Here is a 55518-nt window from a genome sequence, read left to right as displayed (position 1 = left end):
CCCACGCCGAAGCGCGCGGGCATGGACCACAGGCCGTGCTTGCGGTCGAATTCCACGTCCTGGCAGGAGTAGAGCACGTCGAACCCGGCCACCCAGCAGCTCACGCCCAGGCCGAACAGGGCCATGGGCAGGCTGAACTGCGGGGTCACGGCCAGCCACCCGGCCATGGGGGCCAGGCCCAGCACGGAACCCAGCACCAGGTGGCACATCCAGGTGAAACGCTTGGTGAAGCTGTAGAACCCGGACCAGACGAGCGCGATGGGGGCCAGGGCCAGACACAGGGGGTTCATGCCCCAGCATGCGGCCACGAACACGGCCGCGCAAACGCTCACGAAAATCCAGCCCTCGGTGATGCCGAGCGCCCCGCGCACCAGCTCGCGCCCCTGGGTGCGGGGGTTGTGGCGGTCGTAGCGCAGGTCCAGCAGGCGGTTGACGCCCATGGCCCAGGAGCGCACCGCCACCATGGCCACGGTGAGCAGCAGGAAGGGCTTGAGCCCCGGCCAGCCGCGCTTGGCCAGGAACAGGCCCACGTAGGCGAAGGGCAGCGCGAACACCGAGTGCTCGATCTTGACCAACCCGGCGTAGACCTTGGCCCGCTCGAGCACGGCGTCCATGCCGGGCAGCGCGGCGGCGAAGCGTTTGAGCGCGGTCATGGGCCTACTCCCCCAGGCGCACGACGCCGTAGTTCTTCTTGCCCTTGCGCACCAGCAGCAGCTCGCCGCCGATGAAATCCTCGGCGGGGAAGGCGTAGCCTTCGGCCACCTTGGCGTTGCCCACGTAGACGGCCCCGGCGGCCAGGTCCTTCCTGGCCTGGGACTTGGATGCGCACAGACCCAGCTCCGTGAGCAACGTCACCAGGTCGGGGACGGCCTCCTTGGAGGCGTAGGCCTTGCCCGGGGCGGACTCCAGCGCGGCCTTGAGCGTGCCCAGGGCCACGCCCTCCAGGCCGCCCTTGCCGAAGAGGAACTCGCTGGTCTTGACCACGCTGTCTGCCTCGTCCTTGCCGTGGACCATGGTGGTCATCACGTGGGCCAGGGCGCGCTGGGCCTCGCGCAGATGCGGGCGCTCGGCCACGGCCTGGGCCAGGGCCTCGATCTCCTCGTGGGGGAGGAACGTGAAGTACTTGAGATAGGGCACCACGTCGCGGTCGTCGGCGTTCATCCAGTACTGGAAGAAGGCGTAGGGGCTTGTCATCTCGGGGTCGAGGTAGATGGCCCCCTTCTCGCTCTTGCCGAACTTGGCCCCGGAGGCCGTGGTGATGAGCGGGAAGGTCATGGCGTGGGCGTCCTGCCCGCCCTTGCGGCGGATCAGCTCAAGCCCGGCGGTGATGTTGCCGAACTGGTCGCCGCCGCCGATCTGCAGGGTGGTGCCGCTGGTCTGGCGCAGGTGGTAGAAGTCGTAGGCCTGCAGGATCATGTAGCTGAACTCGGTGTAGGAGATGCCGGACTCCTCGCGGTCGATGCGGCCCTTCACCGAATCCTTGGCCAGCATGTAGTTGACCGTGAAGTGCTTGCCCACGTCGCGCAGCAGGTCGATGGCGGAGAGCTTGCCGATCCAGTCCAGGTTGTTGACCACGTCGATGGACGCGCCGTTGTCAGCGAAGAGCTTGAGGATCTGGGCCTTGATGCGCTCGGCCTGGGCCGCCACCTGGTCGGCCGAGCTGAGCTGGCGCTCCTTGTCCTTGCCGCTGGGGTCGCCGATGAGGCCCGTGGCCCCGCCCAGCAGGGCGATGGGCTTGTGCCCGGCCAGCCCGCAGCGCATGAGCGCCAGCAGGGGCACCATGTTGCCGATGTGCAGGCTGCGGGCCGTGGGGTCGAAGCCGCAGTACATGGAGCGCCCGGGGGCGGAAAGGTGCTCGCGCAGCTCGTCCGCGCCGGAGGTCTGGTGCACCAGGCCGCGCCAGGACAGATCGTCGAAAATGTTCACGCTATTCTCCTTGCCAGGGCCGCACGGAAAGGGCGCGGCCCGTGGTGTGATCGATCTCGCAGAGTGCGCCTTCCAGGCGCGCGGGGCCCTTGGCCACCTCGAAGCGCACGGGCAGGCGGTTCAGGAAGCGGCCCACGATGCTCCGGGCCTCCATGCCGATGATGGAGTCCGTCGGCCCGCACATGCCCACGTCGGTGAGGTAGGCCGTGCCGCCGGGGAGGATGCGCGGGTCGTTGGTCTGCACATGGGTGTGGGTGCCGAGCACGGCGCTGACCCGACCGTCCAGGTGGTAGCCCATGGCCTTCTTCTCCGAGGTGGCCTCGGCGTGGAAGTCCACGATGCGCACCTTTACGTCCTGCGGCAGGGCGGCCAGCAGAGCCTCGGCGCGGGCGAATGGGCAGTCCACGGCCTCCATGTAGGTGCGGCCCAGCAGGTTGAGCACCGCGAAGGGCACGCCCGTGGCCGTCTGGAACACCCCCAGCCCGTTGCCGGGGGCCCCTTCGGGATAGTTGGCCGGGCGCAGCAGGCGGTCGGTTTCGCCGAAAAAGTTGTAGATGTCTTTGTGCTTCCAGATGTGGTTGCCGCTGGTGAGGGCCTCCACGGGCAGGGCGAGCAGCTCTTTGGCCGCCTTGGAGTTGAGGCCGATGCCCCCGGAGGCGTTCTCGGCGTTGGCCAGAAGCGCGTCCAGCTCCAGGGTGCGCCGCAAACGCGCCGCACTGTCGGACAGGGCCTTGCGCCCGGAGCGGCCGACGATGTCGCCGAGGAAGAGCAGCTTCATGGGTCCGGGTGCGGTTGATGGTGGCCGGGGGGCATGGCCCCGCGCGGGCGGATACAAGGCGCCCGGAGCCGCGAGGGCTCCGGGCGCGTCCCTTGAAGAGAAGCTATTTCGCGAACCCGACCGCGCGGCGCTCGCGGATGACCGTGACGCGGATCTGGCCCGGGTAGGTCAGGTTGTCCTCGATCTTCTTGGCGATGTCCTTGCAGATCAGGTGCGTCTTGTCGTCGTCCACGGCGTCGGAGTCCACCACCACGCGGATCTCGCGGCCGGCCTGGATGGCGTAGGCCTTGGAGACGCCCTCGAAGTCGGTGGCGATGTTCTCCAAGTCCTCCAGGCGCTTGACGTAGCTGGAGAGCAGCTCCTTGCGCGCGCCGGGGCGGGCGCCGGAGAGGCTGTCGGAAGCCTGCACCAGGATGGCGTACACCGTCTTGGGGGGCACGTCCTCGTGGTGGGCCTGGATGGCGTGGGTGATGTCCTTGGATTCGCCGAACTTCTTGGCCAGGTCGTAGCCGATGATGGCGTGGGGGCCTTCGATCTCGTGGTCCACGGCCTTGCCGATGTCGTGCAGCAGACCGGCGCGCTTGGCCTTCTTGACGTCCAGGCCCAGCTCGGAGGCCATGATCCCGCAGAGGGAGGCCACCTCAAGCGAATGCTGGAGCACGTTCTGGGAGTAGCTGGTGCGGTAGTGCAGCTGGCCCAGGAGCTTGACGATCTCGGGATGGATTCCGTGCACGCCCACGTCGAAGGTGGCCTGTTCGCCCAGCTCGCGCAGCTTGACGTCGAACTCCTGCTCGCACTTCTTGACGATGTCCTCGATGCGCGCGGGGTGGATGCGCCCGTCGGTGATCAGGCGCTCCAGGGCCATCTTGGCGATCTGGCGGCGGATGGGGGAGAAGGCCGAGAGGATGACCGTCTCGGGGGTGTCGTCGATGATGAGATCGACCCCGGTGGCGGCCTCAAGGGCGCGGATGTTGCGGCCCTCGCGGCCGATGATGCGGCCCTTCATCTCCTCGCTGGGCAGGGTCACGGCGGTGACGGTCTGCTCGGAGACGTAGTCGCCGGCGTAGCGCTGGATGGCCAGGGCCAGGATCTCCTTGCTCTTCTTGCCCGCCTCTTCCTTGGCCTCGGTCTCGATCTGGCGGATCATGCGCGCGGCCTCGTGGCGGGTACGGCTCTCCATGTCGGCCATGAGGACCCTGCGGGCCTCCTCGGCGGTCATGCCGGAAATTTCCTGGAGCTTGCGCTCCTGCTCCTGGACGCCCTCTTCGAGGCGGGCTTCCTTCTCCTCCAGGGTTTTCTCCTGCTGGCTCAGGCGCTTCTCCTGGGAGAGCAGGTCGGACTCCTTCTGGGTGGCCTTCTCAAGCTTGGATTCGAGCTTGTCCAGCTTCTCCTGCAGGGAGGACTCCTTGCGCAGGATCTGGCTTTCGCGCTCCTTCACCTCGCGCTCGTGTTCGAGCTTCTGCTTGTACAGGTCGTCCTGGGTCTGGAGGATGATTTCCTTCTTGTGCGCCTGGGCCTCCTTGCGGGCTTCCTCCAGGATGCGCTCGGCAAGGGTTTTGGCCTCGGCAAAGGTTTTCGTGGTGATCATGCGGTTGAGCAGCCAGCCGCCGGCCGCACCTGCGGCCAAACCGCCCACTCCGATGAGGAGTACGCTGAAGTCCATAGAATGACCCCTTTATTGTGTCACGGACCAGGGTCCGATAGTGCCCGCCCAAACCGGGCGCGCCCTTGGTGATGCGAGAGTGCGCTGAACGCTATGGACCTCAGCTGTCTGAGGAGGGGCAAGGCGGAGGAGGGACGAATACGCCGTCCGGAAACGGCGGGGATGGCCGAAGCCCCGGAGAGCCGTGTCGAAGAGTGGTTTTGAACCTTGCAGAGCAAGGTGGGCGACACTGCGCTGCCATCAGGCTCCCCGCGAAGCGGGTATGCGCACAGGCAGCCTCGGAGCGTCACCCGTTTTTTGAGTATCGGCTCAAAAACCAATCGACGATCACGCACACTCCAGGGAAATATCCATTACGACGCCGGTTGTTTCAGGTCCGGCACTTTTATCCTGTTCAGAATCTTGTCGAGTTTTTCTTCCATCTCTGCAAGCTTCTGGTTGGCCATGATCAAATCGTCCGCCAGGCCCAAGGCCACAAACGTCAGCAGTTTTTCCTTGCTCAGGTTCTTATTGGCCGGATTGAGCAACCTGTAGCGATCTTCAACCAACATCTTGGCTTGTTCAACGCGTTCCGGCTCCGCGTCGGTCTTGAAGGAAAGTTCAAGACCAATGACAACCTTGCTGTAACTAGGCATCGGGATTCAACTCAGATCGGCTCCTCTTGCAGTTTCCTGAGAAGCTGATCCACCCGGGACAATACGGCATCCTTCTTCTGGCGTTCATGGTCCAGGGCCTCTTTCATCGAGGCATTCTCCCTTTCCATGGCGGCCTTGAGCTCCCTGTTTTCTTCTTCGAGAGCTTTGAGGCGGCTTACCAGTTGCGCGATGCGCTCTTCTAAGGTGTCGATGATGTCCATACCCGACTCCTATCCGGTTTGACACGCGAAATCAAGCCAGGCTTAGCGCCGCTTGTTCACCTGACGGCCCCTCGCGAGGGCCAGGGCGTTGTCCGGCACGTCCATGGTAATCACTGATCCGGCGCCCACAAGGGCATTCTCGCCGATTGTCACCGGAGCAACCAACGCGGTGTTGCTGCCGATGAACGCGCCCGACTTGACCACGGTCTTGAATTTGTTCTTGCCGTCATAGTTGCAAGTGATGGTGCCCGCGCCCACGTTGACCCCGGGGCCGATCTCTGCGTCGCCAAGGTAGGTCAGGTGGCTGGCCTTGGCTCCTGCGCCCAGTTCGGCCTTCTTCATCTCCACGAAATTGCCCACGCGGGAATCCTCGCGCATCACGGCCCCCGGGCGCAGACGGGCGTAGGGCCCGGCCTGGCTGTCCTGGTCCATCTGGGCGGACTCGGCGTGCGAGAAGGCGCGCAGAACACAGCGGGCGCCGATGCGGCTGTCCTTCACGAAGCAGTGCTGCTCGACCACCGCACCCGCCTGGACCACGCTCCCGCCCAGGATGTCGCAGGGACCGCAGATCTCGCAGCCCGGGGCCAGCGACACGTGCGGCCCGATGCGCACGCTGCCGGGTTGGCGGATGACCACGCCCTTGTCCAGCCAGCGGTCCACGATGCGCCGCCGCAGGGCCTCCTCGGCCTCGATCAGCTCGCGTGCGTTGTTGATGCCCAGCAGGTTCGCGTCGCGGCCGCGGCACACGGCCTGGACCTTGCCGCCGTTCTTGGCCACCAGCTCGGCCAGGTCGGTGATGTAGAACTCGCCGCTGCGGTTGGCGTTGGTCAGCGAGAACAGCACGTGCTCCACGGAGGCCACGCGCAGCAGGTAGATGCCCGCGTTGATCTCACCGGTGGCGGGGCCGTGCACGGCCTCGTCGTAGTCCTTGGCTTCCACGATGGCCGCGTGGCCGGAAGCGTGGCGCACCACGCGCCCGTAGGCACCGGCGTCGGAGAGCTGAATGGTCAGGAAGGCCACGTCGGCCTGCTCGGCACAGGCCCTGGCCACGAACCCTTCAAGGTCCTCGCTGGTGGCCAGGGGAACGTCGCCGTTGACCACCAGGACGTATTCATACCCTGCGGCGGTGATGTTGTTCCAGGCGCACTGCAGGGCGTGGCCCGTGCCGAGCTGCCGTTCCTGGAGAACGAAGCGCCCCTCCAACTGGGGGAAGGCCTTGCGCACCGACTCGGCCCGGAAACCGACAACCACGTGGACGCGCCCGTCGAAGCCGGGCTTGAGGCTGTCAAGGACGTAGCCCAGCATGTGCTCGCCCAGCAGTGTGCGCAACACCTTGGGCTCCTCGGAGTACATGCGGGTGCCCTTTCCCGCGGCCAGCACCAGGGCTCCAACTGTTGGGGTCATCATGTTCCTCGCGTGCTCGTGATGTAGGCGTGGTGTGTCACAGCCTGTACCAGGATTCAAGCCCGGCTCCAACCTGCAAACGAAAAAGGCAGGCTGGATAACCAGCCTGCCTTTATCGTCTTGCAGTGCCCTCAGCCCGTTGCCGGGCTGCGGGACATGGAAGCTAGCGCGAGCAGGTGCCCGCGGACTGAGCCGCGGTGCGGCAGCTCATCCTCGCCAGCGCGCGCTGCAGAGCAGCGGTGGCGCGGGCGTCGTCGACGGCTTCCTGTTGTTTGGCTTTGCGGGTCCGCGCACGCTCTTCAGCGCGGCGGGCGCGTTCAATGTCGATCTCCTCGGCCTTTTCGGCCACTTCGGCCAGGACAGTAACCTTGTTCCCGCTGACCTCGGCGAAACCGCCAGCAACGAAGACATAGAAGGTCTTGCCGTCTACGTTGTAGTGCAGGTTGCCGATGCCCAGGGCGGAAAGGAAGGGTACGTGGCCGGCCAGCACGCCGAACTCGCCGAGCACACCGGGAGCGCCGACGTACTCGACGTCGGAGGACACGACCAAGCGGTCCGGCGTGACGATTTCAAGGCGGAGTTCTTTGGCCATGGCTTACTAGATCTCCTTGGCTTTGGAAGCGGCTTCCTCGATGGTGCCAACCATGTAGAAGGCGCCTTCGGGGAGGTCGTCGTGCTTGCCCTCGATGATCTCCTTGAAGCCGCGGATGGTGTCCTCGAGCTTCACGTAGCGGCCTTCCTTACCGGTGAACTGGGCGGCGACGAAGAAGGGCTGAGACAGGAAGCGCTGGATCTTACGGGCGCGGCTGACGGTCAGCTTGTCTTCGTCGGAGAGCTCGTCCATGCCCAGAATCGCGATGATGTCCTGCAGGTCCTTGTACTTCTGAAGGATCTGCTGAACCGCGCGGGCGGTGAAGTAGTGCTCGTTGCCCAGGACCAGGGGGTCCAGGATGCGGGACGTGGAGTCGAGGGGGTCCACCGCAGGGTAGATGCCCAGCTCCGCGATCTGACGCGAGAGAACCAGGGTGCCGTCCAAGTGCGAGAACGTGGTGGCCGGCGCGGGGTCGGTCAAGTCGTCCGCGGGGACGTACACGGCCTGCACCGAGGTGATGGAACCCTTGGTGGTGGAGGTGATGCGCTCCTGCAGGGCGCCAAGGTCGGTGCCGAGGGTGGGCTGGTAACCCACCGCGGAGGGCATGCGGCCGAGCAGTGCCGACACTTCCGAGTTCGCCTGGGTGAAACGGAAGATGTTGTCGATGAACAGCAGCACGTCCTGGCCTTCGGCGTCACGGAAGTATTCCGCGACGGTCAGGGCGGTCAGCGCGACGCGGGCGCGGGCGCCCGGGGGCTCGTTCATCTGGCCGTAAACCAACGCGGCTTTGTCCAGAATGCCGGCTTCCTTGAACTCGTGATAAAGGTCGTTGCCCTCACGGGTGCGCTCGCCAACGCCCGCGAACACGGACAGACCGCCGTGGTGCTTCGCGATGTTGTTGATCATCTCCATGAGAATAACGGTCTTGCCCACGCCGGCGCCGCCGAAGAGGCCCATCTTGCCGCCCTTGGGGAAGGGGATCAGCAGGTCCACGACCTTGATGCCCGTCTCGAGCACCTCGACCTTGGTGGACAGCTCGACGAAGTCGGGAGCCGAACGGTGGATGGGACGGAACTCGGTAGCGCCGACCGGACCCATTTCGTCCACGGGCAGGCCCACGACGTTGATGATGCGGCCCAGGGGAGCGCGGCCGACCGGAGCCTGAATGGGGCTGCCGGTATCCTCGCCCACCATGCCGCGCACCAGACCGTCGGTGGCGTCCATGGCGATGGTGCGGACCACGTTGTTGCCCAGGTGCTGGGCGACTTCGAGAACGAGGTCTTTCGCGTTGATGTTGTTTTCATTCACCAAGTTAATGGCGTTCATGATGGCGGGGAGCTGACCCTCGGGAAATTCGAGGTCAACCACCGCGCCGATGACTTGCACGATTTTGCCTTTGACACCGCTCATGATAGTATCGCCCCCTTTATCCTTTGAGCGCTTCGGTTCCGCCGACGATGTCCATCAACTCTCTGGTGATGCTCGCCTGCCGGGCCTTGTTGTAAACCAGTGTCAGGGTGCCCACCATATCGTCGCAGTTTCTCGTGGCGTTATCCATGGCCCGCATACGAGCCGCGTGCTCGGACGCCGAGGTGTCGAGCATGCCGCGATAGATCTGGACGTTGACGAACCGGGGCAGCAATTCGGCCAGAAGGCCTTCCACCGAAGGTTCGTAGAGGTACTCTTGCTTGGGCCCAGCCGCTTCGGCGGTTGCTTCGCCGTCGGCAGCCATGGGCAGGAGCGTCAGAGTCGTGGGCTCCTGCCTGGGGATGGAGATGAACTTGCCGAAAACCAGCTCGACCTCGTCGAAGTCGCCCTTGATGTAGCCGCCGATGATCTCCATGCCCAGCTTCAGGGCCACGGAGTAGTCGAAGGAGCCCATCTGGTCGCTGTAAGCGGCGACCATCTCGTAGGAGCTCTTGCGCACGGCGTCGCGAGCCTTTTTGCCCATGCAGACGAACTTGACCGTCTTGCCCTGGGAGGCTTTTTCCTTGGCGAGCTTCAAGGCCATGGTGATCAGGCTGCCGTTGAAGGAGCCGCACAGGCCGCGGTCGGAAGTGACCAGGACGATCAGGCTCGTCTTGATCTCCTCGCGAACCTCCAGCAAGGGGTGGACGGACGAATCCGCACCGCTCGCCAGGCTGCCCAGCATCTCATAGAACTTGTCCGCGTAGGGGCGGAACCGTTCGATGCGCGTCTGGGCATGCCGCAGCTTGGCCGAGGCCACCATGTTCATGGCCTTCGTGATCTGCTTGGTCTTCTTGACCGCTGCGATCTTTAATTGAACGTCTTTCAGGGATGGCATGTATTGTGCTCCCCTGACTTAGCCTTCGGCCCTGAAGCCCTTTTTGAACTCGTCAATCGCGGCGCCCAGGGTGGCGGTCAGGCTGTCGTCCAGGGCCTTCTTCTCGCGGATGTCCTTGAGGATGGAAGCCTTGGAGTTGCGCATGTAGTCGAGGAACTGCTCTTCGAACTTGCGGACGGCGCTCACTTCGATCTCGTCGAGGTAGCCACGGCCCGCGGCGAAGATGACCGCGACCTGCTCTTCAACGGCCAGGGGCTGATACTGGGGCTGCTTGAGCAGCTCCACCATGCGCATGCCGCGGTTAAGCTTCTGCTGGGTGGCCTTGTCCAGGTCGGAGCCGAACTGCGCGAAGGCGGCCAGCTCGCGGTACTGGGCGAGGTCGAGGCGCAGGGTGCCGGCGACCTGCTTCATGGCCTTGATCTGGGCGGCGCCGCCGACGCGGGAGACCGACAGACCGACGTTGACCGCGGGGCGGATACCGGCGTTGAACAGGTTGGGCTCCAGGTACACCTGGCCGTCCGTGATGGAGATCACGTTGGTGGGGATGTACGCGGACACGTCGCCGGCCTGGGTCTCGATGATGGGCAGCGCGGTCAGGGAGCCGGCGCCACGATCGTCGGAGAGCTTCGCCGCGCGCTCCAGCAGACGGGAGTGCAGGTAGAAGACGTCGCCGGGGAAGGCTTCGCGGCCCGGCGGGCGGCGCAGCAGCAGGGACATCTGGCGGTAGGCGACGGCCTGCTTGGAAAGGTCGTCATAGATGATCAGGGCGTGCTTGCCGGAGTCGCGGTAGTACTCCGCCATGGTGCAACCGGCGTAGGCGGCGATGAACTGCAGCGGCGCGGGCTCGGAGGCCGTGGAGGAGATCACCGTGGTGTACTCCATGGCGCCGTACTTGCGCAGGGTGTCGACCACCAGGGCCACGGTGGACTTCTTCTGGCCGATGGCCACGTAGAAGCACTTCACGTCGCCGCCCTTCTGGGCCAGGATGGCGTCCAGGCACACGGCGGTCTTGCCGACCTGGCGGTCGCCGATGATCAGCTCGCGCTGGCCGCGGCCGATGGGCGTCATGGCGTCGATGGCCTTGATGCCGGTGGCCATGGGCTCGTGAACCGACTTACGGGCGATGATGCCGGGGGCCTTGATTTCGACCTCGCGGTATTCCTTCGAGGCGATGGGGCCCAGGCCGTCGATGGGGTTGCCCAGGGGGTCGATGACGCGGCCGGACACGGCCTCGCCGACGGGCACGGAGAAGATCTTGCCGGTGCGCTTGACCGGGTCGCCTTCCTTGATGTGGGTGTCTTCGCCGAGAAGGGCGACGCCCACGTTGTCCTCTTCCAGGTTCAGCACCAGGCCCATGATGCCTCCGGGGAACTCCAGAAGCTCCATGGCCATCGCGCTCTGACAGCCGTACACGCGGGCGATGCCGTCACCCACGGACAGCACGGTGCCGGTTTCGCTCATCTCCACGCGAGATTCATAATTCTGAATCTGCTGTTCGATGATTTTGCTGATCTCTTCGGCTTTGATCTGCATGGCCCTACTCACCCCTCTTGATTTGTTCTTTCAGCAGCTGCAACTGGGCCCGAAGGCTAGCGTCCAGGACCTTATCCCCCACCTGCAAGACGATGCCGCCGAGGATGGCGGGGTCCACAGCGAATTCGAGCACCAGCTTCTTGCCGGATTTCTCCTCAAGCTTGGACTTGATGTCTTGCTGCCGCTTGGCCTGAAGCTCCATTGCGGTGGTCAGCTTGCCGCGCACCACCCCGGTGGTTTCGTCCAGAAGCTCGGCAAAAGTCTTCTGGATGTCGGGGAGGCAGTCCAGGCGTCCCTTGTCGGCAAGGACCGACAGGAAATTCACGGACAGCGGCGCCATCTTCAATTTGGCGACCACTTCCTTGAGAACGGACTTCTTCTCCTGGACGTTGAAGCTCGGGCTGCTAAAGAGTTTCAGAAGCTCGGGGGAGGCTTTCATTGCGCCCGCCAGCCCCTCGAGGTCCTTGCCGAAGGTTTCGGCGGCCTTTTCCTTGACGCCAAGAGAGAACAGTGCCTTGGCGTACCTGCGCGCTACGATGTTACCGGTCAATTGAGCACCACCTTGCCTAAAGCGTCGTCAACAAGCTTGTCCTGGGCCTTGGCCGTGAGCTTCTTGGCCAGAAGGTCCTGGGCGGCCTCGATGATCTTGTCGGCCATTTCAACGCGCAGGGCGTTCATGGCCATTTTAGCTTCCTGCTCGGCGGTGACCAGAGCCTGGGCCTTGATGCGGGCGGCCTGCTCTTCGGCGGCGGCCACGATGGAGGCCTTGAGGCTCTCACCCTGGGCGCGGTAGTCCGCAAGGATCTGGGCCTTCTCGGACTCAAGGTTGGCGATGGAACGCTCGACGTCCGCCAGGCGCTTCTGCGAGGAATCCTTGCGCTCTTCGAGGTCGGCAAGCTGGTTCTCGATGGAGAGCTTGCGGCCGGTGAAGGTGTTGGCGATCTTCTTGCCCGCCGCGTACCAGATGATGCCCACGAAGAGGGCGAAGTTGATGGTGCGGAGAACCAGGTTTTTCCAGTTGGGCGCTTCGCTCCCATCAGACGACGCCCAAGCACAAGCGGCGGTCAAGAGACACACCGCCAAGGTGAAGAATACTATCCGTGCCTTGTTCAATGCCAACCTCCTTGAGATCGCTTGGGGCTGCCGGTTACAGGGACTTGCCCAAAATCTTGGAAGCGGCCTTCTCAGCCATGCCAGCCACCCCTGCCAGCATGGTGTCGAAAGCAGCCTTGGACTCAGAGGAAACCTTGGCGCGGGCGGCCTTGACGGTGTCGCCGGCCTCAGCGCCAGCGGCTTCAAGGATGACCTTTTCCTGCGCCTGGCCGTCGGCGCGCAGGCCGGTGCGCACTGCGGCGGCCTCACGACGGGCGGACTCGAGGGCGGCCTCGTAGTTCTTGATCTTGTCCTCGGCGGAGGACGTGAACCCTTCGATTTCGGAAGTCTGGGCGGCGATGCGCTCCGCGCGGACCTTGAGCATCCGGCGGACGGGGGCGATGAGAACGGCGTTCAGCACCACCAGAAGAATGAGGAAGTTCGCAAGCTGGACAAAGAACCACCCGTCGAGATTCATTATGTTCATCAACCGCCCCCTAATTGTGAATTTTGTTTCAAGCCCAGGGGGTCACTACCTGATTTCAGCTATAGTGTCCAGGGGCTTTTTTGAAAAAGGGTCTGTAAAACCACGGAAACAGGCCATTTACAGCCTGTTCGTTCAAAATTTCACGAGATTGGGCGGCAAGACTACTCGGCCTGGGCACTGATGGCGGAGGCCATGCAGACCTGCCCCTCGATGATGGCTCCCTCCTCCACGGAGAGGCTCGGGGCGGTCAGCGTGCCCTTGAACCGGGCGGATTTGTGGAGCACGACGCGCTTGGAAGCCTGGACGTCGCCTTCGAGTGTGCCGCCAAGAATCAACTCGCCCACGCGAACGGCGCCGGAGACTTGAGCCTCCCGTCCGACCACGAGGGTTCCTTCGGACTCGACCTCCCCCTCGAAAACACCATCCACGCGCACAGAGCCGGTGAAATCCAGCCGTCCGCGATAGGTGGTTCCCACTCCCAAAAAGGCGTTGATCTCGTCCTTGGCCAAGGCGAACCTCCGGTGATTGTGGAGCGCGTCAGGTCTTTTTGAAGACGAAGCGGCGCATGGATACGTTGAGTGCGATGCCGATCAGGCAGAAGTTGACGATAGTCGCGCTGCCCCCGTAGCTGATGAACGGCAGGGGGATACCCACGACCGGCATGATTCCTAGAACCATACCCATGTTGATGAGGATTTGCCAGAAGAAATAGAAGAACACCCCGGCCGCCAGGAAGGAGCCGAAACGGTCCTTCGCATCCCGGGCGGTGCATACCAGAATGTAGAGGAAGATGCAGAACAGGGCCACCAGGACCACGCCGCCGACGAAGCCCCACTCCTCGGCGAAGACCGCCACGGCGAAGTCCGTGTGCTTCTCCGGCAGGAAGCGCAGCTGGCTCTGGGTGCCCTCCAGGAAGCCCTTGCCCCACATCTGCCCTGAGCCGATGGCGATCTGGGACTGGATGATGTGATAACCCGACCCCAGAGGATCTCGTTCAGGATTGAACAAGGTAAGAATTCTGAGTTTCTGGTAGGGTTTGAGGAAAAACCATCCACAGGGTATGACGATGGGCACCACGAGCAGGAGCACCTTGAACACCCGCCCGGCAAGCCCCCGGTAGAGGATCATGCCGCAGAGCACCAGCAGGATGTTCAGGCCGGAGCCCAGGTCCGGCTGAACGATGACCATGGCGGCCGGAGGAAGGGCCGCCGCCAGCACCGTGAAAAGCCCCAGCCAGCCCAGCTTCCCGGAATCATTGGAGAGCATCAGCGCGCCCACCATCAGGGTGGCGAACTTGGCGAACTCGCTGGGTTGGAAGCTGAAGAGGCCGAAATCCAGCCAGCGCTTGGCCCCGTAGACGGTCTTGCCCATGACTGGAACGAGCGCCAGGAGCACGATGGTTACGGCCAGCAACGGCCAGGCCACATGCTTGAGGTAGCGGTAGTCGAAGAAGGTCAGGGCCACCATGCAGATGAACCCCGCCACGCCCCAGACGCACTGCTTCTGGTAATAGGGATTGAGCGAGACCCCGTCGCCCATGCGGAAGCCGCTGGCCGAATAGAGGTTGAGCACGCCTATGCCGAAAAGGCAGCCGATAACCAGTAGCAGGGGCCAGTTGATGTGGGTGAAGAGTCTGCGGTCCACCGGGGTCATGGCGTTAGTCCTGCCGCCCCTGGGGCTGCTGGGCCTGGGCCGCCTCGCCCTTGGGGGCGGGAGGCAACGGCTTGGAGGGCCCGAAGAGGTAGTCGTAGATGTTGCGCACCAGCGGACCGGCGTCCTCGCCGCCGTGGCCGCCGTGCTCCACCATGCAGATCACCACGTAGCTCTTGTTGTCCTTGATGCCCCAGGTGGCGATCCAGGCGTGGTCGCGGTACTTGTAGGGCGTGTCCTTGGTTTTGGCCCTGATGTCGGCGTTGATGAGCTTGACCACCTGGGCCGTGCCCGTCTTGGCCCCCATCATGGCGTCGGCGCGCTTGATCTTCTGGCCCGTGCCGGAGTTGACCGTCTCAACCATGGCTTTCATCAGAAAATCGCGGTCCTTCTCGGTGATGGGCAGCTGGCCCTGCACGTCCACGGGGTCGGAGAGCACCAGGCTCGGCCGGATGACCTTGCCGCCGTTGATCAGCGAGGCGTAGAACTTGGCCAGCTGCAAGGGTGAGACCTGAACGTAGCCCTGGCCGATGGAGCAGTTGAGCGTCTCGCCGCGGGTCCAGTTCTCGCCGTAGCGGCGCTTCTTCCAGGCCGTGGAAGGGATGAGCCCGGAGCGCTCGTGGGGCAGGTCGATGCCGGTGGGCGTGCCGAACCCTGCCTGCAGGGCGAAGCGGTTGATGCGGTCGATGCCCAGCTTTTCGCCCAGCTGGTAGAAATAGACGTCGCAGGAGTGCACCAGGGCGGAGCGCATGTCCACGCTGCCGTGCCCGCCCTTCTTCCAGCAGTGGAAGTCGTGGTCGCCCACCCGGTAGGAGCCGGAGCAGGACACCGTGTCCGTCGGCTTGATGATGCCCTCCGAGAGGGCGCAGGCCGCCATGAGCAGCTTGAAGGTGGACCCCGGCGGGTACACCGACTGGGAGACCCGGTTCTGGATGGGGTGCATGGGGTCGTCGCGCAGTTCCTTCCACTTCTTGGGAGGGATGCCCAGCACGAAGAGGTTGTTGTCGTAGGTGGGCTGGCTCACGAAGGCCAGCACCTTGCCCGTGGTGGGCTCCAGGACCACGATGGAGCCGGCCTGGCCCTCCAGCTGTTTGCTGGCGAAGGTCTGCAGGTCCATGTCGATGGAAAGCGAGAGGCTGTTGCCGGCGCGCGGCTCCAGCAGGACCTGCTGGTCGTGCTCGCGGCCGTAGGCGTCCACCTCGATCTGCTTGAGGCCCTTCTCGCCGCGCAGGCGCTGCTCCAGGGTCAGCTCGAGGCCCTGCTTGCCCACATGGTCGCCCAGGGCCAGGCGGGAGTCCTTCTCCAGCTCCTCCTCGTTGGCCTCGGCCACGTAGCCCATGACGTGCGCGAGCAGATTCCCGTTGGGATAATAGCGCTTGTGCCGGGTGAGGATCTCGAGCCCGGGCCAGGAAACGGCGTTGGCCTCGATCTTGGCCAGCAGCTCGTAGGACAGGTTGGAGATGAGCACCAGAGGCTCGAAGGGCTTGGAGCGCTTTTTGCCCCGGATGTAGGTGTCGAGCAGGACCTGGTAGTCGAGCCCCGTCCATTCCGCCACCTTCTGCAGGGTGCCCTGCACGTCGGGACAATCCTCGCGGATCATCCCCAGGGCGAAGGATGGCTCGTTGACGGCCAGGGGCTTCCCGTTGCGGTCCAGGATCATGCCCCGGGCCGCGATGATGGATGCCTGGCGCATCTGGTTCTCGCGGGCCAGCTCTGCGAAATGCTCGCCCTTGTGGATCTGCAGATACCACAGGCGAACGATGAACAGACAGAACAGCCCCAGGATCAATACCTGGAGCAGTATCAGGCCGCCGCGAGGGGCTTGTTGCCCGGAGTCGGGCTCATATGTTTTGGCCATTGTGGGGCAGGTTGTTGTGGATGATGTAAATCAGTCCCCACTGAACGGGGAAGACCACGGCCTGCACGATGGACTCCACCAGCACGCGGCCCGGCGCGGCGCGCCAGTCCTGCAGTTGGGTCATCACGTCCATCAGCCCGAAGTGCAGCACCCCGAGGCAGGCCCCGAGGATCATCATGAACACGAAATTCCTGGCCTCGAAGAGCCAGTGCCCGAAGAAGAACAGCCCCACCAGCAACCCGTACCACAACACCACGGTGCCGAAGGCGAGCGAGCCCGTGCCCTCCTGGATGAACAGCCAGATCACCCCCAGGATCAGGGTGGTGCGGAGCTTCTCCTCCTGAAGGCTCAGGATAAGTCCCGGGGCCAGGAAGTCCACGCCCGGCAGGAAACTCTGCAGCCACATGCCGCACAGGGTGAACACACTCCAGAAGGCCACGCGCCGGCCGCTCATTGCCCTTCCCCGCGCTTTTTCTTGGGGGCGGGCTCCTGGGACCGGGCCTCCGGGGGCTCGTTGCGCCCGCGCTTCTTGACCTCGCCCTTGCGGTCGGCCGCGCCCTTGGGCCGCTTGGTGCTGGTGTCGGGCAGGGCCTCTTCCTCCTCGGGCTTGGCGGGCGGGGCCTTCTTGAGCAGGGCCACCTCCTCCAGGCGCTTGGGGTCGAACAGGGCCTGGGCCGAGACGTTGAGAAAAAGGGAGGCTCCCTCGCGGTTGACGTTGGTCACCGCGGCCAGGGGCAGGCCCTGGGGGAAGATGCCTTCGAGCCCGGTTGTCACCAGGGTCTCGCCGGGTTCGATCTGGGCGGAGAGGGAGACGTACTGCAGGACCATGGGCTGCCCGGAGCCGCGCCCCACCAGGATGCCCTGGGTGCGCGTCTTCTGGGAGACCACCGGGATCTTGGAGTTGGGGTCCGTGACCATGATGACCGTGGCCGCGTTCATGGAGGCGCGCAGCACGCGCCCCACCACGCCCTCGGGAGCCACCACGGGGGTGTTCACGTCCACGTCGCTGCGCCTGCCCTTGTCGATGACGAAGGTCTCCAGCGCGGCGTTGGGGCCGAGGCGGTGGGCGATGACCCGGCTGGCCTCGCGGGTCCACTGGGGCGGCGGGGTGATGAGCAGCAGGTCGGTGAGCCGCTTGGCCAGCGACGCCTGCTCCCTGGCCCCCACCAGCTCGTCATTGGCCTTGGCGAGTTCCTCGCGGAGGGTCTCGTTTTCCTGGCGCACGCCCACGAAGTAGACGTAGCGTTCCCAGAAGGAGGATAAGCGCGTCCACACCCACCGGCCGGGCGTCATGACCCAGCGGGTGAGTTCGAGGCCCGTGTGGCTGGCCAGGGTATCCACGTAGCCGGTACGGATGTTCCAGGTGAACACCCCCAGGTACACGAACAGGGCAACCAGCAGGCCCAGGGCGATGCGCTGGGGCGAGGGCTTAATCGATCGTTACCTCTTTTAAGACGTCCAGATTGTCCAGCGCCTTGCCGGACCCCAGCACCACCGCGGAGAGCGGATCATCCACGATGACGATGGGCAGGCTGGTCTCCTCGCGCAGCAGCTGGTCGAGCCCGCGCAGCAGCGCGCCGCCGCCGGTGAGCACGATGCCCCTGTCCACGATGTCGGCGGCCAGTTCGGGCGGGGTCTGCTCCAGGGCGATGCGCACGGCCTGCACGATGGACTCCACCTGCTCGGCGATGGCCTTCTGCACCTCGTCGGCGGTGATCAGGATGTTCTGGGGGATGCCCGTGACCAGGTCGCGGCCCTTGACCTCCATGTCGCCGATGCTCGTGGAGTGGTGGGCGCTGCCGATGTTGATCTTGATCTGCTCGGCCGTGGATTCGCCGATGAGCATGTTGTACTTGCGCTTGACGTACTGCATGATGGCTTCGTCCATCTTGTCGCCGCCCACGCGCACGCTCTTGGAGTAGACGATGCCCGACAGCGAGATGACCGCCACCTCGGTGGTGCCGCCGCCGATATCCACCACCATGTTGGAGGTGGGCTCGGTGATGGGCAGGTTGGCGCCGATGGCCGCGGCCATGGGCTCCTCGATGAGGTAGACCTCGCGCGCGCCGGCGGACTGGGCCGACTCCTTCACGGCGCGCTTCTCCACCTGGGTGATGCCCGTGGGCACGCAGATGATGATGCGCGGACGCACCAGGCGGCGGGAGTTGTGGACCTTGGAGATGAAATGGCGCAGCATGGCCTCGGTCACCTCGAAGTCGGCGATGACGCCGTCCTTCATGGGCCGGATGGCCACGATGTTGCCGGGGGTGCGGCCGAGCATTTTCTTGGCCTCGGCGCCCACGGCCAGAACCTTGTTGACGCCCCGGGCGTCCTTTTTGACGGCCACCACCGAAGGCTCGGAGAGCACGATGCCCTTGCCCTTCACGTACACCAGGGTGTTGGCGGTGCCGAGGTCGATAGCCAAATCGTTGGAGAAAAATCCCAGTGCGGAATCCAAAAGTCTGGACATGGTCCCTTCCTTGGCTCGCGTTAGGAGCCTGGCGTATTTCGTGGGCGCGAACAGCGGCCCCGGAAGATGCAGGAAACGCGATAAAAAAAGCCGGGCCGCACCCGGCCGGCCCTTGCTACGGCGGTGCGCCCAGGCCCCTGCCGTCGTTCGGTTCGAGGCTGGTGTTGTTCGATTCGCCCCGTGATGTCAACGGGATTTTGCGCTGATGGACCACGTTTCACCCTGTGAGGCCGAAGCCCGGCCGTACAACGCCGTGTCCTCCCGCTGGCGCGCGCTCTTCGGCGGGGCCGCGCGCAAAGTTCCCCTGGACGCCGGTTTCGGTTGCCCCAACCGCGACGGCGCCCTTGCCACGGGCGGATGCATCTTCTGCAACGCCAGGGGATCGGGCACCGGGCTCGGTAGCCGCATGCCCCTGGCGGGCCAGTGGGCCTACTGGAGCCAGCGCCTGCGCGCCCGCTGGGGCCAGGAGCTTGCCCTGGTGGGCTACCTCCAGGCCTTCTCCAACACCCACGGCCCGGCCGCGCGCCTGGCCGCCGTGCTCCGGGAGCTGGCCGCCCTGCCGGACATGGCCGGGCTCTGCCTGGCCACCCGCCCCGACTGCCTGGACGCGGAAAAAATCGCCCTGCTGGCCGCCTTCCCCGTGAAAGAGTTCTGGCTGGAACTGGGTTTGCAATCATCCAACCCGGCAACACTTGCCCGCATCCGCCGGGGGCACGACGCGGCCTGCTTCGCCCAAGCCGTGCGGACGGCCGCCGATGCGGGGCTCAAGGTCACGGCGCACGTCATGGCGGGGCTTCCCGGCGAGACGCGCGCGGACTGGGACGCCACCGTGGACTTCGTGAACGCCCTGCCCGTGGCGGGCGTCAAGTTCCACAACGTCTACGCCGCAAAGGACACGGAGCTGGCCCGGATGCACCTCGCCGGGGAGGCCCCCCTGCCGGAGCTGGAGGAATACGCCGACTTCGTGGCCTGCGCCCTGGCCCGGCTGCGCCCTGACGTCGTGGTGCACCGCCTGCACGCGGACCCGGCCCACGGCGAACTGGTGGCCCCGGCCTGGGCCGGAGCCAGGAGACGGCTGCACAACACCATCGCGGAGGTCCTGCGCGTGCGCGGCGTGCGCCAGGGCATGAACCGAACGGAGCGTACATGAAGCGGTCAACCGTTCTCTTGCTTTCTGGCCCCCTGCTTTCGGCCCTGTTTGCCCTGCTGGCGCTGCTCGCGGCCCCGGCCGGGCATCCCGCCCGCGCCGCCGAACCGCTCACCGCGGCCGAGGACGGCTCCTATTCGCTGAACCTCCCGGCGGACTTCGTTCGCATCCCGCCCCTGGAGCTGTTCCTCTTCAAGCACCCCAGCAAGCAGGCCCCGGTCCCCCACGAGGAGCTGGCGGCGTTCCGCCGGACACACGCCGGGTTCCAGAAGAAGGCGGAGACATGGTTCGCCACGCCTTTCATGCTCATTACCAGAGAATCGGGAAAAAAGCGCACGCCTCAGGAACTATTTATGGACCACGTGCTGGCCGAGCGCGACCGGGAGAACGCCTCCCCTTCGGGAGCCGTGTTCCTGGAAAAAGAATACTTCCCGACACGACGGATGCACTATTATAAGGAGGCCGGTTTCAACCGGACCCTGGGAGGCCAGGTGGTCAGCGCCACCTACACCTGGCTCACGGCGGACGGCTTCCTGCGCCTGACCTGGTACATCACCGGGGAGCAGCGCCCCCTCTACGAGGAGGCCCTGCACCAGGCGGCCCTGAGCCTCGCACTGTCGCCCCAGGCCGCCCACAAGTAAGGAGTACCCGTAATGATCCTCACCGAAACGCTCGTGTCGGCCCCGCTGCGCCTGGACCTGGCCTGGAGCGACGGCAAGCTCCGGAATATCTCGCTCTCCTGGTCCGCCCCGGGGGACGCGCCCCGCCCCGTGACCCAGATGGGCCGCGAGCTGGCCAAGGCCCTGGACCGCTACGTGGCCGGGGAGCGCGTGGACTGGCCCGGGCTGCCCATCGAGCTGGAGGGGATGCCCCGCTTCAAGCGCCGCGTGCTGGAGGAGCTTATCCGCGTCCCCGCCGGGCAGGTGGTGAGCTACGGCGGGCTGGCCGCGGCCTGCGGCAGCCCTGGCGCGGCGCGGGCCGTCGGGCAGGTGATGGCAAACAACCGCTGGCCTCTGATCTACCCCTGCCACCGGGTGCTGGCTTCCGGCGGCGGACTGGGCGGCTTCGGCCCGGGGCTCGAGATGAAGAAGTGGCTGCTCACGCTGGAGGGGGCGCTGTAGTCCCCCTTTTGCCTCCCGCTGAAAAACCTGATACGCCTCCGGCGTGAACATCGCCGATCTCGCCCTGCTCATCATCTGGGGCTTCTTCTTTTTCAGGGGGTACCTGCGGGGCCTCGTCAAGGAGGCGGCCTCCATCCTGGCGCTGGTGTTCGGCTTCAAGCTGGCCGTGGCCTATTCGCCGCAGCTCTCCCCGCATATCACGCCTCTTGTCTCCAACCCGGCCTTCGCCGGTCCGGCCGCGTTCATCATCATTTTCGTGGGCACCATGATCGCCTGCTCGCTGATCGTGATGGGCATCACGGGGCTGATGAAGCTCACGCTCATCGACTGGGCCAACAAGTTCTTCGGCGGATTCTTCGGCCTGGCCAAGGGCGTGCTGCTCACGGCGGTGGTGCTCTGGGTCTGGACGGCGCTCCTGCCCCGGCCCGAGTTCATGGCCAGCTCCAAGCTGGTGCCGGTGCTGGAGAAGGTGGACGCCTTCATCTCCGATTACATCCCGCCGGACTGGAAGCAGAAGCTCAAGAGCCTCACCCCCCCGCCGGTGGCGCCCCAGAAGAAGGTGGTGGAGCCTCCCGCCCCGCCGCCCGCGCCCGCCCCCGCCAAGCCCCAGGGCCAGAAGAAAAGCACCATATAAGGATATTCCCATGCCCAATACAGGCGACTCCCTGGCCAAGCTGCGCCAGGTCGTTTCCACGCTGCTTGGCCCCGAGGGCTGCCCCTGGGACCGCAAGCAGACCCCCGAGACCCTCTGCGACTACGTGATCGAGGAAGCCCACGAGCTGGTGGAAGCCATCCGCGCCGGCGACGAACACGGCACCATGGAGGAGCTGGGCGACGTGCTCTTCCTGCTCTGCTTCCTGGGCGCGCTCTACGAGAACAAGGGCTCCTTCACCCTGGCCGACTCCATCGACGCCATCGCGGCCAAGATGATCCGCCGCCACCCCCACGTGTTCGAGGGCCTGAACGTGGAGAACCAGGAGGAGCTGCTGCGCAACTGGGAGCGCATCAAGCGCCAGGAGAAGGACAACAAGGAGGGCGTATTCGCCTCCCTGCCCAAGGGCCTGCCCCCGCTGCTCAAGGCCTACCGCCTCAACGCCAAGGCCGCCCGCCACCACTTCACCTGGGAGGACGACGCGGCGCAGGCCGCCCAGATGGGCCGCGAGTGGCAGGAGCTGCAGGAGGCCCTCGCCGCCGGGGATCAGGCGCGCGTGGAGGCCGAGTACGGGGATTATCTTTTCTGCGTCGTGGAGTACGGGCGCAGGCTGGGCGTGAAGGCCAACTCCGCCCTGGAGGGCGCCAACGCCCGCTTCCTGGCCCGCTTCGAGGCCATGGAGGCCCTGGCCGCCGAGCGCGGCCTGAACACTGCGGACTTCCAGCTGTCGGACTGGGACGCCCTCTGGGACGAGGTCAAGAAGCGGGAGAAATAGCCGGGCGGCCTCGCCGTTTCAGGCCCCCCTTCCCCCCGCCGGAGGCGGCATTATATTCCCGCGGGCGGGACGCGCGCCGGAAGCGCCTCCGCCCGGAAAAAACGTTCAGCGCGCGCTCAGTGCGCCGGGCCGCTCACGGCCACCTCCCAGTGCCCGGCCGGCACGGGCAGGCAGACCATCTTGCCGTCCAGCTCGCCGCAGAGGAGCAGGCCCCCGTCGCTCTCGTTCCAATACACTTTCGCGCAGAACACCTTGATCATCCGGGCCAGGGAGGTCTCTTTGACCCCAACCCGGGACAGAAGTTTCCTGGCGGCATCGCCGAGGACGCGCAACGCCTCGCTGGAAAGGGCCACGTCCTCCATGTCCAGAGGATGCAGGCGATCGGCGCTCCACGGCCTGGTCGCATTCGATGCGACGGTTTGATTTGGCTTGACGATCATAACGGCCTCCTTGCCTGTAATAATTATTAGCAAGGAACAGGCCAATTTGTCCAACAAGAGAGGGAGACATGCAGTACGCCGAGTTGCGTTCGGCCAAATATTTCGCCTTTGCCTGCGCCGTGGCCCTGGCGCTGCTCATCACGTTCGGCAAGACGGACCCGCTCAAGCCCTCCCCGCTGGAGGGGGTCATCAACCAGGTGTCGGAGAAGAACGGCGTGGTGGTGGGCTTCGGGGTGGAGTACGACGGGCAGACCGTGGCAGTGAACGTGCCCCTGCAGCAGCAGGGCGAAGCCACCAAGGCCGGGCTGGCCGAAGGCCAGTCCGTGAAGCTCATGGTCACGGACGTTCGCGGAACCAAGCGCGGCGTGGTCTGCGAGCTGATCTCCATCGTATCGTACGGGCCGCCTCCGGCGCCGGACGCCTCAGCGCCAAAGAGGAATGCGCCGCTGCCCGTCAACGACCTCAAGCCCGGGTTGGGCGTCATCGGCCAGTGATCCTCCCGCCGGGGCGTGACCGGGCAAGGCGTCAAAAGTATGGAGGCAGAAGCTGCCGCCCTCGATGAGCCCCGGCTCCAGGCGGGCCAGGGGCCTCTCCTCGTAGCCGTCGTCGTCCAGGCGGGTGATCTCCATCACGGCCAGTGCCCGGCCGTACCAGCCCGAGCAGTCCTGCCCGTAGCGCACCAGCCGCCCGCCCGCGCGGGCGATGCGGCCCGCGGGCCTGGCGCGCCGCACGTCCGACACCACGGGGTTGAGCCTGTGCGGCGCGAACGGCCCCAGGGGTGAGGCCCCCTTGTAGAGGTGCAGTTCGTCCCAGGAGGAGCCGCGCTCCCCGCGCACGTTGGCCATGAGCCACCAGGAGCCGCCGTGCTCCACCAGGGTGGCGTCCACGGCGCGCAGGCCCTCCAGGAGCACCCTGTCCAGCACCCAGCCGCCGGGGAAGTCCGTGGCCCGGTAGAGCCGCACCTGCCCGGCCTGCGAGGTCTCGGGCAGCATGTAAACCTCGCCCCCGTGCTCGAACACGTTGGGGTAGGAGAGGTGGAAGGGCTCCTCCAGCACGCGCCGTGGCGGGCCGAAGGCCTTGCCGTCGAAGTCCATCACGCTGATCACGCCCCGGCCCGAGGGTGGTATCTCTTCGATGAACAGCCAGCTCCGCCCGCCTCTGCTGAAGAACAGCGGGTCGGCCCAACCCGTGCCCTTGGGCGGATACAGGGGCGTGAAGGGCCGCGTGGAGAAGCCCGGATTCAAGGGGTCGCCGCCGCCCGGGCGCACGGCCAGGAACCACTGGCGGCGGTGGAGGAGGTCCTGCCAGGCGCGGGTCAGGCCCCAGCGGGCCAGATCGGCGGCGAAGCGGAGCCAGTCCCAAGCCGAAGGATTGAAGGACGGCAGCGGCTCGCAGGGCGGGCAGGCATTCCACAACGTTTCGGGGTTCGCGCCCATGCGCGCCAGAATTCCGGCGGGCGCGCGGGAGAGCTTGGCCAGATGGTTGGCGGCCCAGCCTCCGGGCAGGGGGCCTTCCATGCAGGTGGCCACGCTTGCGGCCAGGCGCGTCTCCAGCCTGCCCGGGGCGGTGGCTCTGCGCCAGAGCACGCGCCCCTCCAGCGCGCCGTCGCCAGCCAGGGCGGGGTGGAAGGCCTCCACTTCGAGGACGCCCAGCGGAAAATCGGCCGCCAGTCGCGCACCGTCCCGGTATCCGGGGGGACACAGCAGCAGGTCCGCGCCCGAGGCTTCGGGCGCGGCGAGGCAAGCGGCTTCGGTCGCGGACGTATCCCGGCGCAGGAACAGGCCCCAGGGCGCTGGCAGCCACGGCCGGCTGACGGCGGCCCCCGGCAGGGCCACGGGGATGCCCGCCGGACCCAGCGCGGTCAGGGCGGCCTTCTGCCAGGCACCGGCCACGGAGGCGGGGCTGGCCACGGCGATGCGCGGCGAATCGTTGTGCATGGGCGACTCCTTCGGCCCGGTTGCTAGCCTCCCGGGGCGGGAGTTGTCAAAAGCCCGTCCATCGGGTAAGGGGCAACCACCCATCGGGCAAGCATCAAATCGTCCATACACCGCAGGATCGCATGGTCTTCAGTTCCGCATCATTTCTTTTCTATTTTCTGCCACTGGTGCTGCTGCTCTACTATGTCGGCGCATCCACCCTCAAGATTCGCAACACCCTGCTGCTGGCGGCCAGCTTCGTGTTCTACGCCTGGGGCGAGGGGGCCTACACCATCGTCATGGCCATCTCGATCCTGGCCAACTTCTGGTTCGGGCTTTGGGTGCACAACGCCCACCGCACCTCCTCGGCCAAACTTCAGATCGGGCTGGCCATCGCCTTCAACATCACCCTGCTGGTGGTCTTCAAATACACCAACTTCATCGTTGACAACCTCAATCATTTCGGGGTGATACCGCTGGGGCTGCAGCCCATCGACGTGGGCAAGGTCCACCTGCCCATCGGCGTCTCCTTCTTCACGTTCCACTGCATCTCCTACCTGATGGACATCTACCGCCGGCAGACCCCGCCCAACGCCTCGCTCGGCCAGCTGGCGCTCTACATCGCCCTGTTCCCGCAGCTGGTGGCCGGCCCCATCGTCCGCTACAAGGACATCGCGAGCCAGCTCTCCGGGCGCACCGTCACCGTGGAGCGCTTCGCCTACGGCGTGCAGCGCTTCGTCACCGGCCTGGGCAAGAAGGTGCTCATCGCCAACGTGGTGGCCCTGCCCGCCGACAAGATTTTCGCCGTGCCCGCCGACCAGCTGACCACCTCCGTGGCCTGGCTGGGCGTGCTCTACTACACCCTGCAGATCTATTTCGACTTCTCCGGATACTCCGACATGGCCATCGGCCTGGCGCACATGTTCGGCTTCAAGTTCCTGGAGAACTTCAACTACCCCTACATCTCCCGCAACATCCGCGAGTTCTGGCGGCGCTGGCACATCTCGCTCTCCACCTGGTACCGCGACTACCTCTACATTCCGCTGGGGGGCAACCGCTGCTCCAACGCGCGCGTCACCTTCAACCTGGTGCTGGTCTTCTTCCTGTGCGGGCTGTGGCACGGAGCCAGCTGGAGCTTCATCATCTGGGGCCTGTTCCACGGTTTCTTCCTGGGCCTGGAGCGCACCCGCTTCGGGGCCTGGATGGACAAGGCATGGAGCCCGCTGGCCCACGCATACACCATGCTGGTGGTCATGGTGGGCTGGGTGTTCTTCCGGGCCGAAAACCTGGATCAGGCCACTGCCTTCCTCAAGGCCATGGCGGGGCTGGGCACCGGCACCGGCATGGAGTGGCACCCCGGCCTGTTCATCAACCCCAAGGTCGCCATCGTGCTGGTGCTGGCCGTGGTCGGCTCCGCGCCCGTGATCCCCTGGCTGGCCGCCTGGCGCACGCGTATGCTGGAGCGCACCGGCAGCTTCTTCTACGGCCCCTTTGTCGACGCCCTCACCGGCCTGGTGGCCATGCCCTCAATCCTGCTGCTCTCCTGCATGGCGCTGGCCAGCGGCACGCACAATCCTTTCATCTATTTCCAGTTCTGAGCATGGGCAACACAGCCAACAGCAGGGCGAGCAGAATCGTCGCAGTGATGGTCTCCATCGTGTTCATCGGGGCCATCCTCGTGCCCGTGACGGCCAACATCCTCAAGATCAACCCCGAAGTGCCCCTTCAGGAGAGCGATACCAACCCCATGCCCAGCTTCAGCATGGACTTCCCCACCGTGGGGCAGGTGATCTACAAGCTGCGGCGCAACTGGCTGGACCGCAACTTCGGCCTGCGCAGGGTGCTGGTGCGCTGGGAGCAGCTGCTCGACGTGCGGGTGCTCAAGGCCTCCATGCCGTGGGACCCGGTGCTGGCGGGCAACGACGACTGGCTCTACCTGGCCCAGGAGAACCCGCAGCTCAACGTCGTCAACGACTGGCGCGTGACCGTCCCGCTGACTCCCGGGCAGCTCGACATCTGGGTGAACATCTTCCGCACCCGGCGCGACTGGCTGGCCGAGAAAGGCATCCGCTACATGGTGGTGGTGGCCCCCAACAAGGTGAGCATCTACCCGGATTACATCCCGAAGCGCTTCACCAAGGCCCGGCCTTTCAACAAGATGGACCAGATGGTCCAGGCCCTGACCAGCGCTGGCATCGACGTGGTGGACCTGCGCCCCGCACTGCGCGAGGCCCGGGCCAATGGCACCGCATTCTACCGCACGGACAGTCACTGGACGCCGTTCGGCGCCTTCTTCGCCTACCAGGAGATCGCGTCCAGGCTCCAAAAATACTTCCCGAACCTCAAGCCCGCGCCGCTTTCGGACTACGCGGTGGGCGAGCGCCCGGGCCTCAAGGGCGGCCTGGCCGGCATGATCGCCATGAGCGACATCTACACCGAGAACGTGGTGACCATGGAGCCGCTCTCGCCGCGCAAGGCCCGGGAGACCACCGGCCGCGAGGCCGGGCTCAACGAGTTCCAGCCGCTCTCCATCTACGAGAACGAGGACGCCTCCCTGCCCAGGACCGTGGTTCTCCGCGACTCCTTCGTGCACGAGGTCATCCCCTTCCTGGCTGAACACTTCTCGCGCATGGTGTTCGTCTGGCCCTTCCCCACGGACGCGGTGCACGTGCGCGGCTTCAAGCCCCAGATCATCCTGGATGAGAAGCCCGACATCGTCATCGACGAGTTCGTGGAGCGCTATTTCACCCAACCACCCCCTCCTTCCGCTCTGCCCATGGAGCAGTGACGCCATGAACACCCCCTTCGAACCACCCCGCGCCATGCTGCCCGAAGAGTTGGCCGCCCTGCCACAGGCGCGCTACGAGGGCGAGGTCGTCATCGCACAGACCCCGGACGAGGCCCTTCGCGCACTGGAGCGCCTGGGCGGAGAGGCCGTGCTGGGCTTCGACACCGAAACGCGCCCCACGTTCAAGCGCGGGGTCAACTACCTGCCCTCCCTGGTGCAGCTGGCCGGGGCCGAGCTGGTGGTGCTGGTGCGCCCCGGAGCCTTCGCGGCCTGGAGCGAGCTGACGGCCGTTCTTGGGAACGAAGCCGTGGTCAAGGCCGGGGTGGCCGTGCGCGACGACCTCACCGCCCTGGGCAAGCTGGGCCCCGTGGCGCCGAAACGTTTCGAGGATGTGGGGGAGTGGGCCAAGAAGTTCGGCTGGCCCGTGACGGGGCTGCGCAACCTGGCGGCGGGCCTTCTGGGGTTGCGCGTCTCCAAGAAGGCCCGGCTGACCAACTGGGAGGCCAGCTGTCTGAGCCCCGCGCAGGTCTGCTACGCGGCAACCGACGCCTGGGTCAGCAGGGAGCTGTATCTGGCCATGGAGGCCATCCGTCCGCTGCTCAAGAAGAAGGAGGCCGCCGCCCGCGCCAAGGCCGCCAGGAAAGCCGCCAAGGGAGAGTAAGGCGCGGGGAGGCAAAAAAAGAGGATCCGCCTTGTTGCGCTTGCCGTTTCCCGGCAGGGTCCCCGCAGTCTCTCGGGGGACTGGGGCGCGCTTCGACGAATCCTCGCTGGGGCGCTCACTCGCCCGTTATGGTGCCTGGAATTAACGACCGCTACCCTCCGTTGCCGTTCCGACGCCTGCCGAAGACCGCCTTCAGCATTGATTCCCTCATACCCCACCCACAGCCCCTCGCAAGAAAATAATCTCCCGCCCGGAAGGCCCTTTAGCGGCGTCTGTCACAAAATCGCCGTGATCCCGGAAGGATCGGGATCCATATTTTTTTCCCCTGTGAGTACGGCCGGTTCGGGCCGGGCCGCCCTGGGGCCGCCTCACCGGGGCATGGGCCGCGGGTTCCGCTCCCCCGCCCGGGGCGCTCCCAGGCGGCAGGGGAACGGCCCTATTTCGGCTGCGCCACGATCCGGATGTAGGGTTTCGGCGCCTTCCAGCCGGCCGGGTACTTTTCCTTGGCCTCGGCGTCGGAGACCGAGGGAATGATGATGACGTCCTCGCCCTGTTTCCAGTTGACCGGCGTGGCCACCTTGTGTCTGGCCGTGAGCTGGCACGAATCGAGAAGCCGCAGCACCTCGTCGAAGTTTCGGCCGGAGCTCATCGGATAGGTGAGCATGGCCTTGATCCTCTTGTCAGGCCCGATGAGGAACACGGAGCGGACGGTGGCGTTGTTGGCCGCCGTGCGTCCCTGCGCCGAGGTGCCGTCGTCCTCCTCGAGCATGTCGTAGAGCTTCGCGATGGCCAGGTCCGTGTCGCCGATCATCGGATAGGTGACGGCGTGCCCCTGGGTCTCCTCGATATCCTTGGCCCATTTCACATGGTCGCTCACCGGGTCCACGCTCAGCCCGATGATCTTGCAGTTGCGCTTGTCGAATTCCGGCTTGAGGCCGGCCATGTAGCCGAGTTCGGTGGTGCAGACCGGTGTGTAGTCCTTGGGGTGTGAGAACAGGATCGCCCAGCCGTCACCGATCCAGTCGTGGAAGCGGATGGTGCCCTCCGTTGTCTCCGCGGTGAAGTCCGGGGCTTCGCTGTTGATGCGCAAGGTCATGACTGCCTCCCCTTGGGTTTCACAGGTTCACCTCCGAGCCCGCCGTTTTCCGGCGGCAGCGCCGGTCTCCTCGGAGATGGGGATTGTCCCTCGATACCAGCCTGCTTCCGGCTGTCAAGGCGCCCCCCTGGGGACAGGGCGTCCCCCCGACGGACTGGCGCCCGATGCCGAGGATTCCGGAGGCCGCCCGCGTTGGCTCTGGCCGTAAAACACGGGACCCCGGCCTCAGATTGACTCCGCCGCTGGCATGTGGGATATTATATAACACAAGTTGTTCTCACTTAACATATTGGTAAGGATACACAGCGCGCCCGCACTTCGCGCCCCGGAATCCACCATGGGATGGGCAATGCATCAGATACCGGGCGCCAGACCCGCATGCTCAGGACAGGCCGCCCTCCTGCGGCCCCGTCCAGCGTCCTGGGCGCGCCCGCGGCAGCTCCGCCCGCGGTCCTCCCACATCTCGTCGCGCTCCCCGGGTGCAGGGGCCAGCCCATGAACCCGCCCCGCAGACTGGTCCTGCTGATTCTGGTCGTCTTCGGGTGTTGGTCCGGCTTCACATATTACCTGTATTACATGGCCCTGCGAAACGACGTGGAATCCACCAGGGAACTGGCCCTGGTGGAGGCTCGCATGGCCTACGAGAAGGACGTCACCTACCGCCGCTGGGCAGCGCGCATGGGCGGGCTCTACGCCGAGATAACCGAGACCCTGCTTCCGAACCCCTACCTCGACGTGCCTGACAGGGACCCCGTCACCGAATCGGGCAGGAAGCTCACCCTGATCAACCCCGCCTACATGACGCGCATGGTGCACGGCGTCATGCACGAGGACGCCGGGCTTAAGGCCCACATCACCAGCCTGGAGCCCATCAGGCCCGCGAACGCCCCCACTGCCTGGGAGGCCAAGGCGCTGGAATCCTTCAAGCGGGGCGTCGGGGAGTTCCACGAGCTCGCCGTGGACGATGGCCGCGAGGTCATGCGCTTCATGCGGCCCATGGTCACGGAGGAGCCCTGCCTGAAGTGCCACGCCAAGCAGGGGTACAAACTGGGCGAGATCCGCGGCGGCATCAGCGTGACAGTGCCCCTGGACAAGTACGCGCAGTCGCTCGCCAGCACGGCGAGGGGCACGGCCATCCGCTACAGCGGGATATTCCTGGCCGGGTCCGGCCTCATCCTGACCATGTTCCTGCTGCTTGTGCGGCACGAGCAGCATCGAAACGCAGCCGAGCTGGCCCTGCGGGAATCGGAGGAGAGAATCCGCGAGAGCGAGGCGCTTTTCCGCGCCGTGTTCGAAAACGCCGGCGACGCCATCTATCTCACGGACATCAAGGGCCGTCTGCTGGGGGTGAACAACGAGGCCCTGCGCCAGACCGGCTTCTCGCGGCAGGAGTTCTCCGGCATGAGCGTGCCCGACCTGGATGCCGCCTACACGCCGGAAGCCTTCGAGGAGTTCTCCCGGCACATGGCGGAGGACCGCACGACCTCCTTCGAGACCGAGCATCGCCGCAAGGACGGCGGGGTATTCCCCGTCGAAGTCCGCGTGGCGTATTTCGAGCTAGGGCCGGAACCGCGGCTCATCGGCGTGGCCCGCGACATCACCGGGCGCAAGCAGGCCGAACGGGAGATGACCGCATCCCTCAAGGAGAAGGACATCCTCCTGCGCGAGATCCACCACAGGGTGAAAAACAACCTCCAGATCATCTCCAGCCTGCTGAGCATCCAGGAGCAGGGGTTGAACAACCCCGAAGCCAAGGCGGCGCTGCTGGAAGGCAGGGGCCGGATCGCCTCCATGGCTCTGATCCACGAGCAGCTCTATCACTCGCGGGATTTCAGCGAGATAGACCTCAAGGCCTACCTGGAGCAGTTCGTGCCCAGGCTGGTGGCCACCTACATGGCCGGCAGGGACGTCAGCCTTGTCATGGAGCTGCCGGACGTGTCCCTGAGCCTGGACAAGGCAATCCCCTTCGGGCTGATCATGAACGAACTGGTCACCAACGCCATCAAGCACGGGCTCAGGGACAGGTCCGTCGGAGAGGTGCGGGTGCGCCTGAGCCTGGACGGCGGCCACCTGGAGGCCACCGTGGCCGACGACGGCGCGGGCCTGCCCCCGGACTTCGACCTGGCCGGGGCGAACACCCTGGGCCTGCAGATCGTCACGCTGCTGACCGAACAGCTGCATGGGCGCCTCACTGTGGAATCCGGCCCGGGGGCGGTGTTCAGGGTCCGCATCCCCATCGGTCAGCCCGGCGCTTGATCCGTCCCCCTCCTGGGGGTACACCCGGCAACATGCCATACGCACGCGTCACACTTCGGGACGGCACAGCGCTCAACGTCTACGACAGCGGCACGGACAGCCCCGCCCCGCCGCTGCTCTTCGTCCACGGCAACAGCTGCGACCACACCTTCCTGACCCCGCAGATCGAGCATTTCCAGAGGACGCGGCGGGTCATCGCGCCGGACCTGCGCGGCCACGGCGAGAGCGACGCCCCCCAGGAGGGCTACGCCTTCGTGGAACTGGCGGAGGACCTGGCGGACATGCTGGATCGGCTTGAGGGCACGCCGGGCCGCGCCGTGGCCGCCGTGGGCCACAGCATGGGCGGCGTGGTGGCGCTGGAGCTGGCCCACCACCACCCGGAGTTGGTGGCCGGCGTGGCCTGCCTGGACTCCACGGTGCTCTCGCCCCCGGGCAGGCCCAGCCGCATCCACTCCCTGCTGGACGGACTGCGCTCCACGGCCTGGCAGGGCTACTTCCTGCGCTATTTCGAGGCCGCCTTCGACCCCATGGACGACCCTCAGCGCAAGCAGGCCATCCTGGAGCGCATGCTGCGCACCCCCCAGCACGTGATCGTGGCCCTGTTCGAGCAGTGGCGCATAGCGGACGGCGCGGCGGCCGCGCGGGCCTGCCGGGCACCCATGCTCTACGTGGCCTCCTCGCGGCCCAGGACCGACACTGCGCAGCTGTCGGAGCTGTGCCCCCAGCTGATGCACGGCCAAGTGGTGGGCTCGGGGCACTTCCTCACGCTGGAAGTGCCCGGCCAGGTAAACGCCATGCTGGAGAGATTTCTGGAGATAAGCGGGCTCTAGCAGCCTGTTGAACAAACCCCGCTGACCGCGTTGCCTCGAAAAAGCCAACCCTTCGCGCATGTTGCATACGCGAGGGGTTGGCTTTTTCGTGCGCCTTGCCGGCGAGTTTTTTGAACAGGCTGCGGAATCAGCCCAGGCTAGGGGCGCCCGGCCCTCGTCAGGTCCTTGAGGCGCGCGAACACTTGCTCCAATGTCAGGTGCGAGGTGTCCACGATGACGGCGTCCTCGGCTGGGGCCAGGGGCGCGATGGGGCGGTTGCGGTCGCGCTCGTCGCGCTCCCGGATGGATGCCTCGATGGCGGCCAGGTCGGCGGGCTGGCCCATTGCCTTCAGTTGCTCCGCCCGACGCTGGGCGCGCACGCGCGGGTCCGCGTCCAGGAATATCTTGCGGGCGGCCAAGGGGAAGACCACGCTGCCCATGTCACGCCCTTCGACCACCAGGGAGACGCTGGCCCCGATGGCCCGCTGGGCCTTCTTCTGGAACTCGCGCACCTCGGGCCGGGCCGCCACCCTGGAGGCCCAGACGCCCGCCTGCTCCGTGCGCACCTCGTCGCCCACGGGCTCGCCATTGCACAGTAGCACGGAATCGGAACCGACGCCCTTCAGGCCGAACTCCAGGCCGTCCAGCCGCTTGTTCAATTCGTCCGGGGGCAGGTCCCACCCGCCTTCGCCCAGGCGCAGCGCCGTGGCCCGGAACATGGCCCCGGTATCCAGGTAGGCCACGCCCAGGGCCTGGGCCAGCATCCGCGCCAGGGTGGTCTTGCCCACCCCGGCGGGGCCGTCCAGCGTGATGATGGAAGGCTCAGTCATGGATGCCCATGATCTCGGACATGGCCTGGATGAAGGCGCGGTTCTCCGGCTCGCTGCCGATGCTCACGCGCAGGCTCTCCGGCAGGCCGTAGCTGGACAGGGGCCGGATGATGATGCCGCGCGCCAGCAGTGCCTCGAACAGGGCCTTGGCCTCGGTTGGCGGCGTGAACAGCAGGAAGTTGGCCTGGGAGGGCTGCACCGTGCAGCCCAGGCGCTCAAGCTCGGCCGTGAGCCAGCTCCGGCCCTTGCGCACGGTCTCCAGGGTGGCCACGCGGAAGTGCGTGTCCTCCAGGGCGGCCATGCCCGCAGCCTCGGCCAGCAGGTTCACGCTGAAGGGCAGGCGCACGCGCATGACCAGGTCGGCCAGCCAGGCGGGCATCACGCCGAAACCCAGGCGCAGCCCGGCCAGGCCGTAGAGCTTGGAGAAGGTGCGCAGCACCACCACGTTGGGCAGGCTCTCCAGGCGGTTCATCACCGAGTATTCCTGCTCGGGCTCGGCGAACTCCACGTAGGCCTCGTCCACCACCAGCAGGGCGCGCGGCGGCATGGCCTTGGCCAGGTAGGCGATCTCGGCGGCCTTGACCGCGTGCCCGGACGGGTTGTCCGGGTTGGTGAGGAACACCAGGGCCGTGTTCTCGTCGCAGAGCTCCAGCATGGACTCGAAGGGGAAGCGGAAGTCCTGCGCCAGGGGGGCCTGACGCATCTCCACGCCGCAGAGCTTGGCCTGCAGGCGGTAGATGCTGAAGCAGGGCTGGAAGGCCACCACGTTGTCCACGCCCGGGCGGGCCTTCACGCGCAGCAAGAGGTCGATGATCTCGTCGGAGCCGTTACCCGGCACCACGCACTCCACGGGCACCCCGTGGTGCCCGGCGATGGCCTTGACCAGCCTGGGGTTGCCGGACTGCGGGTAGCGGAACACCACCTCGGAGCGGCGCGAGAGCACCCGCTGCACCAGCGGGGAGGCTCCCAGGGGGTTCTCGTTGCTGGCCAGCTTGATGACGCTGGCCAGCTTGTAGCGCTCCTTGATCTCGTCGATGGACAGCCCCGGGGAGTACGGAGTGAACTCCAGCACCTCGGGGCGCAGCGTGTCTTTGGGATCCATAGGAAAAACCATCAATCCTCGTCGGCCTGGTGTTCGGGGCGGATAGTCAGCACGGGGCACTTGGAGCTCTTGACGATCTTCTCGGCCACGGAGCCGAAGAGGATGCGGTCGATGCCGGTGCGCCCGTGGGTGCCCATGATGATCAGGTCCACCTTTTCGTCCTCGGCCAGATTGAGGATCTCCTCGGCGGGATAGCCCACCAGGACCTTGCCGCTGGCGTCCGCGCCGGCGAAGTGGGCCTTGAGATAGGCCTCCATGCTGGTGTCGGCCCCGGCCACGATCTCGCCCACGAAGGACTCGATGGAGCTGGGCGGCACATGGAAGCCCACGTACTGCGAAAGGGAAGGCGCGACGTACACGCACAGAAGCTTCGCTCCGGTGCAGCGGGCCAGGGTCTTGGCGTAGTCGGCCAGCTTGGGGCTTTGGTCGGAAAAGTCCACCGCGCACAGGATCTTCTTGAATTCGGCCATGGCCGCCTCCATTGTTGCAAATTTCCGGTCCGGGCAGTGTAGCCAAGCAGACCGGCGATAGACAAGGGTTTTCCCGTGTACTAGGGATGTTCTGGCCCCAAGTCCGGGCCGTGCCGCCGCGCGCGGCCCCGGAATACGCAGGGAGGCAAAAAATTCCCTCCCCCGCTCCGGCCAGCATCAATGATTTCAACGCGTTACATGTTCACCAACTTGGCAAGGGCTTTGCTTAAGCCCGGCAGGGAACATGTCAGGGCGAGGAGATGCAGCCTATGAAGATCCAAACAGACCAGATCACGCCTGTACAACAGACGGGCAAGGTCCAGAAGGCCGCCGGCGCCGCGGGAGTCAGTTTCGGGGAGTTACTGGCCCGCGAGGTGGGTGGCCCCGAGGCCTCCCAGACGGCGTCCGCCGCCGCTCCGCTGCTGTCCGGAGCGGCCGGGCTGGCCCAGGCCGTTGCCGCCCAGGCGGCCGTCCAGGGGACTTCGCCCACCACGGCCGTTCAGGCCGCAAGCGACAGGCAGGCGGTGATGGACAACGTGAACAGCCTACTGAGTCAATGGGAAAAATATGCCGGACAGCTGGCGGACGGCGGCGCAGGCCAGCTGCGCCAAGCCTACGGCACCCTCGAAAACATTCAGACCGGTGTGAAAAGGCTCAAGGACGAGCATCCCGGGCTGGACGGGCAAAGCCCGCAACTCTCCTCCATGGTCAACGAACTGGAAGTCCTGGCCGCGACGGAGCAGATCAAGTTCAACCGGGGCGATTACCTGTAATCGCGGCTCGCCCCAGCCCTGACATTCGCCGGCGAACCGCCGGGGCTTCCGCAGAGCGGGAGCCCCGGCGGACCGCAGAACCGGCCGCCCGTTCCCCCCGCCTCTCTTTCCAATGCCCACTTTCGGATTCGCCTGAACCTCCTCAATCCACACGCCGCATCGGGCGTCGCTCCGCGTCCTGCCCCCCCGACAGAAGGGGGGCGAAGCCCGCCGTCGCGTTTCGGCCGGGCCGCCGGCGCTGACGGCACAAGGCTTCGATGCCGGGCGGTTCTCCCGCGTTCCTGGGGGCATTCCGTCCGGCAAACGTACAAGGCGACCGGCCTCGACCTGCCCGGGTGGCCCGGGTGGGCATCCGGCACCTGCCGCCACAGCCTTGAAGCGCCGGAGATCGCACGCGCGTCCGCACCACAACCGTCACCATAAGGGTTTCCAAAGGGCGCAGCAGGACTTCGTCCTTTGGCCGCCGGAGGCGCCTCCTGCCTGGCGACTCCGCGCACATCAGTTGATCCGCCATGGAAAAAGCCCCCGGGCAGGACATGCCCAGGGGCTTTGTTTACGGTCGATTCCGCGAAGGTGAGCCGAAAAGGCCTTATATATTCACCCGATGAGCCGTAGCGGGTCCAGGCGTGGCCTCTCCAGGGCCGAACTGGCTGATGTTCTTCAAATACAGCGGGCAGTTCGGCCCTGGAGATGCCTCGCCTGGAGCCTAGACAAACGGGAGGCCTCCGGTGGCCAAGGGGCTTCGCCCCTTGGAACCCCTCGCGGCTTCGCGGTTAGCCCTGCTCGCCTTCAGGCTCGGCGGCGGGGGCCGTTTCGGGGCGCTGGTGCACCAGGGCGGCCACCTGATCCAGGGCCGCGCCCTGGTCGTCGTTCTGGAAGATGTTGCGCCCGGCGCACAGCCCGGCCGCGCCGCAGTCGAGGGCCTCGGCGATGTCCGCCAGGAAGCGTGAGAACTCGCCTCGCCCCGGCCCGCCGGTGACCACCACGGGGGCGTCGGAGGAGGCCACCGCGTTGGAGAAGCTCTCCGGGTCGCCCGAATAGGGCACGCCCACGATGTCCGCGCCAAGCTCCGAGCCCAGGCGGATGCAGTGGGAGATGAGGCTGGCGTCCAGCTCGTTGACGATGTGCCCGCCGCGCGGCTGGATGATGGCCAGCACGGGCAGGCCAGCCAGGTGGGCCTCGTCGGCCATGGCCCCGAAGTCGGCCAGCATTCTGTCCTCAAGGTCGTTGCCCACGTTGATCTGCAGGCTCACGGCGTCCGCGCCCAGGCGCAGGGCCTCGCCCACGGAGCAGACCACGGTGCGGCCGTAGGGCGGCAGAGCGTGCTTGGTGCCGCCGGAGAGCTGCACGATGAGCGAGAGCCCGAGAGGCAGGCCCGCGCCGTGGGTGCGCGCGGGGCCCTTGTTGAGCACCACGCCCTGCACGTTGCGCCCCCGGACCATCTCGGTGAGCTTGCCCACGGCCTCCAGGCCGGGGATCATGCCTTCGCCCACGCCGTGATCCAGAGGGAGGATCAGGGCGCGGCCGCTCACAGGGTCGAAGAGGCGTCCAAGACGACGGTAGATGCCGATCATACGGATGTCCTTGGGGATGCTGTGAAAGTGGAAGCGCCTGCGTTCGGCGGGTCCGCTCCTGGCGGACTGGCGCAGGCGGGTTCTAGGCATTGCGTAACGTATCATGGTGTTCCTGGTCGGTGCTTGCCCGGCGGTCAGCCCCGGCGGGCGGTCATCTGTCGGACCAGAGGGCGCGGCCGCCCTTCACGGTCAGAAACCCCAGGGGCAGGCCCCTGAAATAAAGCCCCATGCGGCCCGAGCCTCCCTCCACGGTGATGCTGCGCCCCTCCAGCAGGGCCGTCACCGTCTCGGGTTCGTCCGCGTCCAGCTCCGGGCCGCTCCCGGCGGGGGGCAGCAGCAGCCTGGCCCTGGCCCAGGGCCGGAACCCGTCCCCGGCCATGCGCCCGAGGCGCTGCCCCTTGCGCCGCACGGGCAACAGCCCCGCGCCGCGTCCGGGCACGAAGCAGAGCTCGTCCTTGAACATCTCGGCGCCGCCTTCGGGCAGCCGGTCCCAGGCCAGGTCGGGCGCTCCGGCCCGGGCCTTGGCCAGCATGTCCGGCGCGGTGCCCGGCGCGGAGCCTGGGCCCTTGCCCGCGACACCCCGGGGATCGCGCCAGGAGCGCCGCCTGGGTGCGGCTTCCTCCGGCTCGGGTTCGGTTTCCGGGAGCCGGGCCGATTCCGGTTTGGTGAACAGCGCCAAATAGAATCCCTGGGCCTCGGAGCTCTCGCCGTCGACGCGCAGGGTCCCGGCCGCTGCCGGGTCCTGGGGCTCGTGGAAGGAAAACCCCGGGAACGGGGCCAGGGGCAGGGGTTCGAGCCCCAGCTCGCTGGCGGCCCAGACGGCCTGGTCCTCGTTTTCGGCGCGGTTTGTGGTGCAGGTGGAATACAGGAGCCGCCCGCCCGGGGCCAGCAGCGAGGCGGCCTTGGCCAGCAGCTCGCGCTGCAGCGAGGTCAGCGGCTCCACCTTCTCCGGCTTCCAGAGGGTGAGCACCTGCGGGTTCTTGTCCGCGGTGCCCCATCCGCTGCAGGGCGGGTCCAGCAGGATGTAGGAGAAGCCGCCCGGGGGCAGGGCCAGATCCTGCCCCTTGCTGCCCGTGCTCACGGCCTGTGCCAGGTTCAGGCGGGCCAGGTTCTGGCGCAGGGTGGCCAGACGGTCGGCGCTGGGCTCGTTGCCGAGCACGTAGCCCTCCCGCCCCGCCAGCTGGGCCAGGAAGGAGGTCTTGCCGCCCGGGCTGGCGCACATGTCCAGCACGGCGGAGCCGGGGGGCGGGTCCAGCGCCAGGGGTGGCAGCATGGAGGAGCGGTCCTGGATGTAGATCAGCCCGAAACGGGCCGCCAGGGACGAGCCGAGGGGCGCGGGCTCGTGGGTGAGCCTGCGGCACCAGGGGCTGAACGGTTCGGGTTCGAAGGCGTACCCCTGCGCCTCCAGGAGGGCTTCCACCCGGGGGACGGCTTCGGGATCGCAGACGATGCGGAAGGATCGGGCCACGGCCGCAACATGGCCCAAGCCCGCACGCTTGGCAAGCGCCTTGCGCGACGGGCGTAACCGGACGGCTTCGGGCAGCGTCTGTTGAGCAACCCTGGCGTCCGGAGGCGGGAGCAAAATGATGAAATGTTGTCCATATCACTGGGGTGCCGTGATTAAGCCCTCCATACCCCTCGGGAAGGCCCAACACATTTCTTTTGCCTCGCCTGTACGATAATGCTAACAGCCTTGCCGCCCGGCAGAGCCGGGCTGGCTTGCCCATGCTCCATGGAGGTTCCCGCATGATCCGCGCCCGCGTGGTATTTCTGGCCGCACTGGCCCTTCTCCTGACTGCTTCCGCCGCAATGGCCCAGGTGAAAACCTTCGCCGTGCTGCCCTTCGCCGTGAACGGCCCCGAAAAATTCGCCTACCTGTCCCAGGGCGTGCAGGACATGCTCGTCTCCCGCCTGACCTGGCAGGGCAAGCTCCAGCCCACGGACAAGTCCGCCATCGACCAGAAGGTCAAGGCCGCACCGCGCTCCGAGTCCGAGGCCAAGGCCGCCATGGCCGCGCTCAAGGCCGACTATGCGGTGTTCGGCTCCATGACCATCGCCGGCGACGACGCCAGCCTCGACGTCAAGGTGCTGGACTCCAAGGGCCAGCTGACCGCCAAGAGCGCCCAGACCAAGCTCAACACCATGATCCCCACCATGGAGGGCCTGGCCAGGGAGATCAACGCCCAGGTGTTCAACCGCGTCGAGGCCGCCCGCGACCCCAAGACCGGGCAGCCCGTCCAGTCCGTGAACCAGATGAACCCCGCCTTCGTGGTCAACCAGACCGCCGAGAACCAGCAGGTTTATCTGAACCCCAATTTCCGCTACGCGGGCAACACCGACACCCCCGGCTCCTGGCGCAGCCAGACCCTGCCCTACGCCGCCAACGGCATGGCCCTCGGCGACCTGGACGGCGACGGCCAGAACGAGGTGGTGCTCTTCTCCAACAGTGAAGTCTACGTCTACCGCTTCCAGGAGAGGCAGCTGGCCCCGGTGGCCAAATGGGAAGGCTCCACCCGCGTGAAGCTGGTGCGCGCCTCCATCCTGCCGCTGGGAGCGGAGAAGGGCAACAAGCTGGTGGTCTCCGGCTTCTTCAACAAGCTGCCCCAGTCCACCATCCTGCGCCTTGAGGGCAACAAGCTGGTGGCCGAGGCCGAGCGCCTGCCCTGGTACCTCTCCGCCGTGAAGCTGCCCCCGCGCTACCAGAAGCAGCTCGTGGGCGCCAAGGGCGACTCCAAGGAAGTGTTCACCGGCGGCGTGCACGAAATGAGCTACGCCAACGGCGTCCTGACCGCCGGCCCGCGCCTGAGCCTGCCGCACAAGGCCAACCCCTTCAACTTCGCCTACCTGCCCGAGGAGGCCGGATACAAGCTGGTGGTGCTCGACGACAACGACCGCCTGGAAGTGTACAGCGGCCGCAACGACGCCATCGCCAAGACCGAGGAGCAGTACGCCGGGTCCAGCATGGGCATCGAGCATGACAGCCTCATGCCCCCCACCGCCGCCCCCAACGAGAACTACCTCTGGAGCTACTACTACATCCCGCTGCCGCTGGTGCCCGCCATCCTCGGCAACGACAAGAAGTCCGAGCTGCTGGTGAGCCGCAACATCTCCGTGGCCTCCCAGTTCTTCGAGAACTTCCGCCTCTTCTCCCAGGGCGAGATCCACTCCCTGGGCTGGGACGGCGTGGGCCTGAACCTCAAGTGGAAGACCCGCCGCCTCAAGGGCACCATCGTGGGCTACGACGTGGCCGACATCGACCAGAGCAAGGTCCAGAACCTTGTGGTGTGCATGAACACCTTCCCCGGCCCCGCAGGGATCAAGAACAGGCGGACCATCGTGGTGGCCTACCCGCTTGACCTGGAGTCCATCCAGAAGGGCGTGAAGTTCGGCAACATGGACGAGGTGGGCAACTAGCCCGCCGCACCCTCGCGCGCGTGCTGGTTCTGTACCTGGCCCAGGCCGTCAACTCGGGGCTGGCTCTCGGAGCGGTCTACGGATTGATGGCCCTGGGCTTCTGCCTGATCTACAATTCGAGCAGGCTCATCAATTTCGCCCAGGGGGAGCTTCTCCTCCTGGGCGGACTTGTGCTTTTCAGCCTGTCGCAGACCCTCCAGCTCGGCCCTGTCTCCGCCCTGCTGGCCACCGGCGTGTTCGGGTTCCTGCTGGGCCACCTGCTCTACTCCACCACGCTCGGCGTGATGCTCCTGGCCCAGCCCCTGCGCCAGCTCATGCTCACCGTGGCCGCCAGCCTGATCTGGCAGGGCGCGGCGGTGCTCATCTGGGGCAAGAACCCGCTCAAGCTCGAACAGTTCGTCGCCATGCCCGCGCTGCGCATGGGCCCGGTGTTCCTCGGGCCCAACACCGTCACCGCCCTGGTGCTGGCCGTGGCCAGCGTGGCCGTGCTCTCGGCCTTCCTGGGCCTCACCCGCACGGGGCGCGCCATCCGCGCCGTCTCCATGAACGCGCTGGCCGCCCGGCTGCAGGGCGTGAACCCTGTGCGCGCCCAGGCCCTCTCCTTCGCGCTCTCGGGCATCCTCTCGGCCCTGGCCGCCATGGCCATCGGCCCCCAGACCATGCTGCGTTACGACATGGGCTTCGGCCTGGGCCTCAAGGGCTTCGTGGCCGCCACCCTGGGCGGCTACACCTCACTGGGCAAAGTCTTCTGCGGCGGGCTGCTGCTGGGCGTCATCGAAGCCTGCCTGACCCTGGCCTTCAGCGCCGACCTCAAGGAGACGCTGACCTATTCCCTGCTGGTGGCCCTGCTGGTGCTGGCCCCCACCCCGCAGAGCAGGCAGCAGAAGGTCTAGCCGGTGCGCCGCGAAGTCCGCTCCCTGGCCGCCTTCCTGGCCGCCGTGGCCCTGGTGGGGGCGTTCCTGCCCAACGTGCACCTGCTGGCGCTGAACCAGCACCTGTTCCTGGCGCTCAACGTGCTGGCGCTCAATTTCTGCCTGGGCCTGGGCGGGCAGGCCTCCATGGCCTCGGGCGCGTTCTGCGGCCTGGGCGCCTACGGCTCCGTGATCCTGCATTCGCTGTTGCCGCAGGGCACGCTCGTCATCGTGCCCGCGGTGGCCTCCTGCGCCTTCTTCGCCGCCGCCTGGATCAGCAAGCCCCTTGAGAAGCTCGGCGAGGGCTTCCTGGCCATGGCCACGCTCTGCCTCTGCCTGATCTTCGTGAACCTGGTGCTGGCCTTCGCCCCCCTGACCGGCGGGTCCAACGGCATGATGGTCTCAGTGAGCCCCTCCCTGCCCCTGCTGGGCGAGCTCAAGGGCGACCGGGCCAACTTCGCCGCACTGCTCTTCCTGCTTGCCCTCGGTGGCTACATCTTCGCCGCCGTGCGCGATTCGCGCCTGGGCCGCGCCCTGCTGGCCTGCAAGGACGACTCCCTGGCGGCTTCCTCCTGCGGCATCGACCGCCTGGGCGTGCGGGCCGTGTCCTTCGGCATCGGCGGGGCCTTCTCCGCCCTGGCGGGCATGGTGCTGGCCAACTCCACGGGGTTCATCAGCCCCGGGCAGTTCGACCTGGGCCTCTCCCTCAAGACGCTGCTCTTCCTGGTCATCGGCGGGCCGGGCCGCCTGGTGCGCCCGCTCCTGGCCGTCGTCCTTTTGGAGGCGCTCATCTCCTCGTTCCATTCCCTGGGCGAAGCCACCATGCTGGTGCACGGCCTGATCCTGGCGACGGCCCTGCTGGCGGGCTACTGGCGGGAGACGGGCGGCCTGGCCTGGCTGCCGCGCCTGGTTGCCCCTGCGGCGAAACGAGTGTAAAGCCTCCGAAACCAATCACCATCCGGAGGACGTATGCCGCGTTTGTTCTTGTCCCTTGTTGTCCTGCTCTGCCTGACGGGCAGCGCCTTCGCAGCGGAACCCATCCTGATAGGCGGCATCTTCGCGGAATCCGGCCCCACCGCCGAAATTGGCACCGCCACGCGCCTGGTGGCCGAGATGACCCTCAAGCAGATCAACGACAAGGGCGGCATCCTCGGCCGTCCGCTCAAGATGATCGCCTACGACACCCAGTCCACCCCCGAGGTGGCCCTGCGCATGGCCCGCCAGTTGGTGGAGTCCGACGGGGTGCTGGCGCTCATCGGGCCCACCTCCACGGGTGAGGGCATGGCCGTGAAGAAGTACACCGAGGAGCAGAAGATTCCCACCATCATGACCGTGGGCGGCGACGCCATCGTGGCTGGCGGCAAGTACGGCCCCTTCGACTGGACCTTCAAGGTGCCCCAGCGCACCAACACCGCCGTGGAGAAGATCTACGCCCACCTCAAGGCCCACAACCTGACCAAGGTCGCCCTGCTCACCGCCAAGGACCCCTTCGGCCAGGACGGCTCCGACGCGCTCAAGGCCCTGGCCCAGGCCAACGGCATCACCATCGTGGCCGAGGAGAACATCGACTCAAAGGGCACCGACTTCTCGGCCGAGGCCTTCAAGGTCGTCATGGCCAAACCCCAGGCCGTGGTGATCTGGACCATCGGGCCCGCCGCCGCCATCGCGGCCAAGAACTTCGCCGCCCTGCCCGGGGACAAGCCCCTGCTGGTCGAGTCCCACGGCATCGCCGGGGCCAACTTCCTCAAGCTGGCGGGCGAGAACGCCGAGGGCGTGGTCATGCCCGCCACCAAGCTCATGGTGGCCGAGAGCCTGCCCGCGGGCGACCCCCAGAAGGAGGTCATCGCGGCCTTCGTCAAGAACTACGCGGACCAGGGCCTGCAGGCCAAATTCCCCATGAATACCCACTCCGGCTATGCCGCCGACGCGCTGACCCTGCTGGTGGAGGGGCTCAAGAAGGCGGGCAAGCCCGAGAGGGAGCCCCTGCGCGACGCGCTTCAGAACCTGAAGGGCGTGGTGGGTGTGTCCGGCGTGTTCAACACCACCCCGCAGGACCACAACGGGCTGACCACGGACTCCATGGTGATGGTCACCGTGAAGGGCGGTAAGTTCGTGGAGGCCAAATAGGGCCGGATGAGGGGAGGTTTGCCGGGGTGAAGCCTCCGGCGGCCAAAGGGAGTTCCTCCCTTTGGAATCCCATATAATTACGGACGTTCGCTTGGGTGCGTGCCTGAGCGCGCGAAGATGGAATGAAGAAAGGCCGGTCCGAGAGGACCGGCCTTTTTACATTGTGTTGTTTCAAGTTGGGTGGCCTGCCGTCCTGAGCCCCGGCCGTCGGACATATCGAAAGAATATCCTTGGCCGGGGCTCAACACGGCAGATCACCCACCCGATATGGTTCAGCGCGGATGTGCCGTGAAGGGGAGGCTTGAGCGCGTTGCCGCAGACGTCGGAAATAACGTGGGCGGGACAAAGCCGAAGGGGACACCCCATCACCCGCGAAGAAGACAATGCCGCCAATAGCGCTGAATCCCTCCGCCCCCAACGCGAAGCGGAAAGGGATTGCAAAGGGAGGAACTCCCTTTGCCCGCCGGAGGCTATTATCCTCTGTATCCCTCCGCCGTTCCCTCCGCGCCCTACAGCGCGGATTCCGGCGCGGCCAGAATCCTCTTGGCCAGCCGCACGTCCTCGGCGATGCGGGCCTTGAGCTCATCGATGCCGGAGAATTTCTTCTCGGCGCGCAGGCGCTGGACGAAGTGCAGGTCCACCTCCTTGCCGTAGAGGTCGCCCGCGTAGTCGAAGATGTGCGCCTCCACTGAGAGCGCCCCGCCGCCGAAGGTGGGGTTGGTGCCCAGGTTGGCCACCCCGGCCCAGACGTCCTCCCCGCGCGTCACCCACACGGCGTACACCCCGCCCATGGGCAGCAGCTGCCCCTGGGCGTTGACGTTGGCCGTGGGGAAGCCCAGGAGCTTGCCGCCCCGGTCCGCCCCGTGGATGACCTCGCCGCGCACCTTGTGGAAGCGCCCCAGCAGGGGCTTGGCGTCCCAGACGTCGCCCGCGCCAAGCATGTCGCGGATGCGCGTGGAGCTGACCACGGCGTCGTCCACCAGCACGGGGCCGAGGCGCTCCACGGCGAAGCCCAGCTCGCGCCCCAGGGCGGAGAGGGTGTTGTAGTCGCCCTTGCGGCCTTTGCCGAAGGCCCAGTCGTGCCCGATGATGAGCTCGCGCATGCCCAGTTCGCGCACCAGGCAGTCGCGCACGAAGTCCTGCGGCTCCAGGGCGGCGAAGGCCCTGGTGAAGGCCAGGACCATGCAGGCCTCGATGCCGGTGGCGGCGATGAGCTCCAGCTTGACCTCGGGTGTGGTCAGGCGCGGGGGGTCGTTCTTGCCAAGGAGCACGCTGCGGGGGTGCGGCTCGAAGGTGAGGGCCAGGCTGACCACGTTCAGGGCCTTGGCGCGTTCGCGGGTGCGGGCCAGGAGTTTCTGGTGCGCCACGTGGACGCCGTCGAAATTGCCTATGGTCAGGCAGCATCCGTTGAGGACGCCTTCAAGTTCGTCGAATGTTCGGGCTACGATCATGGGGGTTCCAGAGGGGCGGGATGCCCGCACCAGGAGGTATATGAAACGTGCGGCGGCATCAACCGAGTAAAAATCACAGGGGCATAAAAAAGGGCTTGCCAAACACTTCGGAGGCGCATAGAAGCGTTTCTCCCGTGCCGAAGTGGTGGAATTGGTAGACACGCTAGGTTCAGGGTCTAGTGGGGGCAACTCCGTGGAGGTTCGAGTCCTCTCTTCGGCACCACCCTTTTCAGGTAAGGCCAGGCAGAAATGCCTGGCCTTTCCGCTTTTGCGGGGGGCGGCAAAAAACCTCCACAGACCCTCGATTTCCACTTGATCCTCTCGCCCGCCGCTGTTAGAAGCCTCTCTCCCGCGCCGAAGTGGTGGAATTGGTAGACACGCTAGGTTCAGGGTCTAGTGGGGGCAACTCCGTGGAGGTTCGAGTCCTCTCTTCGGCACCACCGATCATGCAAGGCCAGGCAGAAATGCCTGGCCTTTTGCTTTTCCGCCCCGCGTTTCTGCAAATGTCACACGCGGCGTGGCCCCCGTCACACTCCCGTAACCACGCCCAGGGCCGTTTTTCGTATCGTGCTCGCACCGTCACCCCTGGGGAGGGATGCCATGCGCGAGTTCTCAGAATCCGAGGCCCTGCTGCTGCGGGTTGTGGACCAGTTCGACAAGATCAAGAAATATCAGGGGATAACCCCCGAGGAGCACGTCCTGTTCTTCGATGGGAAGGCCGCCGGGAAGCTGCTCAAGGACGGCGTGCTGGAGAAGGTGAAGCTCCGGTCCTTCGGGCAGAAGATCAAGGGCGTGCGCTTCAGCGAGGAAGGCCGCCTGATGTGGCGGGCCTACACCCAGGAGGAGCCGCCGCACCACCCCACGGCCACCGACAGGCTGGTCAAGGACGTGTACCTGGCCTCGCGCCTCTCCTTCATGGGGGAGGCGGTGCCCAAGTCATACATCCTCAAGCATCACGCCCGCGCCAACCTCTACGACGCCTTCGCCTCCGGCCTGGTGGCCAAGGTCCGGCTCAGCCAGCCCCAGCGCGACGTGGTGCGCGGCTACATCTGCACCCCGGCGGGCTACGCCTACCTGCGCGGCAACGACCTGCTCTAACCGTGATGCGCCAGGAGCGCGTCCAGTCGGCCTCAAGCGGTCGCATCGCGTTGCGGGAACCAGATCGCCTCGGCAGGTCCGGACCCGCTGGCTGCCGTCGCACCGGCCGGATTGCCGCTTGGCAGCGCCCGAAGCATGCCGGGCACGGGCCTAGTGCTTCGCGTAGCCCTTGGCCCGCATGCAGGCGTCCATAAGCTCCTGAACGCGCTCCTCGCGGCCGGTGCCGGGCATGTTGCCGGTGGCCTTGGCCGCCTCCCAGGCGCAGTCGGCGTTGTCCTGCTCCTGCTGGGCCGGGGTGGCGCCGTGGCGCTCGTAGCGGGGCGCGCCCCCGCAGCCGCCAGCCAGCAGGCATGCCAGAATCAGGCCCGAAGCCATCGCCAGGGTGGCCGGCCTGCCTATCGCCATGTGAGCGCCAGGATGTAGAGGGCCATGCCCGTCAGGGCGAAGATCGTGTCCGCACGTTTCATGCAGCATCCCTCCTTTTGGATTGTGAAGCATACTCTCTGCCCCGCGACGTATCAAGCGGAGCCTCGCCGCCGTTGCCCAAGCCTCCGGGATGCTGTATGCCTTGAGCAAGCTCGCATAAGGATGCCGCCATGACCCGAAAGTTCGTCATCCTCGCCACAACGGCGCTCCTGATCCTGGGCGCGGTCATGTGGTGGATCGGGCAGCGGGCCCAGAGCGAGCTGCAGGCCGTGGCCACGCGCCAGTTCAACAAGCAGCAGCTCATCCTGGCCCAGAAGGTCGCCCAGGACATCACCCAGCACTTCGCCTACCTGCAGGACAGCCTGCTGGAGCTGTCCAACATCGGCCACAAGCACCCCGAGATCATGCAGACCCCGGAGCGGGCCATCCCCCCCTTCCTGGAGATCCTGCGCTCCAGCGACGTGCTGGCCATCGGCTATTCGCCTCCCGGTTCCCAGAACGTGACCCTCTACGATGAGCGCGGCCCTGTGGAGGAGCCCCTGATCCTTGACTACACCCCCTTCCTGGACTGGGCCGACGGCACCGCCACCCCGTTCAAGGCGCTCTACGGCCCGTGCGAGACGCCCGCCTCCGGCCCCTTCAAGGGCAAGACCATCGTGCGCGTCGCCACCCGCTACTGGCCCGTGGGCGCGGCCCCCGACAGGCCCGGCTCCCTGTTCATGGTCGTGGACGCCATGAGCGTGGCCCAACGCTACGCCCACGACGTGCGCTCCGGCGAGACCGGCTACGCCTGGGTGCTGGACCAGCGGGGCATCTTCCTGGACCACTACATCGAGGACTTCATCGGCCGCGACGCCGTGCAGGCCCGCATCGGGCGCGACCCGAACCTGGACTACTCCCGCATCGAAACCATCATGCGCGACCAGATCCTCACGGGGCAGGAGGGCGTGGACTGGTACGTCTCCGGCTGGCACCGCGGCGCGCGGGGGGAGGTGCGCAAGCTCATCGCCTACACCCCGGCGCGCATCGCGCCGGACCAGCCCCGCCCGCTGGTCTGGGGCGTGGCCGTCGTGGCCCCCATGGATGAGGTGGAAGGCATCATCGGCCAGGCCGCCCGGCGCGAGATGCTCATGGTGGCCGCCTTCCAGGCCGTGGTCTTCATGGGCCTGGCCGTGACCGTGTATTTCTCCATGCGCTGGTCCAGCGCGCTCAAGTCCGAGGTGGAGGCCCGCACCCACGAGTTGCGCGAGGCCCGCGACAAGATCACCGAAAACCTGCGCACCCTGCTGGACACGCAGGAGCGCCTGATCCGCTCCGAGCGCTTCGCCGCCATCGGGGAGGCGGCATCCCGCATCTCCCACGAGATCAAGAACCCGCTCATGCTCATGGCCGGGTTCGCCCGGCAGGTGCGGCGCACCCTGGACGCGGACAGCAAGGAGCACGAGAAGCTGCGCCTGGTGGAGGAGGAGGCCAAGCGCCTGGAGACCCTCCTGGAGGAGGTGCGCGACTTCACGCGGCCCTCGGCCCCCAAGCTCGAACCGCTGGAGCTCAACGCCACCGTGTCCGACACCCTCAAGCTCATGGAGGCGGAGCTGGCCGCGCGCAGGATCGAGCTGCACACCGACCTGGCCGAGGGCCTGCCCCCCGTGCAGCACGACCCGGCGCAGCTGCGCCAGGTGATCATCAACCTGGTCAAGAACGCGGCCGAGGCCATGCCCGAGGGCGGGCGCGTGGCCGTGACCACCAGGCTTGCCGGAAATTCGGCCGAGATCATCGTGCGCGACACCGGGCCGGGCCTGCCGCCCGAGCAGCTCAAGCAGATCTTCAACCCCTTCTACACCACCAAGGAGCGGGGCACGGGCCTGGGGCTCTCGGTGTGCTACCGCATCCTGCAGGACCACCAGGGCGACATCCGGGCCGTGTCCGAGCAGGGCAAGGGCTGTGAGTTCACGGTGAGCCTGCCGGCGGTTTGACTGGGCTTGAGCGGCTGAAAAGAAAAAGTACTCGCCGGCGGGAGAAACCCCTTGACTTCGCGGCCTGGTTTGGGCATTTGTCTCCTCCCTGCAGGACCGTAGCTCAGGGGGAGAGCACTTGCTTGACACGCAAGGGGTCAGGAGTTCAAATCTCCTCGGTCCTACCATTGACCTTAAGGGAGGCCCCGCCTCCCTTTTTTTCGACTTGGGAAGCCGTACGCCTCCCGGGATGGAGCGATATCGTGAACGTCCGCGTCGGTGATCAGACTGTTGAGGCACAGGCCGGCCAAAAAGTTGGGGAAGTGCTCGCCAAGGCGCTCTCCGGCAAGGCCTTCAAGAACACGGTGGTGGCTCGCTGCGGCGAGGCGCTTCTGGACCTCTACGCCCCGCTGCCCGACACCTGCACCGAGCTGACTCCCATCCCCTCCGACAGCCCCGAGGGCGTCGAGGTCATCCGCCACTCCGCAGCCCACGTGCTGGCCGAGGCGGTCAAGTCGCTGTTCCCCAGCGCCCAGGTGACCATCGGCCCGGCCATCGAGAACGGCTTCTACTACGATTTCGCCTTCGAGCGCCCCTTCACCCCGGAAGACCTGGAGCGCATCCAGGCCGAGATGGAGCGCCTGGTGGCCCAGGGGCACCCCTTCTCCTGCCGGACTGTCTCCAAGGACGAGGCCGAGGGCGTGTTCAAGTCCATGGGCGAGGACTACAAGCTCGAAGTGCTGGCCGACATTCCGGCGGACACCGTGTCGCTCTACACCCAGGGCGCCTTCACGGACCTCTGCCGCGGCCCCCACGTTCCCTCCACCAGCTTCCTCAAGGCCTTCAAGCTGACCCACGTGGCAGGCGCCTACTGGCGCGGCGACGAGAAGCGCCCCATGCTTTCGCGCATCTACGGCGCGGCCTTCGCCGACCCCAAGGAGCTCAAGACCTACCTCCAGCGCCTGGAGGAGGCCAAGAAGCGTGACCATCGCCGCCTGGGCGTCCAGCTCGACCTCTTCAGCTTCTCGGACGAGGCCGGCGCGGGCATGGCCATCTGGCACCCCAAGGGCGCGCTGGTGCGCACCATCATCGAAGATTTCGAGCGCAAGGAGCACCTGCGCCGCGGCTACCAGATCGTGCAGGGCCCGCAGATTCTCAAGCGCGAGCTTTGGGAGCGCTCCGGGCACTACGACAACTACCGCGAGAACATGTATTTCACCGAGATCGACGAGCAGGCCTACGGCATCAAGCCCATGAACTGCCTGTCGCACATGCTGATCTACAAGTCCCGCCTGCGCTCCTACCGGGACCTGCCCCAGCGTTATTTCGAGCTGGGCGTGGTGCACCGCCACGAAAAGTCCGGCGTGCTGCACGGCCTGCTGCGCGTGCGCCAGTTCACCCAGGACGACGCGCACATCCTCTGCCGCCCCGACCAGCTGCAGGACGAGATCATCGGCATCATAACCTTCGTCAAGGACGTGGTGGGCCTGTTCGGCTTCGATTTCGAGGCCCAGCTCTCCACGCGCCCCGAGAAGTCCATCGGCTCCGACGAAGCCTGGGACCTGGCGACCAACGCCCTGATCCAGGCCATGAACGCCGCCGGATTGCCCTACACGGTCAACGAGGGCGACGGAGCTTTCTACGGGCCCAAGATTGACATTAAACTCAAAGATGCTTTAGATCGCCGGTGGCAGTGCGCAACGATCCAGTGCGACTTCACCCTGCCGGAGCGCTTCGACCTGACCTACACCGGCCAGGACGGAGAGAAACACCGGCCGGTCATGCTGCACAGGGTCATACTCGGCGCGGTTGAACGGTTCCTGGGTGTGCTCATCGAGCACACGGCGGGAGCCTTTCCCACGTGGTTGGCCCCGGTGCAGGCGAGAATCCTCACCGTCACCGACGCGCACGACGCCTACGCACAGTTCGTGCTGGAGCGCCTGCGGGATGCGGGCATCCGCGCGGAGGCCGACCTCCGCAACGAGAAGCTCGGCTACAAGGTGCGCGAGGCCCAAATGGAGAAAATCCCCTACATGCTCGTCATCGGGGACCAGGAGCTCGAAGCGCGCGGCGTAAACGTCCGCCTGCGCTCGGGTGAGAATTTAGGACTTATGGGAGTGGAAGACGTGGCCTCGAAAATTCTCGAGGACTGCCAGGCCCCATTCAAACGAGGAGGAATGCGCTATAACTTCTGCCAGTGACGCCGCACGCTGCAACCATCAGATCCGCGCTCGCGAAGTGCGGGTGATCGCCGACGACGGCTCCCAGCTGGGAATTCTGCCCACCAGCGAGGCCCTTCGACTGGCCCAGGAGAAAGGCCTGGACCTGGTCGAGGTCGCCGCTGCCGCCGATCCCCCGGTCTGCCGGATCATGGATAACGGTAAGTTCAAATACCAGCAGCAGAAGAAGCTACAGGAAGCCAGGAAGAAGCAGACGGTCATCCAGGTCAAGGAAATCAAAGTCCGGCCAAAGACCGACGAGCACGACTACCAGACCAAACTCAAGCACATCCGCCGCTTCCTGGAAGCAGGCGACCGCTGCAAGGTCTCGGTGTTCTTCCGCGGGCGCGAGGTGGTCCACAAGGACCGCGGCGCCAAGATCCTCGAGCGCATCGTGGTTGACCTCGGCGATCTGGTCAAGGTGGAGCAGGAGCCCCGCTTCGAGGGGCGCGTCATGAACATGATGCTTGCTCCATCGGTGAAAAAGAAACCTTAGCGCACAACATATCACGCAGGTTACGGCGTGCCGCCCGCTGCGGGGAGAATAAACCCGGAGCGGGCAGTATTTTCAGGAGGACGACAATGCCCAAGATGAAGACCAACAAGTGTGCCGCGAAACGCTTCAGTGTCACCGGCACCGGCAAGTTCCGCCGTCGCAGGCAGAACAAGCGCCACATCCTGACCAAGAAGACCGCCAAGCGGAAGCGCCAGTTGTCGCCCTCGGCCATCGTCGACAGCGCCAACGAGCGTGCCTGCCGGCGGATGATGCCCTACGCCTAGCCGAAGGCCGCCTACGGACGCAGGGCCGACCCTGCGACCGGCCGGATTCTTCCGGCTGGCCCGAGGGAACGGCTGCCGCGGCATCGGCGGCTACGTACGCTTTTCAATTTGTGGAGAAGCCCCAGCGAGGTGTCATCCCGCGGGCCTTGCTCCAAGGAGGACGAAACCATGCGCGTTAAACGCGGACTCGCCGCCCACAAGCGGCACAAAAAGTATCTGAAGATGGCCAAAGGCTTCGTGGGCGCCCGCTCGGTGCTCTACGAAACCGCACGCGAAAACGTCGAGCGCGCCCTGGCTTACGCCTACCGCGACCGCAAGGTGAAGAAGCGCGAATTCCGCAAGCTGTGGATCATGCGCATCAACGCCGCCGCCCGCGAGAACGGCATGAGCTACGGCAAGTTCATCCACGGCCTGAACCTGGCCGGCATCGAACTGGACCGCAAGGTCCTGGCCGACATGGCCGTGCGCGAGAAGATCGGCTTCGCCAAGCTGGTCGAGATGGCCAAGGCCAAGGTGAACTAGTGAGTTCAGGCCGAGCCCTCGTCGAAGAGCTTACCGCCCTGGCCGAGGAAGCCAAGAGCATCCTCGGCCGGGCGGATTCCTTCGAGCACCTGGAAGAGCTGCGCGTGCTCTTCCTGGGGCGCAAGGGCCGCCTGGCCCAGATCATGGCCAAGCTCCCCGGGCTCACCCCCGAGGAGAAGCGCGACGCGGGGCAGGCCGCCAACTCCGTGAAGGAGTCGCTCACCGCGCAGTACACCCTGCGCCTCGAGGCCCTCAAGCGCGCCCAGGACGAGGCCATGCTCGCCGGGTTCGACCCCTCCCTGCCGGGACGCGCGCCGTCCCTGGGCGGGCTGCATCCTCTGACCATCGTGTCGGAGGAGATCACCAGCGCCTTCCAGAGCATGGGCTTCGAGATCGTCTCCGGCCCGGAGATCGAGACCGACTTCTACAACTTCGAAGCCCTGAACTTCCCTCCCGAGCACCCCGCCCGGGACATGCAGGACACCCTCTACATCGGGGACAACGTCCTTTTGCGCACGCACACCTCGCCCCTGCAGGTGCGCACGCTGCTCTCCCGCAAGCCCCCCGTGGCCGCCATCGCGCCGGGCAAGGTCTACCGCCGGGATTCCGACCTCACCCACTCCCCCATGTTCCACCAGATCGAGGGCATCCTCGTGGACAAGGGCGTGACCATGGCCGACCTTCGCGGCACCCTGACCTTCTTCGTGCACCGCATCTTCGGCCCCGACACCCTTGTGCGCTTCCGCCCGAGCTTCTTCCCCTTCACCGAGCCCAGCGCCGAGGTCGACATCTCCTGCGTCATGTGCGAGGGCAAGGGCCACGTGGACGGCCAGACCTGCCGGGTCTGCAAGTCCACCGGCTGGGTGGAGATCCTGGGCTGCGGCATGGTGGACCCCAACGTGCTCAAGGCCGTGGACATCGACCCCGAGGTCCATTCCGGCTTCGCCTTCGGCATGGGTGTGGAGCGCGTGACCATGCTCAAGTACGGCGTGGGCGACCTGCGGCTCTTTTTCGAAAACGACGTCCGTTTCCTGGGCCAGTTCGCCTAGCGGCCGGGGCGCGTAATGCGTCTGGCCCGGCGGACCTACCTCGATCTCGATGACCGGGCGGGCCGGGCACCCCTCGCGGGGCGTCCTTCCGCCGGAGGCTTTGCATATGCTTCTCTCTCTGAACTGGCTGCGTGAGTTCGTCCCCTACGAGGGTCCCGTCGATACCCTGGCCGACAGGCTGACCATGCTCGGCCTCGAAGTGGAGGGCGTCAGCCGCCCCTTCGCGGCCGCCGCCGACGTGGTGGTGGGCCATGTGCTCACCCGCGAGAAGCACCCCGACGCGGACAAGCTCTCCGTCTGCACCGTGGACGTGGGCGAAGCCGCCCCCCTCCAGATCGTCTGCGGCGCGTCCAACGTGGCCGCCGGCCAGCGCGTGCCCGTGGCCAAGGTCGGCACGGTCCTCCCCGGGGGGCTGACCATCAAGAAGAGCAAGATCCGCGGCGTGGAATCCTTCGGCATGATCTGCTCCGAGTCGGAGCTTGGGCTGGCCGAGAAGTCCGAGGGCATCCTGGTGATCGAGGGCGCGCCTACCCCGGGCATCACCCTGGCCCAGGCCATGAACCTCGACGACACCATCCTGGAGATCGGCATCACGCCCAACCGCGCCGACTGCCTCTCCATCCTGGGCCTGGCCCGCGAAACGGCCATGGCCTTCGGCCTGCCCCTGACCCTGCCCCGCTTCCAGCTGAGCGAATCCGGCGAGGACGCCACCTCCCTGGTCTCCGTCACCATCGAGGACCCCAAGCTCTGCCCGGTCTACCGCGCCCGCATCCTCAAGGGCGTGGCCATGGGCCAGAGCCCGGCCTGGATGCGCTACCGCCTCACGGCCATGGGACAGCGCCCGGTGAGCAACATCGTGGACGTCACCAACTACGTCATGCTCGAGCTGGGCCAGCCCCTGCACGCCTTCGACCGCAACCTGCTGGCGGGCGGGCGCATCGTGGTCAAACGCGCCGCCGACGGCATGCGCTTCACCACCCTGGACGGCCAGGAGCGCACCCTTACCGGCAGCGACCTGCTCATCTGCGACGCCGAGAAGCCCGTTGCCCTGGCGGGCGTCATGGGCGGCGAGAACACCGAGATGAACGCCGACTCCACCGAGGTGCTGCTGGAGTGCGCCGTGTTCAACCCGGCCACCATCCGCAAGACCGGCCGCCGCCTGGGCATCTCCAGTGAGTCATCCTACCGCTACGAACGCGGCGTGGACCAGCCCGCATCCCTTTTCGCCATGAACCGCGCGGCCGCGCTCATGGCCCAGGTCTCCGGCGGCACGGTGCTGCCCGGCGTGGCCTGCGACGAGCCCGCGCCCTGGGTCAGCACGTCGCTGGGCTTCCGCCCGGCCCGCGCCACCGCCCTGCTGGGCGTGGAGGTCACTCCCGATTTCTGCCGCAAGACCCTGCTGGGCCTGGGCTGCGAAGTGGAGGCCAAGGCCTCCGAGGCCTGGACCGTCACGCCCCCGCCCGCCCGGCTCGACCTGGAGCGCGAGGTGGACCTCATCGAGGAGGTGGGCCGCGTCTACGGCATGGACCGCATCCCCGCCGTGATGCCGCGCATGGTCAAGCAGCTCCAGATCACCGACACCCTGGGGGCCGAGGTGCCCTTCCTGCGCCGCATCAAGGCCTGGGCCGCCGGCGCGGGCCTGCGCGAGACCGTGAACTATTCCTTCGTGGGCCAGCAGGAGCTGGACCTTCTGGGCCTGCCCGACGAGGGCCGCGTGCCCGTGGCCAACCCCCTCTCGGAAGACCAGAACGTCATGCGCACCGCCCTGGCCCCCGGCCTGCTCAAGTCCGTGCGCCACAACCTGAACCAGGGCAACATGAACCTGCGCCTGTTCGAGGTGGCCAAGGTCTTCCAGGCCGACAAGGCCAGCGAGACCACGGTGCGCGAGTCCCACCGCCTGGCCCTGGCCCTGCACGGCGCGCGCTTCACCGCCTTCCCCTGGCCCGAGGAGAAGGCCGACTACTCCGACCTGAAGGGCCTGGTGGAGAACCTGCTGGGCTCCCTGGGACTTGGCGCGCCCGTGTGCGCGGTCAAGAAGGATCACCCCTGGCTGGCCCCCTGCGTCGAGATATCCTACGGAGGCCGCCGCATCGGCGAGATGGGCCGCGTGCTGCCCGACGTGGCCGAGAGCTTCGGCGTCAAGGCCGAGCTCTGGATGGCCGAGATCGACCTGGAGGCCCTCATGGCCCTGCACGACGGCCGCTCCATCCGCTTCCAGGGGCTGCCCAAGTTCCCGCCCTCCCGCCGGGACATGACCCTGGTCATGCCCGCCGCGCTCTCCGTGGCCTCGGTGCTGGACGCCGTGGCCGGGCAGAAGATCGGGATATTGGAAGAAGCGGCCGTGGTTGACCTCTTCGTGCCCGAGGGCGCCCAAGAAGGCGCGGCGGAGAAGAACGTGACCTACCGCGTCACCTACCGCCACGCCCAGCGCACCCTGACCGACAAGGACGTGGACAAGGCCCACAAGGCGCTCTGCGACGCGCTGATCGCCGCTCTGCCCGTCAGGTTCCAGCAGTAGCCGGGATTATACTTTCGCCTCCGGCGG

The 55518-nt window shown here is 66.3% G+C and carries 54 protein-coding genes, 3 tRNA genes and 1 other RNA gene (1 of these 58 only partly in view); 27 read left to right on the top strand and 31 right to left on the bottom strand.

Annotation, left to right across the window (positions count from 1 at the left end; all coding sequences use genetic code 11):
* The 21 genes from MLE18_RS13415 to MLE18_RS13315 all read right to left on the bottom strand — a co-directional run.
* Nucleotides 1–614, bottom strand: partial view of a 4-hydroxybenzoate octaprenyltransferase gene (locus MLE18_RS13415; protein ID WP_243439339.1) — the 5' portion only. 253 nt of this gene lie to the left of the window's left edge; only the first 614 of its 867 coding nucleotides appear in the window; it begins with the start codon at nt 612–614; the stop codon falls past the left edge of the window.
* A 43-nt stretch (nt 615–657) separates the two neighbouring features.
* Nucleotides 658–1926 carry a tyrosine--tRNA ligase gene (gene tyrS / locus MLE18_RS13410; RefSeq protein ID WP_243439309.1) on the bottom strand — a complete coding sequence of 423 codons (1269 nt, stop codon included), beginning with the start codon at nt 1924–1926 and terminating at the stop codon, nt 658–660.
* A 1-nt stretch (nt 1927) separates the two neighbouring features.
* The gene (locus MLE18_RS13405; protein ID WP_243439308.1) at nt 1928–2704 is read right to left on the bottom strand and encodes a TIGR00282 family metallophosphoesterase; all 777 of its coding nucleotides are present in this window, start codon (nt 2702–2704) and stop codon (nt 1928–1930) included.
* Nucleotides 2705–2807: 103 nt separating this feature from the next.
* Entirely contained in the window at nt 2808–4367 is a 1560-nt protein-coding gene (gene rny, locus MLE18_RS13400; protein ID WP_243439307.1) for a ribonuclease Y, read from the bottom strand.
* Between the two features lie 167 nt (nt 4368–4534).
* A non-coding RNA gene (ssrS, locus tag MLE18_RS13395) (6S RNA) lies at nt 4535–4715 on the bottom strand.
* Nucleotides 4716–4720: 5 nt separating this feature from the next.
* Nucleotides 4721–5002 carry a cell division protein ZapA gene (locus MLE18_RS13390; protein ID WP_243439306.1) on the bottom strand — a complete coding sequence of 94 codons (282 nt, stop codon included), beginning with the start codon at nt 5000–5002 and terminating at the stop codon, nt 4721–4723.
* A gap of 11 nt (nt 5003–5013) precedes the next feature.
* The gene (locus MLE18_RS13385; RefSeq protein WP_243439305.1) at nt 5014–5223 is read right to left on the bottom strand and encodes a cell division protein ZapB; all 210 of its coding nucleotides are present in this window, start codon (nt 5221–5223) and stop codon (nt 5014–5016) included.
* Between the two features lie 42 nt (nt 5224–5265).
* Nucleotides 5266–6627, bottom strand: a complete 1362-nt coding sequence (gene glmU, locus MLE18_RS13380) for a bifunctional UDP-N-acetylglucosamine diphosphorylase/glucosamine-1-phosphate N-acetyltransferase GlmU (protein WP_243439304.1) — start codon at nt 6625–6627, stop codon at nt 5266–5268.
* Nucleotides 6628–6790: 163 nt separating this feature from the next.
* Nucleotides 6791–7219, bottom strand: coding sequence for a F0F1 ATP synthase subunit epsilon (locus MLE18_RS13375; protein ID WP_243439303.1), 429 nt, complete (start codon nt 7217–7219; stop codon nt 6791–6793).
* Between the two features lie 6 nt (nt 7220–7225).
* A complete protein-coding gene (gene atpD / locus MLE18_RS13370; protein ID WP_243439302.1) occupies nt 7226–8629 on the bottom strand; it encodes a F0F1 ATP synthase subunit beta in 1404 nt (467 codons plus the stop codon).
* 16 nt (nt 8630–8645) lie between these two features.
* On the bottom strand, nt 8646–9524 hold the full coding sequence (locus MLE18_RS13365) for a F0F1 ATP synthase subunit gamma (protein ID WP_243439301.1): 879 nt from the start codon (nt 9522–9524) through the stop codon (nt 8646–8648).
* 18 nt (nt 9525–9542) lie between these two features.
* Nucleotides 9543–11057 carry a F0F1 ATP synthase subunit alpha gene (atpA, locus tag MLE18_RS13360; RefSeq protein ID WP_243439300.1) on the bottom strand — a complete coding sequence of 505 codons (1515 nt, stop codon included), beginning with the start codon at nt 11055–11057 and terminating at the stop codon, nt 9543–9545.
* 4 nt (nt 11058–11061) lie between these two features.
* Entirely contained in the window at nt 11062–11607 is a 546-nt protein-coding gene (gene atpH / locus MLE18_RS13355; protein WP_243439299.1) for an ATP synthase F1 subunit delta, read from the bottom strand.
* Complete coding sequence (locus tag MLE18_RS13350) at nt 11604–12170, bottom strand: ATP synthase F0 subunit B (RefSeq protein WP_243439298.1); 567 nt, start codon at nt 12168–12170, stop codon at nt 11604–11606. The genes atpH and MLE18_RS13350 overlap by 4 nt, the downstream gene beginning before the upstream one ends.
* A 34-nt stretch (nt 12171–12204) precedes the next feature.
* Entirely contained in the window at nt 12205–12636 is a 432-nt protein-coding gene (locus MLE18_RS13345; RefSeq protein ID WP_243439297.1) for an ATP synthase F0 subunit B, read from the bottom strand.
* Between the two features lie 161 nt (nt 12637–12797).
* On the bottom strand, nt 12798–13145 hold the full coding sequence (locus MLE18_RS13340) for a bactofilin family protein (protein ID WP_243439296.1): 348 nt from the start codon (nt 13143–13145) through the stop codon (nt 12798–12800).
* 28 nt (nt 13146–13173) lie between these two features.
* Nucleotides 13174–14289, bottom strand: coding sequence for a rod shape-determining protein RodA (rodA, locus tag MLE18_RS13335; RefSeq protein ID WP_243439295.1), 1116 nt, complete (start codon nt 14287–14289; stop codon nt 13174–13176).
* A 4-nt stretch (nt 14290–14293) separates the two neighbouring features.
* Complete coding sequence (mrdA, locus tag MLE18_RS13330; protein ID WP_243439294.1) at nt 14294–16144, bottom strand: penicillin-binding protein 2; 1851 nt, start codon at nt 16142–16144, stop codon at nt 14294–14296.
* A complete protein-coding gene (locus MLE18_RS13325; protein ID WP_243439293.1) occupies nt 16128–16598 on the bottom strand; it encodes a hypothetical protein in 471 nt (156 codons plus the stop codon). The genes mrdA and MLE18_RS13325 overlap by 17 nt, the downstream gene beginning before the upstream one ends.
* On the bottom strand, nt 16595–17527 hold the full coding sequence (gene mreC, locus MLE18_RS13320; protein ID WP_243439292.1) for a rod shape-determining protein MreC: 933 nt from the start codon (nt 17525–17527) through the stop codon (nt 16595–16597). The genes MLE18_RS13325 and mreC overlap by 4 nt, the downstream gene beginning before the upstream one ends.
* A 46-nt stretch (nt 17528–17573) precedes the next feature.
* Nucleotides 17574–18614: a rod shape-determining protein gene (locus MLE18_RS13315; protein ID WP_243312637.1), complete on the bottom strand. Its 1041-nt coding sequence runs from the start codon at nt 18612–18614 to the stop codon at nt 17574–17576.
* Between the two features lie 205 nt (nt 18615–18819).
* On the opposite strand from MLE18_RS13315, the gene mnmL reads away from it, so the two are divergent.
* The 5 genes from mnmL to mazG are packed head-to-tail and all read left to right on the top strand — an operon-like array spanning nt 18820 to nt 22309.
* Nucleotides 18820–19764 (top strand): tRNA modification radical SAM protein MnmL/YtqA, encoded by a 945-nt coding sequence (gene mnmL, locus MLE18_RS13310; protein ID WP_243439291.1) that lies wholly within the window; start codon nt 18820–18822, stop codon nt 19762–19764.
* On the top strand, nt 19761–20402 hold the full coding sequence (locus MLE18_RS13305) for a hypothetical protein (protein ID WP_243439290.1): 642 nt from the start codon (nt 19761–19763) through the stop codon (nt 20400–20402). Before mnmL ends, MLE18_RS13305 begins: the two co-directional genes overlap by 4 nt.
* A gap of 12 nt (nt 20403–20414) precedes the next feature.
* Nucleotides 20415–20882 carry a methylated-DNA--[protein]-cysteine S-methyltransferase gene (locus MLE18_RS13300; protein ID WP_243439289.1) on the top strand — a complete coding sequence of 156 codons (468 nt, stop codon included), beginning with the start codon at nt 20415–20417 and terminating at the stop codon, nt 20880–20882.
* A gap of 43 nt (nt 20883–20925) precedes the next feature.
* Nucleotides 20926–21516, top strand: a complete 591-nt coding sequence (locus MLE18_RS13295; protein ID WP_243439288.1) for a CvpA family protein — start codon at nt 20926–20928, stop codon at nt 21514–21516.
* Between the two features lie 10 nt (nt 21517–21526).
* Nucleotides 21527–22309: a nucleoside triphosphate pyrophosphohydrolase gene (gene mazG / locus MLE18_RS13290; RefSeq protein ID WP_243439287.1), complete on the top strand. Its 783-nt coding sequence runs from the start codon at nt 21527–21529 to the stop codon at nt 22307–22309.
* Nucleotides 22310–22425: 116 nt separating this feature from the next.
* Here the strand turns inward: mazG and MLE18_RS13285 are convergent, their stop codons facing one another.
* Nucleotides 22426–22749, bottom strand: coding sequence for a hypothetical protein (locus MLE18_RS13285; protein ID WP_243439286.1), 324 nt, complete (start codon nt 22747–22749; stop codon nt 22426–22428).
* Between the two features lie 68 nt (nt 22750–22817).
* On the opposite strand from MLE18_RS13285, the gene MLE18_RS13280 reads away from it, so the two are divergent.
* Nucleotides 22818–23243: a hypothetical protein gene (locus tag MLE18_RS13280; RefSeq protein WP_243439285.1), complete on the top strand. Its 426-nt coding sequence runs from the start codon at nt 22818–22820 to the stop codon at nt 23241–23243.
* Here MLE18_RS13280 and MLE18_RS13275 read toward each other — a convergent pair.
* Nucleotides 23172–24686 carry a glucosamine inositolphosphorylceramide transferase family protein gene (locus MLE18_RS13275; RefSeq protein ID WP_243439284.1) on the bottom strand — a complete coding sequence of 505 codons (1515 nt, stop codon included), beginning with the start codon at nt 24684–24686 and terminating at the stop codon, nt 23172–23174. The genes MLE18_RS13280 and MLE18_RS13275 overlap by 72 nt on opposite strands.
* Before the next feature lie 122 nt (nt 24687–24808).
* Between MLE18_RS13275 and MLE18_RS13270 the strand changes: the two genes are divergently transcribed.
* The 3 genes from MLE18_RS13270 to MLE18_RS13260 are packed head-to-tail and all read left to right on the top strand — an operon-like array spanning nt 24809 to nt 28114.
* A complete protein-coding gene (locus MLE18_RS13270) occupies nt 24809–26263 on the top strand; it encodes an MBOAT family O-acyltransferase (protein ID WP_243439283.1) in 1455 nt (484 codons plus the stop codon).
* 2 nt (nt 26264–26265) lie between these two features.
* Complete coding sequence (locus MLE18_RS13265) at nt 26266–27453, top strand: alginate O-acetyltransferase AlgX-related protein (protein WP_243439282.1); 1188 nt, start codon at nt 26266–26268, stop codon at nt 27451–27453.
* 4 nt (nt 27454–27457) lie between these two features.
* A complete protein-coding gene (locus MLE18_RS13260; protein ID WP_243439281.1) occupies nt 27458–28114 on the top strand; it encodes a 3'-5' exonuclease in 657 nt (218 codons plus the stop codon).
* Nucleotides 28115–28550: 436 nt separating this feature from the next.
* Here MLE18_RS13260 and MLE18_RS13255 read toward each other — a convergent pair whose 3' ends face one another.
* Nucleotides 28551–29210 (bottom strand): peroxiredoxin, encoded by a 660-nt coding sequence (locus MLE18_RS13255; RefSeq protein ID WP_243439280.1) that lies wholly within the window; start codon nt 29208–29210, stop codon nt 28551–28553.
* A 495-nt stretch (nt 29211–29705) separates the two neighbouring features.
* On the opposite strand from MLE18_RS13255, the gene MLE18_RS13250 reads away from it, so the two are divergent.
* On the top strand, nt 29706–31466 hold the full coding sequence (locus tag MLE18_RS13250) for a histidine kinase dimerization/phosphoacceptor domain -containing protein (protein ID WP_243439279.1): 1761 nt from the start codon (nt 29706–29708) through the stop codon (nt 31464–31466).
* 32 nt (nt 31467–31498) lie between these two features.
* Entirely contained in the window at nt 31499–32296 is a 798-nt protein-coding gene (locus tag MLE18_RS13245; RefSeq protein ID WP_243439278.1) for an alpha/beta fold hydrolase, read from the top strand.
* A 137-nt stretch (nt 32297–32433) separates the two neighbouring features.
* Here the strand turns inward: MLE18_RS13245 and cmk are convergent, their stop codons facing one another.
* The 3 genes from cmk to MLE18_RS13230 are packed head-to-tail and all read right to left on the bottom strand — an operon-like array spanning nt 32434 to nt 34677.
* A complete protein-coding gene (gene cmk / locus MLE18_RS13240; protein ID WP_243439277.1) occupies nt 32434–33105 on the bottom strand; it encodes a (d)CMP kinase in 672 nt (223 codons plus the stop codon).
* Nucleotides 33098–34207: a histidinol-phosphate transaminase gene (gene hisC / locus MLE18_RS13235; protein WP_243439276.1), complete on the bottom strand. Its 1110-nt coding sequence runs from the start codon at nt 34205–34207 to the stop codon at nt 33098–33100. The genes cmk and hisC overlap by 8 nt, the downstream gene beginning before the upstream one ends.
* 11 nt (nt 34208–34218) lie before the next feature.
* A complete protein-coding gene (locus MLE18_RS13230; protein WP_243439275.1) occupies nt 34219–34677 on the bottom strand; it encodes a universal stress protein in 459 nt (152 codons plus the stop codon).
* A 269-nt stretch (nt 34678–34946) separates the two neighbouring features.
* Between MLE18_RS13230 and MLE18_RS13225 the strand changes: the two genes are divergently transcribed.
* A complete protein-coding gene (locus MLE18_RS13225; protein ID WP_243439274.1) occupies nt 34947–35450 on the top strand; it encodes a hypothetical protein in 504 nt (167 codons plus the stop codon).
* A 773-nt stretch (nt 35451–36223) separates the two neighbouring features.
* On the opposite strand, the gene MLE18_RS13220 is transcribed toward MLE18_RS13225, so the two are convergent.
* Both MLE18_RS13220 and MLE18_RS13215 read right to left on the bottom strand, forming a co-directional pair.
* A complete protein-coding gene (locus MLE18_RS13220) occupies nt 36224–37114 on the bottom strand; it encodes a class I fructose-bisphosphate aldolase (protein WP_243439273.1) in 891 nt (296 codons plus the stop codon).
* A 61-nt stretch (nt 37115–37175) separates the two neighbouring features.
* Nucleotides 37176–38492 carry an RsmB/NOP family class I SAM-dependent RNA methyltransferase gene (locus tag MLE18_RS13215; RefSeq protein WP_243439272.1) on the bottom strand — a complete coding sequence of 439 codons (1317 nt, stop codon included), beginning with the start codon at nt 38490–38492 and terminating at the stop codon, nt 37176–37178.
* 278 nt (nt 38493–38770) lie between these two features.
* Here MLE18_RS13215 and MLE18_RS13210 point away from each other — a divergent pair, with 278 nt between their 5' ends.
* From MLE18_RS13210 to MLE18_RS13195, 4 genes are read left to right on the top strand one after another with little or no spacing between them, the layout of a single operon-like run.
* Nucleotides 38771–40438, top strand: coding sequence for a VCBS repeat-containing protein (locus tag MLE18_RS13210; protein ID WP_243439271.1), 1668 nt, complete (start codon nt 38771–38773; stop codon nt 40436–40438).
* 20 nt (nt 40439–40458) lie between these two features.
* Nucleotides 40459–41331 (top strand): branched-chain amino acid ABC transporter permease, encoded by an 873-nt coding sequence (locus MLE18_RS13205; RefSeq protein ID WP_243439270.1) that lies wholly within the window; start codon nt 40459–40461, stop codon nt 41329–41331.
* Between the two features lie 3 nt (nt 41332–41334).
* Nucleotides 41335–42285 carry a branched-chain amino acid ABC transporter permease gene (locus tag MLE18_RS13200; protein WP_243439269.1) on the top strand — a complete coding sequence of 317 codons (951 nt, stop codon included), beginning with the start codon at nt 41335–41337 and terminating at the stop codon, nt 42283–42285.
* 33 nt (nt 42286–42318) lie between these two features.
* Entirely contained in the window at nt 42319–43476 is a 1158-nt protein-coding gene (locus MLE18_RS13195) for an ABC transporter substrate-binding protein (RefSeq protein WP_243439268.1), read from the top strand.
* Between the two features lie 509 nt (nt 43477–43985).
* Here the strand turns inward: MLE18_RS13195 and MLE18_RS13190 are convergent.
* On the bottom strand, nt 43986–44927 hold the full coding sequence (locus tag MLE18_RS13190) for a bifunctional riboflavin kinase/FAD synthetase (protein WP_243439267.1): 942 nt from the start codon (nt 44925–44927) through the stop codon (nt 43986–43988).
* A gap of 136 nt (nt 44928–45063) precedes the next feature.
* On the opposite strand from MLE18_RS13190, the gene MLE18_RS13185 reads away from it, so the two are divergent.
* From MLE18_RS13185 to MLE18_RS13175, 3 genes are all read left to right on the top strand, one after another.
* Nucleotides 45064–45150: transfer RNA gene (locus tag MLE18_RS13185), tRNA-Leu, on the top strand.
* A gap of 130 nt (nt 45151–45280) precedes the next feature.
* Nucleotides 45281–45367: transfer RNA gene (locus MLE18_RS13180), tRNA-Leu, on the top strand.
* Between the two features lie 160 nt (nt 45368–45527).
* A complete protein-coding gene (locus MLE18_RS13175; protein WP_243439266.1) occupies nt 45528–46025 on the top strand; it encodes a hypothetical protein in 498 nt (165 codons plus the stop codon).
* A gap of 150 nt (nt 46026–46175) precedes the next feature.
* Here MLE18_RS13175 and MLE18_RS13170 read toward each other — a convergent pair whose 3' ends face one another.
* A complete protein-coding gene (locus MLE18_RS13170; RefSeq protein ID WP_243439265.1) occupies nt 46176–46430 on the bottom strand; it encodes a hypothetical protein in 255 nt (84 codons plus the stop codon).
* Nucleotides 46431–46621: 191 nt separating this feature from the next.
* Between MLE18_RS13170 and MLE18_RS13165 the strand changes: the two genes are divergently transcribed.
* The 8 genes from MLE18_RS13165 to pheT all read left to right on the top strand — a co-directional run bounded on the left by MLE18_RS13165 (nt 46622) and on the right by pheT (nt 55491).
* Nucleotides 46622–48424, top strand: coding sequence for a sensor histidine kinase (locus MLE18_RS13165; RefSeq protein WP_243439264.1), 1803 nt, complete (start codon nt 46622–46624; stop codon nt 48422–48424).
* A gap of 92 nt (nt 48425–48516) precedes the next feature.
* Nucleotides 48517–48591, top strand: a tRNA-Val gene (locus MLE18_RS13160).
* A gap of 75 nt (nt 48592–48666) precedes the next feature.
* Nucleotides 48667–50604, top strand: a complete 1938-nt coding sequence (gene thrS, locus MLE18_RS13155; protein ID WP_243439263.1) for a threonine--tRNA ligase — start codon at nt 48667–48669, stop codon at nt 50602–50604.
* Entirely contained in the window at nt 50588–51118 is a 531-nt protein-coding gene (gene infC, locus MLE18_RS13150; RefSeq protein WP_243439338.1) for a translation initiation factor IF-3, read from the top strand. Before thrS ends, infC begins: the two co-directional genes overlap by 17 nt.
* Before the next feature lie 86 nt (nt 51119–51204).
* On the top strand, nt 51205–51402 hold the full coding sequence (rpmI, locus tag MLE18_RS13145) for a 50S ribosomal protein L35 (protein ID WP_243313936.1): 198 nt from the start codon (nt 51205–51207) through the stop codon (nt 51400–51402).
* Between the two features lie 168 nt (nt 51403–51570).
* Nucleotides 51571–51924, top strand: a complete 354-nt coding sequence (rplT, locus tag MLE18_RS13140) for a 50S ribosomal protein L20 (protein WP_243439262.1) — start codon at nt 51571–51573, stop codon at nt 51922–51924.
* Nucleotides 51924–52973, top strand: a complete 1050-nt coding sequence (gene pheS / locus MLE18_RS13135; protein ID WP_243439261.1) for a phenylalanine--tRNA ligase subunit alpha — start codon at nt 51924–51926, stop codon at nt 52971–52973. Before rplT ends, pheS begins: the two co-directional genes overlap by 1 nt.
* 106 nt (nt 52974–53079) lie before the next feature.
* Nucleotides 53080–55491, top strand: coding sequence for a phenylalanine--tRNA ligase subunit beta (pheT, locus tag MLE18_RS13130; protein WP_243439260.1), 2412 nt, complete (start codon nt 53080–53082; stop codon nt 55489–55491).
* The last annotated feature ends 27 nt before the right edge of the window (nt 55492–55518 follow it).

This window comes from Fundidesulfovibrio soli, from assembly GCF_022808695.1.
In the GTDB taxonomy this organism is placed as follows: Bacteria; Desulfobacterota; Desulfovibrionia; order Desulfovibrionales; family Desulfovibrionaceae; genus Fundidesulfovibrio; species Fundidesulfovibrio soli.
This window is presented reverse-complemented; position numbering and strand designations above follow the sequence as displayed.

Excerpts from the sequence above, each read along its gene's own strand:
- MLE18_RS13405 (WP_243439308.1), bottom strand. The coding sequence starts at position 2,704 with ATGAAGCTGCTCTTCCTCGGCGACATCGTCGGCCGCTCCGGGCGCAAG.
- rny (WP_243439307.1), bottom strand. The coding sequence starts at position 4,367 with ATGGACTTCAGCGTACTCCTCATCGGAGTGGGCGGTTTGGCCGCAGGT.
- MLE18_RS13390 (WP_243439306.1), bottom strand. The coding sequence starts at position 5,002 with ATGCCTAGTTACAGCAAGGTTGTCATTGGTCTTGAACTTTCCTTCAAG.
- MLE18_RS13385 (WP_243439305.1), bottom strand. The coding sequence starts at position 5,223 with ATGGACATCATCGACACCTTAGAAGAGCGCATCGCGCAACTGGTAAGC.
- glmU (WP_243439304.1), bottom strand. The coding sequence starts at position 6,627 with ATGACCCCAACAGTTGGAGCCCTGGTGCTGGCCGCGGGAAAGGGCACC.
- MLE18_RS13375 (WP_243439303.1), bottom strand. The coding sequence starts at position 7,219 with ATGGCCAAAGAACTCCGCCTTGAAATCGTCACGCCGGACCGCTTGGTC.
- atpD (WP_243439302.1), bottom strand. The coding sequence starts at position 8,629 with ATGAGCGGTGTCAAAGGCAAAATCGTGCAAGTCATCGGCGCGGTGGTT.
- MLE18_RS13365 (WP_243439301.1), bottom strand. The coding sequence starts at position 9,524 with ATGCCATCCCTGAAAGACGTTCAATTAAAGATCGCAGCGGTCAAGAAG.
- atpA (WP_243439300.1), bottom strand. The coding sequence starts at position 11,057 with ATGCAGATCAAAGCCGAAGAGATCAGCAAAATCATCGAACAGCAGATT.
- MLE18_RS13345 (WP_243439297.1), bottom strand. The coding sequence starts at position 12,636 with ATGAACATAATGAATCTCGACGGGTGGTTCTTTGTCCAGCTTGCGAAC.
- rodA (WP_243439295.1), bottom strand. The coding sequence starts at position 14,289 with ATGACCCCGGTGGACCGCAGACTCTTCACCCACATCAACTGGCCCCTG.
- mrdA (WP_243439294.1), bottom strand. The coding sequence starts at position 16,144 with ATGGCCAAAACATATGAGCCCGACTCCGGGCAACAAGCCCCTCGCGGC.
- MLE18_RS13325 (WP_243439293.1), bottom strand. The coding sequence starts at position 16,598 with ATGAGCGGCCGGCGCGTGGCCTTCTGGAGTGTGTTCACCCTGTGCGGC.
- MLE18_RS13315 (WP_243312637.1), bottom strand. The coding sequence starts at position 18,614 with ATGTCCAGACTTTTGGATTCCGCACTGGGATTTTTCTCCAACGATTTG.
- mnmL (WP_243439291.1), top strand. The coding sequence starts at position 18,820 with ATGGACCACGTTTCACCCTGTGAGGCCGAAGCCCGGCCGTACAACGCC.
- MLE18_RS13305 (WP_243439290.1), top strand. The coding sequence starts at position 19,761 with ATGAAGCGGTCAACCGTTCTCTTGCTTTCTGGCCCCCTGCTTTCGGCC.
- MLE18_RS13300 (WP_243439289.1), top strand. The coding sequence starts at position 20,415 with ATGATCCTCACCGAAACGCTCGTGTCGGCCCCGCTGCGCCTGGACCTG.
- mazG (WP_243439287.1), top strand. The coding sequence starts at position 21,527 with ATGCCCAATACAGGCGACTCCCTGGCCAAGCTGCGCCAGGTCGTTTCC.
- MLE18_RS13285 (WP_243439286.1), bottom strand. The coding sequence starts at position 22,749 with ATGATCGTCAAGCCAAATCAAACCGTCGCATCGAATGCGACCAGGCCG.
- MLE18_RS13280 (WP_243439285.1), top strand. The coding sequence starts at position 22,818 with ATGCAGTACGCCGAGTTGCGTTCGGCCAAATATTTCGCCTTTGCCTGC.
- MLE18_RS13275 (WP_243439284.1), bottom strand. The coding sequence starts at position 24,686 with ATGCACAACGATTCGCCGCGCATCGCCGTGGCCAGCCCCGCCTCCGTG.
- MLE18_RS13270 (WP_243439283.1), top strand. The coding sequence starts at position 24,809 with ATGGTCTTCAGTTCCGCATCATTTCTTTTCTATTTTCTGCCACTGGTG.
- MLE18_RS13265 (WP_243439282.1), top strand. The coding sequence starts at position 26,266 with ATGGGCAACACAGCCAACAGCAGGGCGAGCAGAATCGTCGCAGTGATG.
- MLE18_RS13260 (WP_243439281.1), top strand. The coding sequence starts at position 27,458 with ATGAACACCCCCTTCGAACCACCCCGCGCCATGCTGCCCGAAGAGTTG.
- MLE18_RS13255 (WP_243439280.1), bottom strand. The coding sequence starts at position 29,210 with ATGACCTTGCGCATCAACAGCGAAGCCCCGGACTTCACCGCGGAGACA.
- MLE18_RS13250 (WP_243439279.1), top strand. The coding sequence starts at position 29,706 with ATGAACCCGCCCCGCAGACTGGTCCTGCTGATTCTGGTCGTCTTCGGG.
- MLE18_RS13245 (WP_243439278.1), top strand. The coding sequence starts at position 31,499 with ATGCCATACGCACGCGTCACACTTCGGGACGGCACAGCGCTCAACGTC.
- cmk (WP_243439277.1), bottom strand. The coding sequence starts at position 33,105 with ATGACTGAGCCTTCCATCATCACGCTGGACGGCCCCGCCGGGGTGGGC.
- hisC (WP_243439276.1), bottom strand. The coding sequence starts at position 34,207 with ATGGATCCCAAAGACACGCTGCGCCCCGAGGTGCTGGAGTTCACTCCG.
- MLE18_RS13230 (WP_243439275.1), bottom strand. The coding sequence starts at position 34,677 with ATGGCCGAATTCAAGAAGATCCTGTGCGCGGTGGACTTTTCCGACCAA.
- MLE18_RS13225 (WP_243439274.1), top strand. The coding sequence starts at position 34,947 with ATGAAGATCCAAACAGACCAGATCACGCCTGTACAACAGACGGGCAAG.
- MLE18_RS13220 (WP_243439273.1), bottom strand. The coding sequence starts at position 37,114 with ATGCCTAGAACCCGCCTGCGCCAGTCCGCCAGGAGCGGACCCGCCGAA.
- MLE18_RS13210 (WP_243439271.1), top strand. The coding sequence starts at position 38,771 with ATGATCCGCGCCCGCGTGGTATTTCTGGCCGCACTGGCCCTTCTCCTG.
- MLE18_RS13195 (WP_243439268.1), top strand. The coding sequence starts at position 42,319 with ATGCCGCGTTTGTTCTTGTCCCTTGTTGTCCTGCTCTGCCTGACGGGC.
- MLE18_RS13190 (WP_243439267.1), bottom strand. The coding sequence starts at position 44,927 with ATGATCGTAGCCCGAACATTCGACGAACTTGAAGGCGTCCTCAACGGA.
- MLE18_RS13175 (WP_243439266.1), top strand. The coding sequence starts at position 45,528 with ATGCGCGAGTTCTCAGAATCCGAGGCCCTGCTGCTGCGGGTTGTGGAC.
- MLE18_RS13170 (WP_243439265.1), bottom strand. The coding sequence starts at position 46,430 with ATGGCGATAGGCAGGCCGGCCACCCTGGCGATGGCTTCGGGCCTGATT.
- MLE18_RS13165 (WP_243439264.1), top strand. The coding sequence starts at position 46,622 with ATGACCCGAAAGTTCGTCATCCTCGCCACAACGGCGCTCCTGATCCTG.
- rpmI (WP_243313936.1), top strand. The coding sequence starts at position 51,205 with ATGCCCAAGATGAAGACCAACAAGTGTGCCGCGAAACGCTTCAGTGTC.
- rplT (WP_243439262.1), top strand. The coding sequence starts at position 51,571 with ATGCGCGTTAAACGCGGACTCGCCGCCCACAAGCGGCACAAAAAGTAT.
- pheT (WP_243439260.1), top strand. The coding sequence starts at position 53,080 with ATGCTTCTCTCTCTGAACTGGCTGCGTGAGTTCGTCCCCTACGAGGGT.